The sequence below is a fragment of the Nocardiopsis terrae genome (assembly GCF_014651695.1).
In the GTDB taxonomy this organism is placed as follows: domain Bacteria; phylum Actinomycetota; class Actinomycetes; order Streptosporangiales; family Streptosporangiaceae; genus Nocardiopsis; species Nocardiopsis terrae.
Genome location: NZ_BMXJ01000006.1, coordinates 195,278 through 252,400, shown reverse-complemented (window position 1 = coordinate 252,400; position 57,123 = coordinate 195,278). Strand labels below are relative to the sequence as shown.

Sequence of the window (57,123 nt, the reverse complement as noted above, 5' to 3'; positions counted from 1 at the left end):
CGCGGTCTGGCCCTGGTGACCTGTATGGACTCCAGGATCGAACCGCTCGACATGCTGGGCCTGGAGCCCGGTGACGCGAAGATCCTGCGCAACGCGGGCGCCCGGGTCACCGACGACACCCTGCGGACCCTCGTCCTGGCGGTGTACCTGCTGGGGGTGGACCGGGTGCTGGTCCTCCCGCACACTCGCTGCAAGATGGCCTCGGTGGCCAGCGACGACGCCGTGCACGACCTCATCCTGGAGGAGCACGGGGTGGACACCCGCAGCCTGGAGTTCCACACCGACAACGACCAGTTGGGCGCGCTCCGGCACGACCTGGAGCGGATCCGGCACCACCCCCTGCTCCCCCAGGGGCTCCCGGTGGCCGGTGCGCTCTACGACGTGGACAGCGGGAGGGTGGACCCGGTCGACCTCTGAGGCGGGAATGCGCTCGCTCCGGCGGCCGTTGTCATCCGCAACGGCAGGCGGCCGCCGAGAGGAGCACCGTGGAAGAGAGCACCTACGACACCTTCAACCGGGCCCGCATGTTCCTGGAACTGGGCGACCCGATCTACGCCGCCCGGACCCTCGAACCCGCTGTGGAGGACGAACCGGACAGCCGTTCCATCCTGGAGCTGCTGGGCCGCGCCTACTTCCACTCCGCCCAGCTCAACAAGGCCGAGTCGACCTTCCGCAGGCTGATCGAACTGGACCCGGTGGACAACTGGGCGCACATCGCGCTCGCACGCACGCTGGAGAGGCAGAGCCGCCACGGGGAGGCGGCCACCTACCGGCGCATGCACGCGGTGATGTCCGGCGGGTCCCTGGATTGAACCGGGTGCGCGGCACCGGCGGGGCCGGACCCGGCTAGCCTTCTGAGCATGGCTTCCACACCTGACAGACAGGACCCGGGCGAGGCCTGGGTCGACCGATGTTCGGACAGCGCCCGTTCCTGGGCCGACGAGGCCGTGCGCAAGGTGGTCGCGGACGACACGCGTTCGGCCGACACCCACCTGCACGTGTTCCCGCTGCCCCCGGAGTGGGGCATCGACCTGTACCTGAAGGACGAGTCGGTGCACCCCACCGGCAGCCTCAAGCACAGGTTGGCCCGGTCGCTGTTCCTCTACGGCCTGGCCAACGGGTGGATCACCGAGGGCACCACGATCGTGGAGGCCAGTTCCGGCTCCACCGCGGTCTCGGAGGCCTACTTCGCGCAGCTGGTCGGGCTGGACTTCATCACCGTGGTGCCGCGCAGGACCAGCCCGGAGAAGATCGCCCTGATCGAGCGGTACGGCGGCCGCTGCCACTTCGTGGACAACCCCCCGGAGATGTACAGCGAGGCCGAGCGCCTGGCCGCGGAGACCGGCGGCCACTACATGGACCAGTTCACCTACGCCGAGCGGGCCACGGACTGGCGGGGCAACAACAACATCGCCGAGTCGATCTTCGAGCAGCTCGCGATGGAGCGCCACCCCTGCCCGGACTGGATCGTGGTGGGCGCGGGAACGGGCGGCACCTCGGCGACCATCGGGCGCTACCTGCGCTACCGGCGCCTGCACACGCGCCTGGCCGTGGTGGATCCGGAGAACTCCGCGTTCTTCCCCGGCTGGGTGACCGGTGCCCCGGACTACGCGACCGGTATGCCGTCCCGGATCGAGGGCATCGGACGTCCGCGGATGGAGCCGAGTTTCGTGCCCTCGGTGATCGACCTGATGATGCCGGTCCCCGACGCCGCGAGCATCGCCGCGATGCGCCACCTGCACGACCTCACCGGCCGGTCCGCGGGCGGGTCGACCGGCACCAACCTGTGGGGGGTGTGGCACCTGGTCGCCAGGATGCTCCGGGAGGGACGCAGGGGCAGTGTGGTCACCCTGATCTGTGACGGCGGCGAACGCTACCAGCACAGCTACTACAACGACTCCTGGGTCTCGGAGCGGGGTCTGGACCCCACGCCGTACCGGGCCGCCGTCGACCGGTTCTTCGCCGACGGTGTCTGGGAGCCGCCGCAGGCGCCCTGAACGGGAGCGGGCCGGGGCTCGGAACGACAACGGGGGCCGCACCGTCGGACGGTGCGGCCCCCGTGTGCCCGGGTCAGGCGTCGATGCGTTCCAGGTCGAGCTCCTGCGCGCCCTCCTGGATGAACCTGCGACGCGGGGCCACCTCGTTGCCCATCAGCAGGTTGAACACGGAGGCGGCCTCCTCCGCCTGCTCCACCCGAATGCGGCGCAGGGTGCGGTGGCGCGGGTCCATGGTCGTCTCGGCGAGCTGGTCGGCGTCCATCTCACCCAGGCCCTTGTACCGCTGCACCGGCTCCTTCCAGGAGATCTTGCGCTTCTCCAGGTCCAGCAGGGTGCGTGAGAGCTCGGCGTCGGAGTAGGTGTAGATGTAGCGGTCCTCCGGCTTGGCCCCGCGCTTGCGCCGGACGTTGGTCAGCTCGATGCGGTGCAGCGGCGGGACGGCCGCGTACACGCGCCCGGCCTCCAGCATCGGCCGCATGTACCGGTAGATGAGGGTGAGCAGCAGGCAGCGGATGTGCGCGCCGTCGACGTCGGCGTCGGCCATCAGGATGACACGGCCGTAGCGGGCGGCGTCCAGGTCGAAGGTCCGACCCGAGCCGGCCCCGATGACCTGGAGGATCGCCGCGCACTCGGCGTTCTTGAGCATGTCCGCGACCGAGGACTTCTGCACGTTGAGGATCTTGCCCCGGATGGGCAGGAGGGCCTGGAACTCGGAGTCGCGGGCGAGCTTGGCGGTGCCCAGCGCGGAGTCACCCTCCACGATGAAGAGTTCGCTGTGCTCGAGCCCCTCGCTGCGGCAGTCCACCAGCTTGGCGGGCAGGGCCGAGCTCTCCAGGGCGTTCTTGCGGCGCTGGGTCTCGCGCTGCTGGCGGGCGGCCAGACGGGCCTTGGCCGCACCCACGACCTTCTCCATGACGCTGCGCGCCTTGGCCTTCTCCGCCTTCTTCGTGGAGGCGAGGAACTCGCGCAGTTCCCTGCCGACCACCTGGGAGACGATACGGGAGGCCGCGGAGGTGCCGAGGATCTCCTTGGTCTGCCCCTCGAACTGCGGCTCGGGCAGGCGCACGGTGACGACCGCGGTCAGCCCCTCCTGGGTGTCGTCCTTGGTGACCGGGTCGTCGTTGTTCCTGAGCAGCTTGGTGGCACGCAACTGGTCGTTGACGACCCGGACCAGGGCGCGCTCGAAGCCGTTGATGTGGGTGCCGCCCTTGGGGGTGGCGATCACGTTGACGAAGGAGCGCACGGTGGTGTCGTAGCCGGCGCCCCAGCGCAGGGCCACGTCCACGTCCAGGCGGCGGTCGACGTCGGCGGGGACCATGTGGCCGGACTCGTCCAGGACCGGGACGGTCTCGGTGAAGTTGCCCGAGCCCTGGATCCGCAGGACGTCGCTGATCGCCTCGTCCGGGGCCAGGAAGGTGCAGAACTCGCTGATCCCGCCGTCGAAGCGGAACTCCTCGGTGTAGGCGGGCTCGCCCTCGGCGCGCTCGTCGCGCACCGCGATGGTCAGCCCGGGGATGAGGAAGGCGGTCTGGCGGGCCCGGTCGAGCAGGTTCTCCCGGGTGATCTCGGCGTCCTTGAGGAAGATCTGCCGGTCCGGCCAGAAGCGGATCCGGGTGCCGGTGATCTTCTTGGCGATCTTGCGGGTCTGTTCGAGCCCGGAGACCGGGGTGAACTCGGCGTCGGGTCCGGCTCCGGCGAAACGCCCGGCGATGCCGCGCCGGAAGCTCAGCGCGTGGGTGCTGCCCTGGCGGTCGACCTCGACGTCGACCCGGGCGGACAGGGCGTTGACGACGGAGGCGCCGACGCCGTGGAGACCGCCGGACGCGGTGTAGGACCCGGAGCCGAACTTGCCGCCCGCGTGGAGCTTGGTCATGACCAGTTCGACACCGGACAGGCCGGACTTGGGTTCTATGTCGACGGGGATACCGCGGCCATCGTCGCTGACGGCGACGGAGCCGTCGCTGTGCAGGGTCACGTCGATGCGCCCGCAGTGGCCGCCGAGGGCCTCGTCCACGGAGTTGTCGATGATTTCCCACATGCAGTGGGTGAGGCCACGACTGTCGGTGGAGCCGATGTACATGCCCGGCCGTTTGCGCACCGCCTCGAGGCCCTCGAGGACCGACAGGTGCCGGGCGGAGTAATCCTCGGGATCGTGGACGGCTGCGGTCAAGGCGGTCACTCGGACATCTCCTGCGTCTTGAGGGGCAATCGGGGCGCTGTGCGGTGCGTGCCCTTCGTACCGCGCCGCACCGACTGTTGAGGGGGCCAGGCTACGACGAGCCGGGGGCTCCGTCGTGGCAGGACCGTGTGTGGGCGGAGTCGTGTCCCCCGGATTCGGGGCGCCGGCGTCGTCGCCGGGGCCGCTGTGACGGGCTCCACGGGCCGACGCGGGGTCGGACGGGCCTGCCCCGCGCGAGACTACCACCTCCGGTGGATGCGACCTGGATACTCCCGTTTTCCGGGGATAGCCGTGCCTCACCCAGGGGTACAACAAGGAGTAGGGACGGTCTCCGACAAGAAAGGTGCCATAGCGCTACACCCAGGCATGAATCGGGCGGATTCCGCTGTCGGCGTACACGGGGTCCGGTTGGGAACGTCTGGGTCGGGTTAGATGTTGTCAGAGGTGACTAACGCCGAGTATTGAGGATGGCGAAGTGACTGGAACCCTTGCCCCCACTCAGCCGCTGACGGCTGCTGACCGCTGCGACCGCTGTGGTGCACCGGCGTACGTCCGAGTGTTGTTCGAATCCGGCGGCGAACTCCTGTTCTGCGCACACCACATGCGCAAGCATGACGACTCAATCCGCAAGATCGCCTCGGACATCCAGGACGAGACGGACAAGCTCAACGAGAGCAAGTAGCGCGCGGTAGAGCGTTAGCCACAACGACCACGAAACGTCGACGGCGGCCCCCGGAGAACGGGGGCCGCCGTCCTCGTTGTCGGGACCCGTGGCCGACGCCTCCGGCCCGCGACCGGGCCGGAGGACGGGTCTCAGTCGGCCAGCACCCGGTTGTGGTAGCGCGAGACCTCCGCGAACCCCGCGCCCCGGTACAGCCGCAGAGCGGGTTCGTTGTCGGCGACCACACACAGGTAGGCCCGGCGAGCACCCCTGTCGTACGCCCGGACCAGCAGGTCGGCCAGCACCGCCCCGGCCACACCGCGCCCGCGGGCGGCCCGCGCGGTGACCATCGCGCAGATCGCCACCGACTCCCCGTCCAGTACCGCGCAGCCCCGGCCGTCCCCGTCTCCGTGGACCCCGTAGACGGCGTCCACCCGGCTCAGGATGCGCACGACGCCCTCGGCGTGGTCCGCACTCACGCCCGTCTGGGAGAAGAGCTCCGTCCAGCGCTCCGTGGGGGAGTCCGAGATCCCGGTCGCCCCCGGACCCCGGGGGCGTTCCCGCAGCTCTCTGGCCAGTACCAGGGTCGGTTCCACCACCGCGTAACCGTGCTCGGCCAACCGCGCGTCCACCTCCTCCTCCCCCGGCCACACCTGCGCGCAGGGCCGCAGCCCGTACGCACGGTAGAACCGGGTGACCTCCTCGACGTCGGCTCCCGGATCCCGCACCAGGGCGCAGTTGGCCCGCTTGGTGATCCCGTCGGCCAGGCCGAAGCGCCAGCCGCCCCGCGTGCGGGTGTGGAACGCGGGCCAGTCCCGTGACACCCGCTCCGCCCATGCGTGCATGTTCGTTTCCTCACTGTCCTGCGGTCGAAGGCCGCAGATCCTATCCGTCCGGGCGGGCACCGGGTCGCCTCCCCCCGCACCCGCCCGACCCGGCACCCCGCACCCCGGAAGGCGTCCGGCAGGAGCACGCCCCGCCGCGCGACGGCCTAACATGGGCTCGGCCCCGCACCGCGCACGACCTGGAGAATCCTCAGATGTTCATCCTGCTCCCGCCCTCCGAGGGCAAGGCCGCCTCCGGTGACGGGCCCCGTCTGGACCAGGGCGCGCTGACCCTGCCCGAGCTGGCCCCGGCACGGGAGCGGGTCATGGCCGCGCTGGCCGAACTCTGCTCGGGCCCCGAGGACACCGCACGCGAGGTCCTCGGCCTGTCGGTGTCCCAGAGCGACGCCCTCAAACGCAACCTGGACGCGGCCACCGCGCCCACGCTGCGCGCCGCCGAGCTCTACACGGGTGTGCTCTACGACCGTCTCGGCCTGTCCGGGCTGCTCGACGGGGACGACGCCCTCGTCCGGGACCGGATCCTGGTGTTCTCCGGCCTGTGGGGCGTGGTGGGCCCCGCCGACCGGCTGCCGCCCTACCGGCTGGCCATGGGCGTGAAGCTACCGCCGCTGGGCGGCCTGGGCGCGTACTGGCGCAGGGCGCTGGCCGGGCCGCTCGGCGAGCTCACGGAGGGACGCCTGCTCGTGGACTGCCGCTCGGCGGCCTACGCCGCGGCCTTCAAGCCCGCCGGGGAGGCGGCCGAGCGGACCGTGGCGGTACGTGTGCTGCGCGAGCGCGAGGTGGACGGGGTGACCAGGCGTTCCGTGGTCAGCCACATGGCCAAGGCCACCCGGGGCGACGTCGCCCGTGCCCTGGTCAGCGAGAACGTCCAGGCCCGCACACCACAGGAGCTGGTCTCGGCGCTGCAGGACCTCGGGCACACCGTGGAACTGCCGCCCGCGGCCAGGCCGGGGACCGCCCGCGCGATGGACGTGATCGTCCGCGACTGACCGCGTGAAGCGTCCCCCTCGCCCCTCCCCGGCCGCTGCCAGGCCGTCGAAAGCGCCCGTCGCCGGGCGCGCGCTCCGGACGGGGTGATCAGCGCAGGAAACCGGATCAGGGCGACTTTATGCCACACCTACAGGGCGTGCGGCAGCATGGGCGGCATCGGATGGAGATCGGACTCCGTGCGGGGACAGTGAAGTGCCTGAAGTCACGCGAGGGACACGCGGGGGTCGCCACGCCCGTGAGCGGACCAGGGCACCGAACACGACAGGCGCGCCTTCCCGGAGCCCGGGAGAGCGCGCCTGTTCGCTTTCGTCGTCTCAGCCTGAAACGTGGGTCTTCACCCGGACCGGCTGACTAGTCCAGGTAGTCGCGGAGCACCTGCGAGCGCGAGGGGTGACGGAGCTTCGACATCGTCTTGCTCTCGATCTGCCGGATGCGCTCTCGGGTGACCCCGTAGACCTTGCCGATCTCGTCTAAAGTCTTCGGCTGACCGTCGGTCAGACCGAAGCGCATCGAGACGACGCCGGCCTCGCGCTCGGACAGGGTGTCGAGCACCGAGTGCAGCTGCTCCTGGAGCAGGGTGAAGCTGACCGCCTCGCCCGGCTGGATCGCCTCGGAGTCCTCGATGAGGTCACCGAACTCGCTGTCGCCGTCCTCGCCCAGCGGAGTGTGCAGGGAGATCGGCTCACGGCCGTACTTCTGCACCTCGACGACCTTCTCAGGGGTCATGTCGAGTTCCTTGGCCAGCTCCTCCGGGGTGGGCTCACGGCCCAGGTCCTGGAGCATCTGGCGCTGGACGCGGGCCAGCTTGTTGATGACCTCGACCATGTGCACCGGGATACGGATGGTGCGGGCCTGGTCGGCCATCGCCCTGGTGATCGCCTGGCGGATCCACCACGTGGCGTACGTGGAGAACTTGAAGCCCTTGGTGTAGTCGAACTTCTCCACCGCGCGGATCAGACCGAGGTTGCCCTCCTGGATCAGGTCCAGGAACAGCATGCCGCGGCCGGTGTAGCGCTTGGCCAGGGACACGACCAGGCGCAGGTTGGCCTCGAGCAGGTGCTTCTTGGCGCGGCCGCCGTCCTCGGCGATCCACTCCAGTTCGTCACGGAGCTCGAAGGTGAGGACCTCGCCCTCCTCTGAGAGCTTCTCCTCGGCGAACAGGCCGGCCTCGATCCGCTTGGCGAGCTCGACCTCCTGCTCGGCGTTGAGGAGCGGCACCTTGCCGATCTGCTTCAGGTAGTCCTTGACCGGGTCCGCGGTGGCACCGGCCGCGACCACCTGTGCGGCGGGGGCGTCGTCGTCATCGTCGTACAGGACGAAGGAGTCGTCGTCCTTGCTCGGCTTGACCGGGGCACCGACGGTCTCGGGCTTGGCGGGCTTGGCCGGGGCGTCGGCGTCCTCGACCAGCTCCAGCTCGGCACCGGTGTGTTCGAGGTCGTCGTCCAGCCCCTCCTCGACGAACTCGCCCGAACCCGAAGCTAGTTCGAGGTCCTTCTTCGCCGTCTTCTTGGCCGTCGTCTTCTTGGCCGGGGCCTTGGCGGTGGTCTTGGCCGCCGCGGTCTTCTTGGGAGCGGCCGCCTTCTTCGCGGTCGCCGTCTTCTTGGCCGCGGGCTTCTTGGCGGCGGTGCCCTCGGAGGAGTCGACGACGGCGGTGACCGTCTCCGGCTGTTCCTGGGCAGCCGCCGCACGGGCGGGCTTGGCGGCCCGGCTCGTGGTCGAGCGGGTCGTGGTGCTGGACCGAGGAGCGGCCGTCTTGCGCCGTGTGGTCTTGCGCCGCGAGGAGGCCGACTCCGGAACGAGTACGGTCACGCCCTCCTTGGCGAGGCTTCGGAGCACGGACTGCGCCTGCGACATCGGGATTTCGGCCTCTTCGAAGGCACGGCGCACGTCCTCGGGCTCAAGAAAGCCCTGGGACCGCCCACGCTCGATCAGCTGCTGAATGACGGGCTCTTGCAGTGACTCGGACTGCTTCGAGCGAGTCGAACTGGCAGATGACACAAACACCTCTCGAACGGACGTGTGGCGAGATTGTCGGACCCGTTGGCCCGCTGACGCGGGACCGGGCACTGCACCCTCTCCCACCTGCGGCCTGGGATCGTCCCCACTGGGCGGGGAAGCCGGGGTCACCCCCGTCTTCGCGGGGCACGGCGGCTTCTTCACTGTAGGCAAGGCAATGGACTTGTTCGTACGGTCTACCGCTCCGACCCGGAATCGATCACCGGAAGCTGAACGGCGAGCAGAGTGACGTCATCGTCCTGCTCATACCCTTCGAGCATGCTCTCCACAAGGTACTCCAGCATCTGCTGTGGATCGCCCACCACTTCGGGCTGGGCCTGGGACGCTCTCCGGAGCAACTCGTCGAGACCTGCGTCGACCGAACGTTTGCGGTTCTCAACCAGTCCATCGGAGTAGAGAGCGACAGTGTTACCGGGTTGTACGAAGAATTTGTGGTGACCTCTCGTGGAGCTGACCCCGAGCGGTGTGTCCGGTTCGGTGTCGAGCAGCGAGGGCCCCGCGTTGCCGGCGACCACCAGCGGCGGGAGGTGGCCCGCGTTGCTGAGGTCGAGTTGTCCGGTGACGGGGTCCAGAACGAAGTAGACCAGCGTTGTTACCTGGTCCATTCCCTCCGTGGCCGTGAACATGCGGTCGAGTCCGGTCAACACGTCGGCTGGTTCGGGCATGGAGAACGCCAGTGCCCTCAACGCGTTGCGGATCCGGCTCATTCCCGCCGCCGCCGGGATGCCCTTGCCCATGACGTCGCCGAGCACCCCGGCGACGCGGCCGTCGGGCAGCGGGAAGGCGTCGTACCAGTCCCCGCCGACCTGCACGTGCTGGGAACCCGACCGGTAGTAGGCGGCCAGGCGCACCCCGCGCACCTCGGGCAGCTCCTCGGGCAGCAGGCTGCGCTGGAGCTCCTCGGCGGTTCCGTGTTCGCGTTCGTAGACGATCGCCCGGCCGATGGCCAGGGCGCACTGTCCGGCGAGCGCCTCCAGGAACACCCGCTCCTCGTCGGTGACCTCCCGCTGGGCGTCGAAGGAGAAGCGCAGGGCCCCGATCGGGCGGCCCGCCGCCATCATCGGCAGCGCCACCCAGGCGCGTTCCCCGGTCCGCTCGACCAGGCTCTCCACCTCGGGCGCGTGCTCCATGAGTTCGCCCAGCTCGGCCGGGCTGGCCGCCAGCCGCGGCGCCCGGTCGGCGACGGCCCTGGCCGCGACGTCGGGGTAGTCCAGCGCGAACCCGCGTTCGGGCAGGCCCACGCAACCGTCCGCGGAGAGCATCCGCAGGCGCAGCCGGTCCCGGTCCAGGAGGGCGACGGAGGTGTGGTCGGCGCCCACACCGGAACGCCCGATCTCGGACATGGCCTGGACGACCTCGTCCGCGGTGAGGGCCTCGGCCAGGTCCGAGGTGGCCTTCTGCAGGCGGGCGGTACGCATCGCCGCCTCGCTGAGCTGCTGGTTGAGGCGCTGGCGCAGTTCGTCCGCCTCGCGCTCGGTGGTGATGTCGGCCAGGGTGCCGACCCACTCGGCGGTCTCGGCGCCGTCCATGACCGGGTTCGCCCGGGCCCGGTAGTGGACGTAGCCGCCCGCGCGGGTGCGCACACGGAACATCGTGTCGAAGGGGGTGACGTCCAGGACGGCGTCGTCCCAGGCGCGCTCCACCCGGTTGCGGTCGTCGGGGTGGAGGGCGTCGAGCCAGCCCCGGCCCAGGTAGTCGTCCGGGCTCTGACCGGTCACGGCCCGCCACTGGGGGCAGTCCTCGCGCACGTCGCCGCCCGGGCCCGCCGACCAGACGATCTGGTTGCCCGTCTGGAGCAGGGCGCGCAGGCGCTGCTCCTGGCGTCGGGAGTCGGCGTCCTCGTGGTCCCGGGCGGCGATGAGGGCGATGTGCTCGTCGCCGTTGGCGGGGTCGTTGACCGGAAACCAGGTGAGGTCCCAGGCCTGCCCGGAGGAGGCGCGGTGGCGGTCGCGCACCGCGTGCCCGCTCTCGCGCACCCGGGCCACGGAGGTTCGTTGGGCACGGGCCCCGGCCTCGTCACCGGCCTCGGCCAGGGCCTGGGCGGGCGTGCGGCCCAGGCAGCGGGCGGGGGTGCTGCCGAAGACGGTGGCCAGCCGGGGGTTGATCGAAACGAAGACGTCGTCGGGTCCCAGCAGCGCGAATCCGATGGGCGCGTCGGTGAGAAGGGATTTCACCGCGTCAGGCAGTTCCGCCACGCTGATCCGGGGTGGGGGAATGGACGTCTCGGCGCTCAACTGCTCGACACCTCCGGAACCTTCGGATTCCCCAGCCGTGTTTTCGTCGGGGTTGTTCGTGGACCGCGCGGGGGTCCCTGCCACCGTGCCCGCCACCCGTTCGCGGCGGCACTGTGGCGCGGGGTGCGCGGCGCCGATTCCGGTCGGGGGCTCCGCGGCCCCAGGAGTCACGCTCCATGACTCCTCTCGGCCGCTGTCACGGCTCAAGCATAAGACACAGCCGTCCACACGCAACGGCCGCCGTGGCGGAGGGGCCGCCGCGGACACGGAAGGTAAATGCTAGGCCACCGAACCCTCCCCCCACAGCCGACCGGGGGTTTTGCGGGCGTGTTTTCCCATAATTACCAGCGATGGCCGGGGGCGGACGGTTTACAGAGAACTCTTCGAAACAGGACTGTTATATGCCCGAAACGTCCTTTTCGCCTCGCTGACCTGCGAGGACAAAGCAACCAGGGTAAACGGCACCTCCCCCATGTTTTATCAACAGCGTGCCGCAGGAGGGGTTGACAGTCCAGCCAGAACAAGTGAAATGGGTGGAGGTCACCGTCCAGGCCATCTTCAGCTAGGGGTGTGAGCAAGAATGCTCCAGACCTTCCCGGTCCAGGATCTCAGGCAGATCTCGGCGAGACTTCACGACGAGTTCAGCGGTCTGTCCCACCGCTGCGTCGAGCGCTGTGTCAGCGATACCTGGAACTGCGTCGAACACCTGGGCATCACGGTCACTCCACACCTCGTAGAGCGGGTCGCCCGCGAACACCTCGAGGCCATGGTGAACTCCGTGCCGCCCTCACAAGCCGTCAGGAAGGCCACCCGCCACCCTGGCACCACACTGTTCACCGGCCACCGAGCGGTTCCCGAACCGCGCTGACCCGGGGGCGTCCCGAAGCCGGGTACGGGCCCCGTAGGCGCCGTGCCCGGCTTCGGGCTGCCCCCGGACCGCTGGGCTGCGCCGTGCACAGGCGGGATCACCACCGGTTCCAACTGGCATACGCTCGGACCGTGCCCTCCTCTTCGCCCTCACCCACAGGCCCCGACGTCCCCGCCGCCGCCTTCGAGGAGATGCTGCGCGCGGCCAGAGCCCTGCTCGCCATGCGGCACCCGCTCGACGCCGAACTGGCCTTCAGCGAACTCCTCGGCTCCTGGTGGGGCGAACGGCTGCCCGGGGTCGACGTCGAACGCCTGCTCGGCGAAGGGCTCATCACGCACGCCACCGCCGCCGGAAAACCCGCGGGCCTGGGCGTGCTGGCCGCCATCACCGCCCTGGGCACCTCGGCCTCACAGCGGGAACTGGCCGAACAGGGGATGATCGCCCTGCGGGAGCGAGGGCTGCAGGCCCCGGCCTGGGCCTCCCAGCTGGGCGCGGTGACCCCGGTGTCCGTGTACGTCAACGGTGACCGGTTCGGCGACACCGACGACGTGGTGTGCGTGTTCAGCCGGGACGCCCCCGACAGCACCGGCGCCCTGCCGCCCGAGCACGCCCTCATCCTGGTCGTGGACCACAACAGCGGCGGCCTGCTGCGCGACGCCTGGGTGACGACCAAGGTCGACCTGCTCCTGGAGCAGTGCCGGGAACAGGCCCGCGCCGACGGCTTCGCCCGCTTCGAGCAACTGGAGCTGAGCGAGGCCCGGTCCCTGCTCACCCGCGCCCTGGAGCGCACCGAACGCGTGGTCACCGGGGCCGCGGCCGACCCCTCCGCCGGTCCCACGGTGGAACCGGTGGGCATCGCCTCGGCCGACCTGACCGGCGGTTCGCTGGCCGCGCACTTCGCGTTGGCCGCGTCCCGGGTCCAGCGGCTCCCCCGCCCGCCCAGGGGTGTCCCGGACTCCCCCGTCCCCGTCTGGCGGCGCGACCGGCGCGCGGTGCTGGCCGCCCGGTTCCTCGCCTCGGACCAGGCCGCCGAGCTGTCGGACTCCTATGCGGCGAGCCGGTGCGCGGACCACATCATCACGCACGGCTGCGACGTGGACAGCGGGCGCCCGATGCGGGTCAGCCCGCGCAAGGTGGAGTCGTTCCTGCTGCACTGGCTGCCCGGCCGGGTGGTGCTGCTGCCCGAGGAGCAGGAGGCCATGCCGCACGTCCTCGCCGCATGGGTGCGCTGGGCCGGGGCCCGGACCCGGCTTCCCGAGGTCGCGGTGGGGGCGACGCTCGACGCCCTGTGGGAGGCCACCTCGGCCTTCGCCAAGACCTACCGCGACCCGGCACGCCCCCTCGGACTGCGACAGGACGCGGTGCGGCGGCTGCTGCCGGACGGCGACTTCGCTTCGCTGGCCCGGAGGATGTTCGCGTTCCCGCTCCTGGCCAGTGAACTCGTGACGGGGGCGCCGGAGGAGTTCGACCCGGCCACGTCCAGAGGTCGGCGGGCACTGCTGCGGCTGGACCACTACGGCGAGTACGAGGCGGCCACCCCGCACAGCGGTCGGCACCACTCGACCGGCCAGGACCGCTGGTACCGGCCGGTGACCGGAAGGGACCCGGGCCGGGAGGAGGAACTGGACCGCCACGAGCGCCTGGCCAAACGCCTGTGGGACGGGCGCCCCGCGAACCTGTGGGCGGCGGCCCGGAGGATGCTCGACCGGGGCGCGGACCGTCCCACGGTGCTGGCCGCCCTGGTCGAAACGCTGTACTCCGCCTCCAGCGAGAGCGACCTGCGCCGGAGACTGGACGCGCTGTAGGCGAAGGTCACACGAGCAGTCGCTCGCGGAGGCTCTCCAGGGTCCCGCCGGAGAGCTTCAGGCCGTCGACCACGTAGTTGTCGAACGACCCGTACACCTCGTCCACGTGGCCGAAGGCGCTGTCGAGGTACTCGGCGCGGACCCGGGTCATCGGCTCGACGTCCTCCCAGGGCAGGCCGCTGTGCCGGGACAGCTGACGCATCCAGTGGTCGGTGTTGGCCTGGCGCTCGTTGCTGGTGAGGTAGTCCGCGGTGACGGCCCCGCGGTCCACACCGAGCAGGGTGAGCAGCAGCGCCGCGCCCCAGCCGGTGCGGTCCTTGCCCGCGCTGCAGTGGAAGACCAGGGCGGTCGGGCCCTTGGCGGCGCGTTCGACCAGGTCGCGGTAGCCGTCCAGGGCCTCGTCCTCGGTGACCAGATCACGGTAGACGCCGAACATGAAACGCTCGGCGGCGCCGTTCCCGAACGCCTTGCGGGCCCGCTCCCGGTCGGCGAGCAGGTCGACGAAGTTGGCCCCGGGCGCCTCGGCGTTCTGCACCCCGACCGCGGCGTACTCCGCGCCCTCGGGGACCAGGTCGGGGAGGCGGTCCCGCTCGTGGTGGGTGCGCAGGTCGATCAACTGGCGGATACCGAAGCCGTCGTAGGCGGCACGGTCCTGCTCGGAGATGCTGTGCAGGGCGTCGGACCGGTAGAGGAGGCCGTCGCGCACGGTGCGGCCTTCCCTCGTGCGGTGGCCGCCGAGGTCGCGGAAGTTGGGGGCACTGGGGAGGAGGAAGCCGTCATTCGTCACGACGGCGACGATACCCACCGCCCCGGTACCCCGTCACCACCCGGTCCGGCCTCCGGGTGAACACTCAGCCGGAGGCCTCCCGGATGGCCTCGATCTCGGCTCCCGCCTCCTTGACGTCCTTGGCGGTGTCGACCCCGCGCCAGAACCCCTCGATGCGGTAGGCGGACAGCTTCCCCTCCTTGGCCAGCTCGGGGAAGGTCGAGGACTCGTGGTCGCCCCGGGCCGGCAGGAGCGGGGTCAGGCCCGGCTCGAACAGGTAGACGCCCGCGTTGATCCACACCGGCAGCAGGGGGCTCTGCGTGAAGCCCTCGATCCGGTCGTCGCCGTCGACGTCGACGATGCCCCAGGTGGTGCGGAACTGGGACAGGGCCAGGGTGCCGAGGCCGCCCTTGGCCCGGTGGTGCTCGGTCAGCTCCTTCAGGGAGAACCAGGTGAGAACGTCGCCGTTGAGTGCGAAGTAGGGGGCTCGGGGGTCGCGCAGCCCGGTGGCGGCGTAGCGCAGGGCACCGCCGCGGCCCAGCGGTTCGTCCTCGACCAGCAGCGTGATCTCGGGGCCGCCCTGACGCGCTTCGAGGTGTTCGCGCAGGACCTCGGCCTTGTAACCGCAGGAGACGACGACCTGCTCGACTCCGTGCGAGGCCAGCCACTCCAGCTGGTAGTCGATGATGGGACGCCCGGCCACCTCCACCATCGCCTTGGGGCGGGTGTCGGTGTAGGGCCGCAACCGGGTGGCCTGTCCACCAGCGAGGATCAGCGCCTGCGTGACGGGGGACTCGTTGGATGAGGGTGAAGCGGTCATATACCGGACAGTAGCAGCACGGGAGGCGGGGGATCCTAGCTCTGCTGGGTGGCTTCGGCGTACGCCTTTCGCACGTCCTCGCTGGTGATGACGGTCAGATCGGTGGCGGTGGCCGCCTCCCCCACCTCCTGGGAGACCCTCAGGTCGCGATGGGAGCAGGCCCCCTCGTAGAGGGAGCGGGCGAAGCGGCCGTTGCCCAGTTCGTCGATCCACCCGGTCCCGCACACGTGGGTGAAGATGCTGTGCAGGTCCTGGCGCGCGGTGTCGTCGAAGGCGTCCCCGGTGCGGGCCGCCACCGTGTCCGCGATCTCGGACAGTTCGCCCGGGCTGTAGGAGGGGAACCGCACCCGCACGTTGAAGCGGGAGGACAGCCCGGCGTTCGAGGCCAGGAAGCGGTCCATCTCGTCGGTGTAGCCCGCCAGGACCACCACCAGCCTGTCCCGGTCGTCCTCGGCCCGTTTGAGCAGGGTCTGGATGGCTTCGGCACCGAACGCGTCGCCGCCGCTGTACCCCGGGTTGACCAGGGAGTAGGCCTCGTCGACGAACAGCACCCCGCCCAGGGCGCGGTCGATCAGCCGGTTGGTCTTGACGGCGGTCGCGCCGAGGTGCTCGCCTACCAGGTCGGCGCGCTGGGCCTCCACCACCTCGGCGCGGCCCAGCATGCCCAGGGCGGAGAAGACGCGCCCGAGCACGCGGGCGACCGTGGTCTTGCCGGTACCGGGCGGGCCCGTGAAGACGAAGTGGCGCATCGGCGGCTGGTGCGGCAGTCCCTGCTCCTCGCGCAGCCGGGCCACCCGCAGTTGGGCGACCAGGGAGCGCACCTGTTCCTTGACGGGTTCCAGACCGATCATGCCGTCGAGTTCGGCCATCGCCTCCTCCAGGCCCGGTGACTCCCCGAAACCGGGCAGGCGGGAGGTGAGTTCGGTGTAGGCGGTTTCGACGTCGGCGGCGCATACCGTGACGAGGTCGTCCGCACTGGGCCGGAGCGCCGGTTCGTCCCCGCCCGCCCCGGAGGTGACCACACGGACGTCGCGGGCCTGGGAGGCCTTCTCGACGACGGAGCGGGCGAAACGGCCGTTGCCGAGTTCGTCCACGGCCTCGCGCTGGACGGTCTGGTCGAACCTGCGCCGGAGGGTGCGCGCCGCGTCCGGGTCGAGGAAGTCCCCGCGCTGGGCGACGAGCGCCTCGGCGATCCGGAACAGCTCGGCGGAGGAGTAGCTGGGGAAGCTGATACGGGTGGCGAAACGGGAGGCCAGACCGGGGTTGGAGGCCAGGAAGGCGTCCATTTCCTTCTCGTATCCGGCCAGCACGATCACCAGCTGGCCGCGGTCGTCCTCGGCCCGTTTGAGCAGGGTCTGGACCGCCTCGTTACCGAACCGGTCCGCCTGGCCGTCGCCCTCGTTGACCAGCGAGTACGCCTCGTCGACGAACAGCACCCCGCCCAGGGCTCCGTCGATGAGCTCGTTGGTCTTGATGGCGGTGGCGCCCAGGTACTCGCCCACGAGGTCGGCGCGCTGGGCCTCCACCACCCGGGACGTGGGCAGGAGGCCGAAGGAGTGGAAGATCGTGGCGAGTGTGCGGGCGACACTGGTCTTGCCGGTGCCGGGCGGCCCGGAGAAGACCAGGTGGCGCAGGGGGCGTTCGACGGAGAGACCGGCGTCGGCGCGCAGCCGGGCGGCTTCGATGGAGGCGGCGATCCCGCGGACCTGCTGCTTGACCGGGTCGAGTCCGATCATGTTCTCCAGCTCGGCCAGGGCCTGGTCGACGGGGACGGGCTCCTCCTCGTCACCGGTTCCGTCCCCGGCCGACTCACCCCGGCGGGGCGCCTGGGAGGCACGGCCGCGCTGGGGGCGGGGCCCGCCCTCCTGACCGGGGCCGCCCTCCTGCCCGGGACGGGGTCCGGAGGCGCTGTTCCGCCTCTTCTCGTCGTTGTCCCGGCTCTCCCTGGCCACCTGGCCGGAGGCGGCCAGACGCCACAGCAGGCAGGCGCCGGCGGCGACGTAGAGGGCTGCGATCCCGGCCCCGGCCGGGACGGGCTCGACGACCATCCCGAGCAGGGCGACGGAGAACCCGGCGATGAGTCCCGCCGTCAGCGAGAGCAGGGCGGTGTGCCAGGCGGGGAACTCCCGGGCCCGGCTCGCCGCCAGCACCACGAGCGGGGGCAGGGGCAGGACCAGCAGGACGACCGGCTCCCCGAGCAGGGGGATCTGGAAGAGGGGGACGGCGATGAGCAGCCACACGACCGACACCAGCACGGTGAGGAGGGCGTCGAGCGAGCGCATCAGCGCCGAGAAGGCCGCCAGCAGCAGGAGGGTGCCGACCAGCACGGTGAGCACGGGAAGGCTCAGCACGAAGGCGACGACGGCGACCACCGTGAGCACGACCAGGGCGGCCACCAGACGCCTGCCGAGGGGGACCCCGCGGTAGACGGCGCGCAGGCGGTCCACCCCCGAGGCGCGTTCCGGCTGCGCGGCGGCGGTGGAACGCATCTCGCGCGTCATCCATGCACCTTCCTGCGTGGGGGTCACGTGGTCGGCCCGGGGCCGGAGGAGGTCGGACGGGGCCGGAGGGGACCGGAACCCGGGACGCGGCCGTGGACAAGGAACAGCCTTGCCCCAAGCGGGGCCGGATGTCCAGTGCGGGGCGGCGTGTCGCGGGCCGCCCCGGTTCACAGCAGCGGGATCTGGCCTCCGGGTGCGGGGCGGACCCTGCGCAGATGCCTCCATCGGGGCAGGTCGTCGAGGTAGGCCCAGCTCATCCGGTGCTGTGGGGTGGGCCCGGCCTCGGCCAGGGTGGCGCGGTGCGTCGGCGAGGGGTAGCCCGCGGCCCTCTCGAACCCGTAGCCGGGGTGCGCCTCGGCGAGCTCGGCCATGAGGGCGTCGCGGCGCACCTTGGCCAGGATCGCCGCCGCGGCCACACTCACACAGGTCAGGTCACCCTTGACCTGGGTGCGCACGTTCCAGGGGCGGCCGATGAAGTCGTGTCGGCCGTCGAGGATGACCGCCTCCGGACGGGGCTCCAGCGCGTCCAGGGCCCGACGGGCGGCCCGGTGCAGGGCCTCGGTCATACCGACTTCGTCGATCTCGGCCGCCTCGGACCAGCCGAAGGCGTGGTCGGCGACCCAGGGTTCGACCAGCACGGCGAGCTCGCGGCGCCGTTTGGGGGTCAGGCGCTTGGAGTCGGTGAGCCCGGCGGGCGGTGCGCCGCGGCCGGGGATCGCGGCGCAGACCAGGAGCGGCCCGGCCCAGGCCCCCCGGCCCACCTCGTCCACCCCGGCGACCACGCGTGCGCCCGCCGCCCGGAGTTCGTCCTCGACCTCGAAGGTCGGTGCGGGCTGCGGCCCGCTCACGCGGTCGGGGCCGTTCTTCGATGGGATCGTCTGTGAAGTCGTCGTCGGCACATCCCAACCCTAGGACTGTCCGGTGACCTCCCGGGCCCGCTCCGAGGGGTCGGCCCCGAGGACTCCGGAGCCGATCCGGCGGGTTTTGCGCGACTCACCGACAGTGACAAGCAGTCATGACCCATGACTTTCGGTAGTTTCCGCTTGTCGGAACCGCCGTGCCTGGCCGCCCGGGAGGAATGGACATGCAGCGCACCACGCCGAGGACACGGCCGCGCACCCCAACACGGCGCCCGCCGCGCCACCGGCCCGAACCGGGAGCGAGACCGCGCGTACCGCGCGGTCGCCTCTACGACGTCGTCTCCGCCGCCACCCGCGTGGGTGTGGGCTGGGTGTTCGCGGAGTACGGCCTGGCCCTGCGCGGCAGGGAGGACCTGGTGGCCGGGCATCTGACCGAGGCGGGCATGCCGGTCGCCGCACTCGCGGCACCCCTCGTACCGGCCCTGCTCGTCGCGCTCTCGGTCTCCTTCGCAGTGGGTCTGCTCACATGGCTGACCGGGCCGCTGCTGGCACTGGCCGCCGTGGCCGGCAGCCTCACCGCCGGAGCCCCGCACCTGACCCCGTTCGACTCCTGGGGGGCGACCGCGCTGGTCACAGCGGTCTGCGTACTCATGGCGGTGGGCGGCGGACGGTGGTCGTGGGACTACCTGATCGTCTCGCCCCGGCCCCGGACGCCCCGTCCCGTCCGCCACCGGACAACATCCGCGGAACAGGAGAAAGCCCCCGGTATTTCGCCCCGGCGCCCCGAACACGCCCCGCCACTGCTCTATCCTGTGGGGCAGGCCGCACCACGACGGCCGTATCGACTGTGACGCGGCCCGTTCGAGCCCCTCGGCTGCCCCGGGACCCGCGTCGCCACGACCAGGATTCGGTGGGGGGAACGCCATGTCCGCCTCAGCTTCCGGCCCGACCCCCGACGGGTCCGTGGCCAAGCTGATCGAGATCGCCGAGAAGCCGACGCTGGGCCAACGGCTGATCAGCTGGGCCTCGCGCCCGCCCGGTCGGCTCTACATCCCCGCCTGCTCGGTGATCGGTCTCGTCCTGCTCTTCGAGGACAGCGTGCCCGCCGGGCACCTGCCCACGTTCTTCGTCGGCCTGGGCGCCGGACTGCTCCTGGCGGGCATGGGCGCGCTGCGCCTGGGCATCGCGCTCGCCGTCGCCCGTCCGATGATCCGCCACTACTGGCTGCGCTGGATCAGCGCCCCGCTCATCGCCTTCGCCGCCCTGGGGCTGGCCGTCGCCGACGTGCCCCTCCAGCTTCGGGTGCAGGCCTCCGCCGAACAACTCCTCGAACTGCGCGAGGAGGTGGCCGACCCCACGACCATCCCGCGCAACGGGGAGTGGACCGGCCTGTACTCGCTGCGCAGCGTCTCGGAGACCGACGGGGTCACCCACTACGAGGTGGCGGACGCCGGGCTGTTCCAGCCCGCCGGGCTGGCGTACAGCTCCGAGGAGATCCCCGTGGGCGTCTTCGTCCCCGGTCAGGACTCCCGGATCTACGAGCACGTGTCCGGCGACTGGTACGTCTGGGTGGACCACTGACCGCCCCTCCGCCCCGGCCACGGACTCTTACCCGGCTCTTTGCCGGGGGCTGTCCCGCTCCAACGTGACTCTCACCCTCGACGTGTAGAGATGGTGGCGATCCCCCGGGAGACACCCCTCGAGGTTCTCCCCCAAGGCAGCGTCGCCCACCCGAGGAGAAGCCCCATGCGCGAGTTCGTGCTCACCCTCCACCTGCGCCTTCACGATTCGATCACCGCGCTGCGCCGCGCCCACGCCGTCGGTGACGACGACCTCGCCACCGCCCAGGCCGGGGAGGTCGAGGACCTGGTGGAGATCGCGGCCCGGCACGGGATCGACATCGCCGGTTACGCGGCCCTGTCCCCCACCGGCTGACCCCAGAGGTCGACCACCGGGCCCGGGCGACCGGGCGACCACCACCCGCGGCCTCGACCGCCCCCCACGCGCGCAGGGCCCCCGCGGTCCGCACCAGGCGGACTGCAGGGGCCCTCTCATCCGCGGCCCTGCGGCGACCGGCCGCGGTCAGCACCGGCAGCGGTCAGCGGCGCCTGCCCTGCCCGCCGCCGTAGCCCTCACCGCGCTCGAACTGCTGGCGCATCGCGGTGTCCTGCTGGCCCTGGTACTCCTCGGCCATCTGCTGCTGACGGGCGGCGGCCGCGGCCACCGACCCCTGAGCGTTCTCGAAGGCCTCCTGGGCCGCCGAAGCTCCCAGCGAACGGCCGGAGGAGCTGCCCCCGCCGTTCATGACCTGCGGCAGCAGCTGCGCGGTCAACAGAGTGGACAGCGCCGAACCGTCCCCGGAGCCGCCCTCGGTCTGCACCACGACCGGACGCGGCGCGTGCTCGGCCAGCACCGCGCCCACGTCCAGGCGGCGACGGGCCAGCTCGTACTCCAGCACCGCCCGGTTGTCGCGGTAGGCGGTGGCCAGGCGCCGCTGGGCCTTGGCCTCGTTCTCGGCCGCGACCAGGTCGGCCCGACCGCGCGTCTCGATCTCGTACCGCACCCGCTGGGCCTCGGTCTCCTGTTCCTCCAGCATCTGCGCGACGTCCTTGCGCGCCTTGTTCAGGGAGGCGTTGACCTCGACGATCTTGGCGTCGCGGGTCTTCTTGGAGCGCTCGATGTCCATCAGCAGGGTGTCGATGCGGCGCTTGCGCGTGAGCTCCCACTCCTGCTCGTAGGCGACCAGCTCCTTGGCGACCCGCTCCCGGGTGGCCAGGTGCTGCTGGTACTGGCTGGGCAGCTGCACGTCCGGGATGTTGCAGCCGGTGATGGTCACGCCGTACTTGTGCAGCTGGGCGTTGAGCAGGCTGCGCATGTCCTCCACGTTCGAGCCGCGCAGGTCGTAGGCGGACTCGGTGTTGACCATGCGGCTGCGCTGGCGGATGGCGTCCTGCACCGCGCTGGAGAGCACCAGGTCGAAGTTGCTCGCACCGATGACGGTGACGAACCGGTACGGCTCCTCGATCCGGAACTTCAGGAAGAACTCGATCGACTTCAGCGGCACGTTCTCACGTGTCGGGCAGGCCAGGACCGGCGCGGTGTAGGGGATCTCCGTGCGGGTGTCCACCACGAAGTCCACACGCGACCACGGGTGCCACAGGTAGTGGCGGCCCGGACCGATGCTCTTGGCGAAGGCCCCGTACTTGGTGAGGATGCCGGTGGTGCCCTCCTCGATCTCCACGATCGAACCGCGCCACCACCACAGGCCGGCGGCCAGCACGCTGAGCACACCGACCATCAGGGTCGGCACCGCCAGGACCCCGTAGGCCACGCCGGCCAGACTGCCGCCGAACGCGACGTTGAGCGACATCATCAGCGCGGAGGTGATCGCGAACAGGCCGAACCAGACCAGGACGGTCCAGCGCAGGCCGCGGTTGTCGCGCGGGATGACGACCGGCACGATCGCGCCCTGGTCGCCGCCGCGCAGCAGACCGGCGAGGTCGCTCCACGAGGCGAGGGACTCCTTGATGTTGGAGCCGCCGCCGGGGTTGAAGGACTCACTCATCTACTGACCTCCCGGGTTCTGGCCCTCGGAGCCGCCCTGCGACCACGGGGGCGGCGGTGCGTCGTCCGGGGCGGACGCCTGGGGCTGCTCGTCCTCCGGAGCGGCGTCGGAGATGCGCTCGTCGATGGAGTCGTCGCTCACCGACTGGCGGATCTCCTCCACCAGGTCCTCGCCCGGGTCCTCCGCGGAGGGGCGGCGACGCTCCTCGGCCTCGTCCTCGATGAGGGCGTTGATCTCCTGCTCGCGCTCCGAGATACGGGCTTTGATCTCACCCAGGCGCTCACGGATCGCGGACATGTCCTCGTCGGAGAACAGGGCGGCGTCGGTCTGGCCGATGATCTCCTGGGCGATGCGCAGGTAGTCGACGCTGGCACCGTCGCCCGAACCGATCCGCAGCACCTGGGGAAGGCTGTCGGCGACCGCCTCCAACTTGTCCAGGAGGTTCTCCCGGAAACGGTAGTTGAGGATCTCCGGGGCCTCGGCGGCGCTGACCGCGCGGATGTCCAGGGCCTGGGCCTGGAGGAGCGCGGCGTTGGCGTTGGCCTCGGACTCGGCCTCCACGAAGCGCTGGCGGGCGGTGGCGCGTGCCCGGTTGGTCTCGCGCTCCAGGGCGGTGTCCATCTGCGCCTGGTACTGGGCGATGTCGGCCTGGATCGCGGAGAGCGTCTCGTTGAGGGTGGCGAGTTCCTTGTTCAGGTCACCCTCGTTCTGTTCCTTGCGCAGCTGGAGCTCGTACTCGAAGGTGTAGGCGTCCTTGGCCACCCGCACCATCTCCGGCGCCGCCAGGTCCATCCGGTACTCCTGGCTGGAGGGCTCGGCGTGGGTGATGTTGGCACTGGTGAGGACGACGATGCCGCCGAACTGCCGGTTGAGCTGGTCGAGGAGGACCTGGGTGCTCTCGCCGACCATGTCGTAGATCGCCGAGGCCTCCTGCTCGTAGATGAGGCTTCGGGTGGTCTCGCTGATGGCGTTGTTGAGCTTCTCCTGGAAGCCCGGGACACCGCCCAGGGTGTAGACGAAGTCCGTGGCGTTCTCGATCTTGAACTGCACGAACAGGTCGACGGAGGCCTGGACGCCGCTCTTGGTGGGAGCGGAGCGGATCGGCGCGTTGAAGGGGTACTCGCGCGTGGTGTTGACGATGTAGGAAACGCGCTTCCAGGGGTTGAACAGGGTGACCCTGCCCGGTTGGAAGAGGTTCTCCATCTTGCCGAACCGGGTGACGATGGCCTGGCAGCCCTCGGGAACCATGACCATGCCCTGGCGCCACCACATGAAGGCGCTGACACCTGCGGTGATGACCCAGTAGTGGACGCCGAAGAACGGGTTCAGCAGCGGGTTCGCACCGGTGGCCAGAGCCGTGGCCGACACGACCGAGAACCCGACGACACCGATGACCACCAGGGCGATCGCCGGGAGCATGGTGACGAAGGTGCGGCCCCGGGGGATGACCATCGGGCAGATGACGTGGACGGGGCCGCCGCTGCCGCGCTCGTAGTAGCTGCTGTTGAGGGCCTCGCCCGCGTTGCTGAGCGAGGTGGTCTTCTGCTCGATGCGGGTGTCGACGGAGGCGCCCTGTTCGCGTGCCGCGACGAAGTCCCGCGGATCGAGACCGCCCTCCGAACTCTGACCGGATCGCTGGCCGGACCCCTGGTCGGTGGCCTGGCCCGCGGCCTGTTGGACTGCGTCGGACACGGCCTGGCGCGGATCGCCCCCCTGGGCTACCGCACCGGCCGCGCCGCGCACGGTCTGCGCGAACGACATAGGCATGCACTCCTTGCGACGGAAGATCGGAACTATGGGCTTCGACGTCGCGTACTGTGTGCCGGTTCCGGCCCGGAACAGGAACGACGCACGAAAAAGCAGTAGTGGTCTGCGTCTAGCCTGTCACGGACCCCGACCGAAACCCAGGGGCCGTTTCCCGAGCGTGACGCGGAGTCGGCCGCGCGGTGACCGCGGCCCCGGCCGGTTCCCGGCTCGGAACACGCGTGCCGGATGGCGCCCCGCCCGGGGCGGGGCTAACGTCGGACCCACCGAACCACACCGAACGGGGAGTTCCCGATGCCCGCAGTACCCGGTGCCGTCCTGACCACGGCCGGTCTGATCGGCGGCTACTCGGTGGCCCGCGCCACCGGGAACCGGCCCCTGGGCGGCGCGGTCCTGGCCGGGTTCGGCGCCGCGGCCTTCGAGACCGCGCGCCGCCGCTCCGGGCTGGGCGCGGCGGCCGCGCTGACCGGCGTGTACGTGGCCGCCTTCGGCCTGTCGCACCCGCTGGCCGGGAAGGTCGGTCCCTGGCCCGCCGTCCTCGGAGTGACCGCGGCGACAGCCGCCGTGGCCGTCGCCTCGCAGGACCGTTCGCGGAGCTGACGGCGGGGCGGGGCCGGCGGCGTGCCCGGCACGGCCCCGCCGGCCCGGGGCCGGTCTCAGCTGCCGTGGATGTAGGCCTCCAGCTGGGCGCGGTCGTCCTCCAGCACGCTCAGACGGCTCTTGACGAGGTCGCCGATGCTGACGATCCCCGCCAGCCGCCCGTCGGAGACCACGGGGACGTGCCGGAAACGGCGCGTCGTCATGTGTTCACTGACCTCCTCGACGGAGTCCTCCGCGGTACAGGTGACCACGTCGGAGGTCATGATGTCGGAGACGGGGGCGGTCAGGAGCTCCGGACCCCGGCGCTCCAGGTGACGGACGACGTCGCGTTCGGAGACGATACCGACGAGGGTTCCGTCCCCGGTGGCGACGACGATGGCGCCGATGTTGTGACGGGCGAGTTCGGTGAGCAGTCGCGCGACGGTCGCCTCCGGGGGGACGCTCACCACCTCCGGGCCCTTGGCTCGGAGGATCGCGGCTATCAGCATGGGACCACCTTCCGCTGGCTGGCGCCGGGTGCCGAAGGATTACCCGCTTCCCTCCCCCGCCAACCACAGGTGTGGACCACAGCGGTCTCCCCGGGGCGGCGCACCGCCCCGGGGACGCCTACTGGCGCAGTGCACTTATTCAGAGGGTGCGGTATTCCCCGAGCCGCCCGACCAGCCGCCCTCGATCCAGTACCGCTGAAGCCTGCCCACCGCCTCCTCCTTGCTCATCTCCGCGATCTCGGTCTCGTCAAGACCGAGTTTGGAGATCAGCAAGTGGACGAGATCTGCGGGCAAAGCCTCCGAAGGTGGCGCGGGCACGCCCCGATCGGGAACGACTCCGTCCCGGGCACATGCCCAGAACGTGGCTTCGTCGACCTCGAGCTGGTCCCGGAGGATATGCGCCCACATACTCTTGCCGTAGTCGGTCCGATCCGCGGGCCGAGATACCCGGGTCCTCAGGATCCGGCTGTCCGGCAGGCCCAGCTCGTACGTGATGTGATGGGTTCCCGTGCCTCCGCGGGCGTTTCGTACCGGCCGCCACCCTTCCGTCCTACAGAAACTGTCGTGATCCTCACGTGCAGGCCGCGGCCAGGTCACCGGGCCTCACCCACCAACCAGTCGCGCAACTGCTCATCATCACTGAGGCTGATCAGCTGGACGAGACCCCAGTTATCGCTGTGGTTGGGCGCGTCGAGCAGGTGGTCCTGCCAGTCCTCCGCGTACTCCCGGAGGGCGTCAACCATTTCAGTGAGGGCCTCGCCGAAGGAGACTCCGTCTGCGGCGACGGGCAGTCCCGGGATGAAGACGGACCACCCTCCGGCCTCAGGCACCACCTGCGCACAGGACGGCGTAGCCCTCGCGAGGTAGCGGCGCAGTCTCTCGACGTCCAGGACGGCGGTTCTGGCCGACTCACGGCGCACCGTGGCGACCCGGCCGCTCTCCGCCGCATCCAGAAGTGCCTTGAGGTGCGTGCGGGCTTCGGTGTAGCTGTCGTAGTGCACGGTTGTCATGGCAGTACCTCCATCTGGGCGCACTTCCAGACTGCCATGACCAGGCAAGTACGTCAAGTACGTCACGTACTTACCCTATCGGCAGAGGAGTCTGAGACGCCCAGGTCGAGACAGCATGGAGCCCACCCCCTGAGGAAGCGAGGACCTGCGGGGTGGCAGGCCCTCGCTCCACGATGCCCCCTTGGAAAGGTGCCCGGGATCAGCTGCAGCCGCTGGTGGCGCCGCAGCCCTCGCAGGCGTAGCAGCTGCCGGCGGGCCGCATCCTGGTGCCGCAGGTGATGCACAGCGGGGCGTCGGCCATGAAGCCCTCGGCCCGCGGCGCCTCGGCGGCGGGCTCGCTCCGCTCCCGGCGCGGGGTGTCCGGAGCCGGTCCGGCGGAGCCCGCGGACTGTGCGTACGACTCGACCTGGGCGGCGATCTGGGCCGGGTCCTCCCCGTTCAGCCTGGCCTCGCGCTCGGAGGCGGACAGCACCCCCAGGGCGGCCCGCTCCTCGTAGGGCAGGTGGTCCAGGGCCAGTCGGCGGAAGATGTAGTCGACCACGGACTGCGCCATCCGGATGTCCGGGTCGTCGGTCATCCCCGCCGGGTCGAAGCGCATGTTGGTGAACTTCTCCACGTAGGTCTCCAACGGCACCCCGTACTGGAGGGCGATGGAGATCGCGATGGAGAAGGCGTCCATGACCCCGGCCAGGGTCGAACCCTGCTTGCCGAGCTTCAGGAAGACCTCGCCGAGGCCGTCGTCCGGGTAGGACCCGGCGGTGATGTAGCCCTCGGCGCCGCCCACGGAGAACGAGGTGGTCTCGCTCGGGCGCTTCTTGGGCAGGCGGCGCCGGACCGGACGGGCCGCCTGGACGGCCGCGGGCGTCTCCTCGGCCGCGCTCTCGGTCCTGCCGGCGGACAGCGGCTGGCCGACCTTGCAGTTGTCGCGGTAGACGGCCAGGGCCTTGAGGCCCAGGCGCCAGCCCTCGTGGTAGATGTGCTCGAAGTCGGCGACCGTGGCCTCCTCGGGCACGTTCACCGTCTTGGAGATGGCCCCGGACAGGAAGGGCTGCACCGCGGCCATCATGCGCACGTGGCCCATGGGCTGGATGTAGCGGCGCCCCATCGCGCAGTCGAACACCTCGTAGTGTTCGGGCCGCAGGCTCGGTGCGTCCTCCACGTGCCCGTTCTCCGCGACGTACTCGACGATCGCCTCGATCTGCTCGTCCTGGTAGCCCAGGTTGCCCAGTGCCCGTGGGATGGCCCGGTTGACGATCTGCATGGATCCGCCACCGACCAGCTTCTTGTACTTGACCAGCGAGAAGTCCGGCTCGATCCCGGTGGTGTCGCAGTCGAGCATGAAGCCGATCGTCCCCGTGGGCGCGAGGAGGCTGGCCTGGGCGTTACGCCAGCCGTGGCGCTCACCGACCTTGAGGCACTCGGCCCACTCGACGGTGGCGGCGGCGTGGATCGGCTTCTCCAGGGCGCCGACGGTACGCAGGTCGTCGTTGGCCGCGGCGTGCTTGCGCATCACGCGCTTGTGGGCCTTCTCGTTGCGCCCGTACCCCTCGTAGGGGCCTACGACCCCGGCCAGTTCGGCGCTGCGGCGGTAGGCGGCACCGGTCATCAGCGAGGTGACAGCGGCGGCGACCGCGCGGCCCCCGTCGGAGTCGTAGGCGTGGCCGGTGGCCATGAGCAGGGCGCCCAGGTTCGCGTAGCCGATGCCCAGTTGGCGGTAGCCGCGGGTGGTCTCGCCGATGCTCTCGGTCGGGAAGTCGGCGAAGGTGATGGAGATGTCCATCGCCGTGATGACCATCTCGGTGAGCCTGGTGAAGTTCTCGACGTCGAAGGTGTCGTCCTCGCGCAGGAACTTCAGCAGGTTGATCGAGGCGAGGTTGCAGGAGGAGTCGTCCAGGGACAGATATTCACTACATGGGTTACTTGCGCTGATTCGTCCGGTTTCAGGGTTGGTGTGCCAGTCCTGGATGGCCCCGTCGTACTGGATGCCCGGGTCCGCGCACTCCCAGGCGGCCCTGGCCATGCGGTGGAAGAGGTCCTTGGCGTCGACGGTGGCGATGACCTCACCGGTGGTGCGGGAGGTCAGGCCGAACTCGGAGCCGGTCTCGACGGCGCGCATGAAGGCGTCGGAGACCCGGACGGAGTTGTTGGCGTTCTGGTACTGGACGCTGAACATGTCGTCACCGCCGAGGTCCACGTCGAAACCGGCGTCGCGCAGGGCACGGATCTTGTGCTCCTCGCGGGACTTGGTCTCGACGAAGTCCTCGATGTCGGGGTGGTCGACGTCCAGCACGACCATCTTGGCCGCCCTGCGGGTGGCGCCGCCGGACTTGATGGTCCCGGCCGAGGCGTCGGCCCCGCGCATGAAGGAGACGGGCCCGGAGGCGTTGCCGCCGGAGGAGAGCAGCTCCCTGGAGGAGCGGATACGGGACAGGTTCACACCCGCGCCGGAGCCGCCCTTGAAGATGAGCCCCTCCTCCTTGTACCAGTCGAGGATCGACTCCATGCTGTCGTCGACGGAGAGGATGAAACATGCGCTGACCTGGGCACTGGCCGAGGTTCCGACGTTGAACCAGACCGGTGAGTTGAAGCTGAAGAACTGGTGGGCCAGGGCGTACTTCAGTTCGTGGTCGAAGACCTCGGCGTCCTCCTCGGAGGCGAAGTAGCCGTGGGCGCGCCCGGTCTCGGTGTAGACGCCGACGACGCGGTCGATGAGCTGCTTGAGGCTCCACTCGCGCTCGGGGGTGCCGACGGCGCCGCGGAAGTACTTGCTGGCCACGATCTGGGTGGCGTTCACCGACCAGGAGGCGGGGAACTCGACACCGCGCTGCTCGAAGTTGACGGTGCCGTCACGCCAGTTGGTCATGACGACGTCGCGGCGTTCCCACTCGAGGGTGTCGTAGGGGTGCGTGTCCGCGGTCGTGAAGACCCGCTTCAGCTTCAGACCCTTGCGCGGGCCCTTGCCCTTGCGTCCCGTGGGACCACTCGTGGTTTCCGTCATGGCGGCGACTCTCCGAAGTGCTGTTCGTGCGCGGACCTGCGGTGGCCGCGCGGGTGTCCTTGCTGTCGCAGCGGCCCCGGACGGTTCGGTGAACGTCCGGTCCGTCAGGGGGTGGTGTCGACCGTGGGCCTGGACGCCTGCGGGGCGGCCTCGTCCTCGTCCTCGTCCTCGCGGTCCCTGCGCAGGCTCGCGATCTCGGCCTCGAAGTCGGCCAGGCTCTCGAAGCCCCGGTAGACGCTGGCGAAGTGCAGGTAGGCGACCTCGTCCAGGTCCCGCATCGGCCCGAGGATGGCCAGGCCGATCTCGTGGGCCGGCACCTCGGCCACCCCCCTGCCCCGGATCTCCTCCTCGACCTGCTGGCCGAGCTTGGCGAGGGCGTCCTCGGAGACGGGGCGGCCCTGGCAGGCCCGGCGCACCCCGGCGATGATCTTGGTGCGGCTGAAGGGTTCGGTGACCCCGGAACGCTTGGCCACCATCAGCAGGACGGTCTCCTGGGTGGTGAAGCGGCGTTCGCAGACGGGGCAGGACCGGCGGCGGCGGATGGCCGCACCGTCATCGGTGGACCTGCTGTCGATCACCCGGGTGTCCGGATGGCGACAGAACGGACAGTGCATCCCGGTTCACCTGGCTTCCCTCTACCCGACCAACAACCCTCAAGGTCTACTTAACCACAATTTCTGGACCACGGCCCCCTGAGCGACACCAGATGTTGTGGTCGAACCTAGAGGCCCGCCGGAAGGCCCGCAAGCTTGGCGACGGCGTGTCCGGCGAACGGTCCGCTTCCGGACGGCGGGGCGGCGCACGGGTTCCCGGCGCGGGCGGGGCGGGAGGGGGGCGCTGGACGCCGATCCCAAGGATAAGGGCGTCGGAGCAGGAGGTCCCCCGACGCCGCGCCCCGGCGCGGCACGGGCTCCCCCGGCACCGGCCCCACCTGGTGTCGGCGGTACGCGGCACCGCGGACACGAGACGAACCCCATACCCGGAACGGCCCGCCGGGACCGGTTCCGCGCACCTCTTCCCGCATTCGGGGGACAACGACGGGTGAACACGTGTACACACATAAGCGAAGGGCATCAGAAACGGGTCGCGAAAACACAATGGGATATCCACACGTCCTCGAACGCTTGTTTGATATCACCGTGTGCAACGACTAATGTTGACCCTGATTTCACGCCGGTTTCGCCGTCACGTGGACCACCAGGTCGGCGCGGTCGCGGGCCGGTACTGGCCAGACGATCAGGCCCTGACCGAACCGAACGCCGAGGAGGCCCGGCCGTGCCGGAGGAGAATCCCGGAGCCGTCGGCTCCGGACCCACCACCGTTCTTTCGCCTGTGGGTGACACGGGTGCAGCCACGCCCGAAGCCCCCAAACTCACAGCACGCCAGCAGAGCGTTCTGCACTGCATCCAGCGGTACGTCCGGGACCACGGTTACCCGCCGTCCATCCGGGAGATCGGCGACTCGGTCGGCCTGTCCAGCCCGTCCAGCGTGGCGCACCAGCTCAAGGTGCTCCAGCGCAAGGGCTACCTGTACCGCGACCAGAACCGGCCGCGCGCGGTGGAACTGCGCACGCCGGGACGTGACTCCGCGCAGGCCGTGCCGCCGGATGAGCTCACCGCCGGTCCCGCACGGGCCGCCTCGGTCCCGCTGGTCGGGCGGATCGCCGCCGGCGGCCCGATCCTGGCGGAGGAGGCGGTCGAGGACATCCTCGCCCTGCCCCGCCAGCTGGTCGGCGAGGGCCAGCTGTTCATGCTCACCGTGGTCGGCGACTCGATGATCGACGCCGCCATCACCGACGGCGACCTGGTGGTGATCCGCCAACAGCAGGACGCCGAGAACGGGGACATCGTCGCGGCGCTGCTGGACGACGAGGCGACCGTGAAGGTGCTGCACCGCGAGCCGGACGGGCACGTCTGGCTGATGCCGCGCAACGACGCCTACGAGCCCATCAAGGGCGACGAGGCCACCGTCCTCGGCAAGGTCGTCACGGTCATGCGCCGGGTCTGACCCCTCTCCGGCTCCCACCCACGTCGGGGGCGGCCAGCGGGCCGATACGCTGAGGGCGTGTCGACACCTGCTTCCGCCCCCGCGCTCTCCCGGCGCACCGGCCGCCCCCGCACCGCGCTGGCCGCGGTGCTGGTCACCGGTGCTCTGATCGCAACCGCCTGTTCCCCCGACGACGACGGGCCGACCCTGCCCGGCGCGGTCGGGCACGAGCGGGAGGTCTCCTTCCACGGGGGCGGGTTCACCGTGCCCGGCACCTTCACCGCTCCCGCCCACACCGGTGACGAGGCCGTCCCCGGGGTGCTCGTCATCTCCGGCAGCGGCCCCACCGACCGGGACGGCAACAGTCAGACCCGTCCCGAAGCCGACACCAACCTCAATCTCGCCCGGGTCCTGAGCGGAGCGGGCGCGGCCTCTCTGCGCTACGACAAGTTCGGCAGCGGGGACCCCGCCGACATGGACGAGGCCGAACTGGAGGCCCTGGAAGAGCCGGTGGACCCGTCGGTCTACGACCAGCAGATGGCGGCCGCCTACGAGGAACTGGTCGCCCAGCCCGAGGTGGACCCCGAGCGCACCGTCATCCTGGGGCACAGCGAGGGCGCCCTGTTCGCCCTGCGCGCCCACGAGGTCCTCGACGCCGAACCCGCCCTCGTACTGGCCGCACCGCCCGGCACCCGCATGCTCGACCTCATCGACCGGCAGCTGACCGAACAGGTCCGTACCGGTGAGGCCCGGGGGGCGGTGGGCACGGCGGGGGCCGTCCAGATGCTCTCCGACACCCGGGCGGCCCGGGCGGCGATCCGCGGTGGCCGGGAACTGCCTCCGGGGGACGCCACCGGTCTGTTCAGTCCGGAGAACGAGGACTACCTCGCCTGGATCGACTCCTTCGACCCGGTGGAGCTGGCCTCGGAGCTGCCGTCCCGGACCCCGGTGCTGGTTCTGTGGGGCGAGGAGGACGCCCAGGTGAACGGTGAGGAGGTGGACCGGCTCATGACCGGTCTGAGCGACGCCGAGCGGGTGGACCTGCCCGGGGTCGACCACGTGCTGCGCGAGTACGACGACTCGCCGGGGGCCGCGGCGCCCGACGCCGACCGGCCCTTCTCATCCGGGGTCGCCCCGGCGGTCGAGGAGTTCCTCGACGGTCTGTGAAGTCTCCCCCGCGTGAACGCGGGGGCTTCCAGCTCAGGGTTTCCCATGCGGGTCGCCCTTCCGCTTCGGTTGACGCTTCGCGGGCCGTTGTCGGCCTCCACGTCCTGCCACGCCTCTTCCTTGCGCGGGTTCTCGAAGCGCTGCCTGTCGGGCGGCGTGGTCGATGTTGTGGGCGGCGTTGGTGTCGGCGTTCCCGACCCATCCGCAGATGGGGTTCTGGCAGACGAAGGACGCTTGGCTCTTGCGGTTCCTCACATCCGAGAACCCGCACCGGTGGCACCTTTGGGAGGTGTGCGGGGCGGGGACGACAACCACACGGCCGCCGCGTTCGGTGGTCTTATAGACCAGTTGGGCGTGGAGCTGGTGCCATGCCTCGCCCTGAATGGACCGGTTCAATCCGGCCTTTTGGGCGACGTTGCGTCCGGGCTTGTCGACGGTGCCGCGCGCGGAGCGGGTCATCCCGGCGACGTTGAGGTCTTCCAACCCGATGAGGCTGTAGGCGTCGGCGATGGCGCGGGTGGTCTGATGCTGCCAGTGCGACCTGCGCCGCGCGAAGCGGGCTCGCAGGGAAGCGATTTTGTCATAGGTGGCCGTGAGCCGGTTACTGGTCCTCTCACCCGGCTTTCTGGCCCGGCGCTGGCGTGCGGCCTTTCGTTCCAGGCGACGGAGCCGTTCGGTTTCCTTGAGACGCTCCCACCGGGCGTGGGTGTGGTGGGTGCCGTCCGACAGGGCGAGGGCCACCGCGATACCTCGGTCGATACCGACGGTGGGGCCGGGGTGGGGCACGGGGTCGGGCTGGTCCCAGTGGGTGCGCAGCACGATGTGCCACCCGTTGGCCTCCCGCACCAGACGGGCGCCGGTCACGGTCCCGGGGATGGTCCGGTGGGCGCGGAATCGGACCGTTCCGACTTTGGGGATCTTGAGGGTGGACCAGCGGCGGGACAGAGCGGTGATGTTCAGGTCCCGGCCCTGAGGGACGTCCACGCCCATCTTTGCTCGGATGCGGGACTTGAACCGGGGGGTTTCGGCACGCCCCTCCCAGCGGTTCACCCAGGATCGGTGGTACTGCTTCAACACCTGTTGGGCGGCTTGAGCGGGCAGAGCGGAAAGGAAGTCGATGTCCTTGCGGGCCTGTTTGATCACCGCGTCGGCGTCCTTCAAGGACACCCGCCGGTTCTCCGAGGCCATGGTCCACCACTCATGCAACAGGTTCCACAGGGCGCGGGCGGCGTGTGCCTGTCCGTCCAGCACCTGGACCTGTTCAGGGGTCGGGTACAGGCGGTGCTTGATACCGCGCTGGATCTCCACACCCACCCCCTTGCCCAACTCTCTTGGGTAAAGCTTACCCTACGCTGTTGGGTATGGAGTACTTGACGACCAAGGAAGCCGCTGAACTGCTCGGAGTGTCTGAGCGGACGGTCTACTACTACGCTCGGGACTACGACGACTTCCCCGAGCCGGACCGATTCGGTCGCACCCTCATGTGGCAGGGCGATCCACTGGAGGAATGGCGCCACAGACACCCCCTCAAGGAGCAACGCGATTCACCCCCGGCCTGAAGGCCGGGGCACTCTCGCTGACCTCCGGTGGTCGACCGCTCCCCTGCGCCGGCGGACCGTCCCGGCGCGACCGGCCACGCCCGGTGGGAGACCGCCCCGGGGCGGGCGCGGTCATTCGGGTTCGGGCAGTTGGTCGACGACGGCGCGCGCGAGGCGTTCGGCCTCCTCCGCGGCGAGGTCGCCGTCGACCGAGTCAACGGCGTCGTAGTCGGTGGCGGCCGTGTAGCAGGACTCCAGGTACAGGTTGGAGACCCGCACGGCGACGCATCCGACCTCGAAGGCGCCCTCCTCGACCCAGGTGAGGGCCTCGTCGCCCAGGTCCTCGACCGGCTGGGGGTCGCTGCGCTCGGCGGTGGCGCGCATGGTCTCCGACGCGTTCTCCTCACCGCCCTCGACCGGGGCGGCGATCAGGACGAGGGTGGCGGCGGCCGGAACGGACTCCCCCGCCCCCTCGGGGGTGGCCCACCGGCACTGCCAGCCCGTACCGAAGGAGTCCTGGACGGTGCCGACGGTCTCCTCGATCTCGGTCTCGTAGCCGGGCACGAGTTCCGCCAGGGCCTCCGTCTCCCCGATCTCGCACTCGGGTGCCGCTTCGAAGTCGCCGCTCTCCACGCCGTTGTGCAGGAAGTACCAGCCGAGCCAGCCGGCGAGGCCCAGCACGGCCAGGACGAGGACGGCGAGGAGACCGATGGCCAGGCCCCGGCTCTGCGGCGGGGCGGCCCCGGGGTCCTCGGGGGCGGGGCCGCCGGGAAAGGCCGCGCTCACAGGGCCTCCCCGAGCAGCTCGGCGAAGGCCACGGTGGTCTCGCGTGCCTCCTCGAAGGGGACGGGGTCACCGCCGCCGACCCCGCTGTAGGAGACGCGGACGAGGAGGTTGTCGGTGCGGAAGGCGAGTTCGGCGGTTCCGGGGACCTGGCCGCGCCACACCTGGCCCTCGGTTCCGGACCCCAGGACGGCCTGTTCGCCGCGCGGGGGGACCACGGCCGCCTGCGCGCGGGAGGCCGACTCCTCACCGGTGACGACGGGTTCGGCGGAGGCGTCGGTGAAGCGGGCGGACAGGTTGACGCGCAGGACGCCCTGCCCCTCGTCGGTCTGCCCGGCCGAGGTCCACACGCACACCGTGCTCTCGCCGCCCGGCAGGGGACCGTTCCCGGACGACTCCAGGACGGCCTCGGGCAGGGCCCGGGCGATCGCTTCCTCGGGGACCACACCGCACCCGGGCGCCGCGGTGTGGGCGTCAGCGCCCCGTGGTTGGTCGGGGTCGTCCCCGGCGAACCAGAGTCCTCCTGCCACCGCGGCGGCGGAGACCGCCGCCGCGCCCGTACCGATGATCACAGCCCGCACCCAGGGTCGGAGTCCACCCGTCGCAGAGCCCACCCGGCCACCGCCTCCCAGTCAGTTGTCACGCCAACGGTAGGGGGCGGCGGCCGCGGTCGCGACCACCGCCCCGCGAGAGGTGTCAACCGACGACGATGTTCACCAGCTTGGGCGCCCGGACGACGACCTTGCGGACCGTCCTGTCCCCGATGAAGCTCTGGGCCTTCTCCGAGGCCAGGGCCAGGCGCTCCAGCTCGGCGGGGTCGATGTCGGGGGCCACGGACAGCTTGTCGCGGACCTTGCTCTGGACCTGGACCACGCAGGTCACGGACTCCTGGACCAGCAGCGCGGGGTCGGCCTCGGGCCAGTTCCCGACGGCGACGCTGCCGGTGCGGCCGAGCTTCTCCCAGCCCTCCTCCGCCACGTAGGGCGCGAACAGGGACAGGGCGACGGCCACGAACTCGGCGGCCTCGCGGACGGCCGGGTCGGCGGCGCCGGGACCGGAGTCGATGGCCTTGCGCACGGCCGAGACCAACTCCATGCAGCGGGCGATGGCGACGTTGAAGCGCTTGTCCTCGACCAGGGCGGTGATCTGCTCGATGCTGCGGTGGGTGACGCGGCGCAGTTCGGTGTCCCCGGCGGCCGGGTCGGCGCCGGGGGCGCTGGCCGCACCGGCCTCGTTCATCGCCCGGTAGGCGCGGTTGAGGAACTTCTGCGCGGCGACCACGGACACGTCCGCCCAGTCGACGTCCTCCTCGGGCGGGGAGGCGAACAGCATGGTCAGGCGGACCGCGTCGACTCCGTAGAGGTCGATCTCCCGGCCCAGGTCGACACCGTTGCCCAGGGACTTGGACATCGCCCGGCCCTCGTTGATGACCTGGCCCTGGTTGGTCAGGCGGCGGAAGGGCTCGGTGAAGTTGAGCATGCCCATGTCGTACAGGACCTTGGTGAAGAAGCGTGCGTACATCAGGTGCAGGGTCGCGTGCTCCTTTCCGCCGATGTAGTGGTCGACGGGGCCCCACTTGTTGACCTCTTCGGTGTCGAAGGGGGCGGTGTCCAGGTGGGCGGAGACGTAGCGCAGGAAGTACCAGGACGAGTCCACGAAGGTGTCCATGGTGTCGGTGTCGCGTTCGGCCGGCCCTCCGCAGGACGGGCAGTCGACGCGGACCCAGTCCTCGGCGGCGGCCAGCGGCGAGATGCCCTTGGGCGCCAGTTCGGCGCCCTTGAGGTCGGGCAGGGTGACCGGCAGCTGGTCGTCGGGGACGGGGACCTCGCCGCAGGAGGGGCAGTGGATGATCGGGATCGGGGTGCCCCAGTAGCGCTGGCGGGACAGCAGCCAGTCGCGCAGGCGGTAGTTGACCGTGGCCTCGCCGGTACCGCGCTCACGCAGGATCCCGATGATGCGTTCGATGGCCTCGGTCTTGGACAGGCCGTCCAGCGGGCCGGAGTCGCGCAGGGTTCCCTCGCCCGCGGTGGCGACGCCGGTCTCGGCGGGGTCGGGCTCGCCGGTCTCCACCACGACCCGGACCGGCAGGTCGAAGGCCAGGGCGAAGTCCAGGTCGCGCTGGTCGTGGGCGGGCACCGCCATGATGGCGCCGTGGCCGTATCCGGCCAGGACGTAGTCGGCGGCCCAGACGGGCATGCGCTCGCCGTTGACGGGGTTGACCGCGTACCGGCCCAGGAACACGCCGGTCTTGGGGCGCTCGGTGGTCTGGCGTTCGATGTCGGACAGCTTGGCGACGTCGGTGCGGTAGGCCTCGAAGGCCTCGCGCTGTTCGGGCGCGCACAGCTCGTCGGCCAGGTCGGCGTCGGCGGCCACCACGAAGAAGGTGGCCCCGTACAGGGTGTCGGGCCGGGTCGTGTAGACGGTGACCGGGCGGTCGCGGCCCTCGATCTCGAAGTGCACGTCTGCGCCGGTGGAGCGGCCGATCCAGTTGCGCTGCATGGCCAGGATCTCGTCCGGCCAGCGGCCGCCGTCCAGCTGGTCCATGTCGTCCAGCAGGCGCTGGGCGTAGTCGGTGATCTTGAAGTACCACTGGTTCAGGGCGCGGCGCTCGACGTCCGCGCCGCAGCGCTCACACCTGCCCTGCACGACCTGTTCGTTGGCCAGCACGGTCTGGTCCTGGGGGCACCAGTTGACCAGGCCGTCCTTGCGGTAGGCCAGGCCGCGCTCGAAGAAGCGGGTGAACAGCCACTGGTTCCACCTGTAGTACTCGGGGTCGCTGGTGTGCAGGCGGTGCGACCAGTCCAGGGCCAGGCCGTAGCGGCGCATCGAGGCGGCCTGCGTCTCGATGTTGGCGTAGGTCCACGCGTGCGGGTGCGCGTCGTTCTTGATGGCCGCGTTCTCGGCGGGCAGCCCGAAGGAGTCCCAGCCGACCGGGTGCAGGACGTTGTCACCGCGCTGGAAGCGGTAGCGGCCGATCACGTCGCCGATGGCGTAGGCCTCGGCGTGGCCCATGTGCAGGTCGCCGGAGGGGTAGGAGAACATGTCGACGATGTAGGAACGGGGCCGGTCGTCCGCCGGGTCCTCGTTGGCCTCGAACGGGAGTTCGGCGGCCCAGCGCGCCTGCCACTTGTCCTGGAGGGCGTGGGCGTCGTAGGTGTCGCCCGTCGTCTGGTCGCCGTCTACCGCTGTCATCGCTGAAATTTCCTTAGCCGGGTCCGGGTGTGTCGCCTTCAGGTTAGCGGCTGCGGCACCCGGTGGAGGACCGCTTTTCCACGGGCCGGGACCGGCGCCTGTCACGGAGGGTGACGGAAATGCCGGTGATTTCACGGGCCCCTCGCCTCTGCACACCGACCGCCTGGTTTGTTACTCTGCCGTAAAAGTGGCGCAGAACACGCGGCCCAGGTCACACCTGGTTCGTTTCGCCTGTCTGGATTCACTTGCCTGCGGGAGGCCCCCATGTTCAACCTGTCCGTGCTTCTCGAAGACGGCGCCCGATCCGCACCCGAGAAGGAGTGCCTGGTCTTCGGCGAGACCCGGCTCAACTACGCGATCACCGACATGATCGCCAACCAGGTCGCGAACCTGCTGGTCTCCAGGGGCATCCGGCCCGGCGACCGGGTCGCCCTGGCCAGCCCCAACCTGCCGTACTTCCCGTTCGTGTACTTCGGCGCGCTCAAGGCGGGCGCCGTGGTCGTTCCGCTGAACGTACTGCTGACCCCGCGCGAGATCGCCTACCACCTGGAGGACTCCGGCGCGAAGGCCGTCTTCGCCTTCACCGGCAGCCCCGAACTCCCGCTGGGGCAGCGCGCCTACGAGGCCTTCAACCAGGTGGACACCTGTGAGACCTTCGTGGACATGCCCGCCGCCGCGGGAGCCACCGAGTCCACGATCGAGGGCGCCCAGACCCTGTGGGCGGCCCTCGACGGCCAGCCGGGCACCTTCGAGACCGTGCAGTCGAGCGCCGACGACACCGCGGTCATCATCTACACCAGCGGTACGACCGGTAAGCCCAAGGGCGCCGAGCTGAGCCACAACAACCTGATGATGAACGCCGTCGTGGCCTCCAGCCTGGTCAACCCGCACCCGGACGGCCGCGACGTCGCCCTGACCGTCCTGCCGCTGTTCCACATCTTCGGCCAGACGGTGATGCTCAACGCCGCCCTGTACCGCCACGCCACCATGGTCCTCATGCCGCGCTTCGACGGTGACCAGGCCCTGGAACTCATGCAGAAGGAGGGCGTCACCGGCTTCGCGGGCGTGCCCACCATGTACTGGGGCCTGCTCAACGCCGCCCAGAACGCCGAGCCCGGCAAGTACGACCTGGAGAGCATCGCGAGCAACGTCGTCGACGCCGTCTCCGGCGGTTCGGCCCTGCCCGGCCAGCTCGCCGAGGACTTCACCAAGCTCTTCGGCGTGGGCATCAAGGAGGGCTACGGCCTGTCCGAGACCTCCCCCGTCGCCTCCTTCAACAATCCCGCCACCGGCGCCAAGACCGGCTCCATCGGCCGCCCGGTCTGGGGGGTCGAGATGAAGCTGATCGACCCGGAGTGGAACGAGGTCGTCAAGGAGGGCGACGGTGACCCCGTCGGTGAGATCGCGATCCGCGGCCACCTGATCATGAAGGGCTACCACAACCGCCCCGAGGTCAACGCCGAGGTCCTCAAGGACGGCTGGTTCCGCACCGGGGACATCGCCCGCCGCGACGAGGACGGCTTCTACTTCATCATCGACCGCTCCAAGGACATGATCATCCGCGGCGGCTTCAACGTCTACCCGCGTGAGGTCGAGGAGGTCCTGATGACCCACGAGGCGGTCAGCCTGGCCGCGGTGGTGGGCGTCCCCCACGACACCCACGGTGAGGAGATCAAGGCGTTCGTGATCCTCAAGGACGGCTCCGAGGCCACCGCCGAGGACATCACCTCGTTCGCCCGGGAGCGGCTGGCGGCGTACAAGTACCCGCGTGAGATCGAGTTCCGCACCGAGCTGCCGATGACCTCCACCGGCAAGATCCTCAAGCGCGAGCTGCGCGACTCCTAGGCCCCGGCCCGGGCGCGTCCCGGACCCGGACGGTCCCGGCCGCGCAGGAGGGGGCCGCCCGCGGGCGGCCCCCTCCGCCGTGCCGGCGGGGCTAACCCTTGACCGCGCCCTGGGAGAGCCCGGCCACCAGCCAGCGCTGGACGAGGACGAAGAACACCATCACGGGGATGGTGATGATCGTGGAGGCCGCCATCACGTGACCCCAGTCGTTGGCGTACTGGCCGAAGAACTGGCGCAGGCCCACCGCGACCGTGTAGTTCTCGCTCTGGGTCATGAAGGTCAGCGCCAGCACGAACTCGTTCCACGCCACGATGAACGAGAAGATCGCCGTGGCCACCAGGCCCGGGGCCACCAGCGGGAACAGCACCCTCCAGAACATCTGCGGCCAGGAGGCGCCGTCGATGTAGGCGGCCTCCTCCACCTCCCTGGGGACCGCCGCCACGAAGCCGCGCATCATCCAGATCGCCAACGGCAGGGACAGCGCCACGTAGACGATGCTCAGGCCCAGCACGGTGTTGAGCAGCTGGAGGTCGCGCACCTGGATGAACAGCGGGATGACCAGCGCCTCCAGGGGCACCATCTGCACGACGAGGATCATCACCAGCACCGCGGTGCGGAACCTGAAGCGGAAGCGCGCCACCGCCACGGCCGCCAGCATCGACAGCACGCACGCGAAGGCCACCGTGATCCCGGCGACCGTCAGCGAGTTGCGCAGGTACAGGCCGAAGTTGCCCTCGGTCATGACGTACACGAAGTTGTCGAGGGTGGGCGAGGTCGGCAGCAACGCCCCGCCACCGGAGGTCGTGCTGGACGAGAAAGCGCTGACCAGCATGAAGTAGACCGGGAAGAGGGTGAAGAGCAGGATCGCGCCGACCCCGGCGGCCCTGCCCAGGAGGCGGCCCGCCCGGAGCCTGCCGCCCCGGCGCCGGGATGCGCGAAGCTGTGTCCGCCACTCGGCCCCGGTCAGGCCGGGGGCCCTCTCAGCGGTGTGCGTGTCCAACGGACCTCCTCGTGGGCGAAGGGGCCGTACGGGGCTCCCCGGCGGCCGTCGGGGCCCGGTCCGGGAGAGCGGCGGCGGCCCCGCCGGAGCGGCGGGCGGCGGGGCGTGCCCCCACCGGGCATGCCCTAAAATCCTCCTCGATCGGACGGGCGCGGAACGGGAACGGGTGATGGAGAGCGTGAACGACCCTGCCGCGCCCTCCCCCACCGAGGTCATCACCGCCTGGATCCCGCACGACGCCCGGTTCCGCGACAGCGCGGTCCGGCACGCCCTGCGGGACGCCAGCGGCCGACGGCTCCACGTGTACGTCGACAGCCTGGTCAACCAGGACAACGATGACGGGAGGCCGCTGAGCGACTACGACCTGCGCACCATGGCCGCGGTCCGCGAGGACCTGGACCGTCGTTCGCTCACCTCGGTGGACTGGCGGGCGGTGCGGGAGAAGCTGGTCCCCGACCCGGGCTGAGCCCGATCCCCGGGGCTGGGGGAACGCCGGTGTGCTGACGGCCGGTGTGCTGCGGAGCTGGTGCGGCCGGGTCATCTCAGCTCGTCCTCCCGGAACATCGCGCGCAGGTACAGGACGGTCACTCCCAGGAGCAGCAGCGTGAGCATGGCCGCGATGGCCGAGCCCGTACCGAAGTCGTTCTGGCCGAAGGAGCGCACGTAGGCCCACACGCCCAGGTTGAGCATCTGGGACCCCCCGACGTCACCGCCGGGCATCAGGTAGATCTGCGCGAACACCTTGAAGTCCCAGATGGTCGACAGCACCGTCACGACCGCGAACACCGGGCGCAGTGTGGGAAAGGTGACGTGCCAGAAGCGCTTCCAGGCCCCCGCGCCGTCGATCCGCGCCGCCTCGTGCAGTTCCCCGGGCACGGTGAGCAGTCCGGCCAGGACCGTGACGGCCACGAACGGGAATCCGCTGTGCACGATGTTGAGCGTGACGATCGCGTAGAACCAGAACCGGTCGGCGAACCAGTTGTAGCCCGCGGGTTCGATCACGCCCAGGGCCTTGAGGCTCTGGGCCACGATCCCCTGGTCGACATCGAAGATCCAGATCCACACGTAGGTACCGCTGACCGCGGGCATCGCCCAGGCCACCATGATGCAGGAGACCACGACGACCCTGGTGACGGGTTTGAGGTTGGCCAGCAGCAGGGCGACGAGCGTCCCCAGGACCACCGTGGTGAGCACCGCGACCGCGGCGAACACGACGGTGTTGACCAGGACGACCCGCCACAGGTACGGGTCGGTCAGGAGCATGGCGTAGTTGTCGAGGCCGATGAAGTCCGACTCGCCGGAGACCAGGTTGCGGAGCTTGAAGTCCCGGAAGGACAGCCACCCGATCCGGAGGATGGGGAACAGCAGCAGGAGGCCGATGACCCCGAGCGGGGGGACGAGCAGCGCCCAGGGCAGGAGGGCGCGCCGCCTGCGCATGCCCAGGACCGGTGCCCGCCTCCCGCCTTCGGTCGGTCGGACCGGGGCGGTGAGGGGCAACTAACTGCCCTCGTTGAGGATGCGCTCGATGGCCTCCGCCGCGCTGTCGGTGGCCTCCTCGACGGTGGCGTTGCCGTTCAGGATGTCCTGGTGCATGCCGACGATGACGCCCTCGGCCTCGACCCGGGACCAGGCCGGGACGGCCGGGGTGCTGCGCCCGGCTTCCAGGAGCTGGGTGGCGAACGGCCGCACCAGCGGGTCCTCGGAGTCCGCGTACGCCTCGATCTCCGCGACACCCGCGGGGAAGAAACCGCTCTCCTGGCCCCAGCGCTCGAAGTACTCGCCGCTGGTGAGGAGGTCGACGTACTGCCAGCCGGCCTCCTCGTTGCCGGTGCCCTCGAACACCGACAGCAGGGACCCGCCGGCGAAGGAGTCGGTGTAGCCGCTCTCCTGGCCGGGCAGCACGAAGACGCCGAGCTTGTCCTCCAGGTCCGGGTTGGACTCGATGATGGCCTTGGGGTTGGAGCTGTTGGAGATCGCCATGATCGCCTGCTCGTCGGCGAGCGACTCCATGACGTCGATCTCGTTCCAGTTGACCGCGCCCGTGGTGGACAGACCGTCCTCCAGGGCCAGGCCGGTGAAGAACTCCACCCCGGCGCGCCCCTCCGCGGAGTTGACGGTGGAGGTCCAGGTTCCGTCGTCCTCCTGGACGGCGACCTCCCCGCCACCGCCCCAGATCCACGGCATGACCGAGTACTGGGCCGATCCGGGCACCGGGAAGGCGATCATGCCCTCCTCCGCCTCGGCGAGGTCGAGCGCGGTCCGGCGCAGCTCGTCCCAGTTCTGCGGCTCCTCCTGGCCGTGCTCGGCGAAGATGTCCCTGCGGTAGATGATGGAGCGGATGGAGGCGTACCAGGGCACGCCGTAGGCGGCGTCGTCGATGACGCCCATCTCGTACATCTCCTGCTGGAACCGGGAGGGGTCGTCGATGTAGCCGGACAGGTCGTGCAGGGCTCCGGCGTCGGCGAACTCCGGGGTGAAGGTGGTACCGAGCTCGATGACGTCCGGCGTGGTACCGCCCGCGATCGCCGTGGAGATCTTGTCCTGGGCGTCGGCCCACGGCACGAACTCGACGTCGACGTCGATACCGGCCTGTCCGGTGAAGGTGTCGTTGACCGCGTCGAAGAAGGCTGTGGCGTCCGGGTTGGTGCCCTCCATGATCCACACCTGGAGGCTGTCGGCGGACGTGTCACCGCCCCCGCCGCCGCATGCGGTCGCCGCAAGCGCCAGGGCCAGTGTGGCTGCGGGGAGGGGGACGTACTTGTGTGCTCGTCTGCGGGCCATCGGCTCGCCTCCCGTTCCTTTCGAGGGTCCCCTGAGGGTTGGTAGGAAACCTACGTAATGAACGGCGTCTTGTGAAGTAAACCACTGCGACTTGTGGCTGAGCCGTTAGGGCGTGTGCGGTGGAGGCCGTTCCTCAGCCGCTCAGGCCGGACACCTGGCGCAGGGTGGAGACGAGTTCGGCGCGCTTGTAGACGGCCAGCCCGATGGCGGCACAGAAGGCGGCGAGCATGTGCACGAACACCATCGGGTCGCCCTGGGCGAAGCGCTCCGCTGCCTCCTCCTCACCGACCGAGTGGGCCTCCCAGGCCGTGGAGACCGCGAACTCCAGCTCCGGCGGGAGCATCTCCGCGACGGTGCGGGCCACCGCTTCGCGGGAGTCGGCGGGCTTCCACACCACACCGGTCCCCTGGACCCGGCGGCCGAGGAAGGCCGCGATCACCCTGAGCTCGGAGTGCACGTCGTCGACGTCGTCCGCCGCCCGGGGGACCACCCGGTCCAGTTCCTCCCGGTTGTGGTCCGCGTAGGCGCTCACCAGAGCGATCGCGGTCTCCTTGACGTGGTCCGGCAGGTCGTTTCCGGGTGTCTGCTCGCCCTGGGGCGTGTTGTCGTCGGAGGACACGGGTGGGGTCCCTTCACGGTGCTGGGTGCGGACTCCCGGGCCCAGGGCCCGGGCGGTTCGTGCGGCGGTTCGGTGCGGGTGCTCGCGTCGTGGGACGCGTCGGCACCATGATGCCGTCTCGGGGCCGCCGTGTGGTGCAGGCCGGGGCGTGCGGGCGGGGGTGTCCGCGTCGCGCGAACACCCCCCCCGTGCGGTCGCCGTACCGGTTCGGGACGCGGCGGTCAGAAGTCCGGGCGCAGGGGCATGCGGGCGTCGGTACCGTCGAGCTTGGCCCCCAGGATCTGGTGGAGCTGCACGACGTCGCGCTCGAAGCCCAGGACGCACCCGGCCATGTAGAGCCGCCACACGCGCGCGGTGCCCTCGCCGACCTCGGCGACGGCCTCGTCCCAGTTGCGCTCCAGGTTGGCCCCCCAGTGGCGCAGCGTCAGGGCGTAGTGCTCGCGCAGGTTCTCCTGGTGGCGGATCTCGAACCCGGCGTCGTTCATCGCGGTCTGGATCTGCCCGGGTCCCTCCAACTCGCCGTCGGGGAACACGTACCGGTTGATGACGCCCTTGGTGTTCATGGGCTTCAGGTCGTTGCGGGGCCGGGTGATGCAGTGGTTGAGCAGCCGCCCTCCCGGCACCAGCTTGTCGTTGAGCGAGGCGAAGTAGGCGTCCAGGTTCCTCGCCCCGATGTGCTCGGTGAGTCCGATGGAGCTGATCCGGTCGAAGCTGCCGTCGGGCACGTCCCGGTAGTCCATGTACCGGATCTCGGCCAGGTCGGTCAGACCCTCCTGCGCGATCCGTTTGGCGCCCCACTCGGCCTGTTCCTTGGAGAGGGTCACCCCCACCGCCTTGACGCCGTACTCCCGGGCGGCGTGACGCACCATGCCGCCCCACCCGCAGCCCACGTCGAGCAACCGCATGCCCTCCGCCAGGCCCAGCTTGCGGGAGACCAGGTCGTACTTGCGGAACTGCGCGGACTCCAGGGCTCCGTCGAAGGCCTCCACCCGGTCCGGGGATCCGTCCTCCTCGTCGAAGACCGCACAGGTGTAGGTCATCGACGGCCCGAGGACCATCTCGTAGAACTCGTTGGACACGTCGTAGTGGTGGTGGATGACCTCGGCGTCCCGCTCCTTGGAGTGCCGCATCCCGCGGCCGAGCAGGGTGGCGGGCCGCATCTCCTGGGGCGGCGGTGCCACCCTGTTCACGAACTTGACCCAGCCGACCGAGCGGACGATCTCGAGGACGTCGCGGGCGGAGACGTTGACGCCCTCGGTGAAGACGAAGTCCGCCATCCGTCTGAGGGCGGTGTACATGTCGCCCTCCAGCTCCAGGTGGCCGGAGACGTAGGCGCGGGTCAGTCCGACGGCGTTGGGCGACTGGGCCAGGTAGTTGACGGCGACCGGGGTCCGCACGTTCAGCGTGACCTCGCTGTTGGGGTCCCCGGCGGTGCTGCCGTCGTAGGCGGTGAAACGGATCGGCGCGTCAGGGCCGACGACGCGCTCGAAGATCTCTGCAAGCCGCATGCTCTTGTTCCTTTCCCCTCTCGGATGCGGCCCGTGGCCATGGGTCGCCTCCCGGTGGTGGTGTCCGACTGCTCAGCGGTGGTGTCCGCCGGCCAGCGACGACTACTGGAGCCGGTGTCGACTGTTCAGCGGTTGCGTACGCACTTGGCGTACAGGTCCAGGAGCCGACCGTCAGGGTCGTACGCCTCCTTGAGGTGGTCGTAGGCGGTGCCGTTGTAGAGGTCCCAGAACTGGTCCTCGGTGTAGAAGGCGTCCGAGTACAGGGACTTGTGCCCGCCGAGCCGGGCGACCTCCTCCTCCACGCGGCGGTTGTGGTGGGCCCGGCGCTGGCCGGGTTTCATGTCGACCATTCCCCAGAACCCGAAGTTCACGTAGAGGCGGTCGTTCTCCAACGGGTACAGCGGCCAGACGTGTTCGTCCTCGGCCAGGCCCGGGCGGCGGGGTTCGCGCAGTCGCAGCGGGCACATCCACACCGGGGTCATGCCGACCTCCGCGTGGTAGAAGTCCAGGAACTCCGCGCCGCGCTCGATCCCCACCTCGACGTCCTGGATGAGCGGTTCCTGCGGGGGGCGTCCCCGGTAGTGGTTCAGGAGGCGGGAGAAGTCGGTGCGCCGATCCCAGGCGACCAGCCTGCGGTAGACGTCGGAGCGTTTGAGGGAGCGCGGCCACAGCGGTCGCACCAGCGGGTTCTGGGTACCGAAGGCGCGGGAGCACCAGAACCAGTCGGTGTCCCAGCGCCACAGGTAGTCCTGGGTGGTGAGGTAGTCGCCGGGCCCGACCGTCGCCCCGGACTCCGCGTATCGGGGGATGGAGCGGTAGTAGACGTCGTTCCCGGTGTAGTCACTGGTCCAGGGCGCGCAGTCGGTGAAGCGGGCCAGGGACAGGTAGAGCTCCCCGGGGCCGAAGGCGACCCCGTCCACGAAGTCGACGGGCTGCCCCTCGTGGGCCGCGTCGGCACAGATCCGGCCGAGGGCGTCCATCGCCTCGGCCGCGTCGTGGAACCTGAGGTGGCGCAGGTGCACGTAGGGGGAGACGGGTTCGAGTTCGATGCGCAGGCGGAGGCTGTAGCCGAGCGTCCCGTAGGAGTTGGGGAAACCGTGGAACAGGTCCCGGTGCTCGTTGTCCCGGGTGGCGGTGACGACCTCGCCCGAACCGGTGAGGATCTGCATCTCCTGCACCGACTCGTGCGGCAGTCCGTTGCGGAACGAGGAGGACTCGATGCCCAGACCGGTGACCGCCCCGCCCAGGGTGATGGTGCGCAGCTGCGGTACCACCATGGGCATGAGGCCGTGCGGAAGGGTCGCGGCGACGAGCTCCTCGTAGGTGGTCATGCCGCCGACGTCGGCCAGGCGCTCCACCGGATCGATGGAGATGACCCCGGAGAAGGCCGACACGTCCAGGGCGGGGGCCGAGGAGGGTTCGCGGAAACGGAAGAGGTTGGAGGTCGGCTTGGCCAACCGGACCGGGGATCCCTGCGGGAGCTCCCGGTACTCCCTGCGCAACCGTTGGACCGCCGCGATGTGCTCGGCGAGCCCTGACCCGGAGTTCACCTGCTGACCCGAAGTCGTACCGGGCTGTTTCGGAGTCATGTCGGATCCCCTGACTTTCTCACGAGCTACGACGCACAGCGCGGGTCGGCCGGGACCGGGACGGCGTTCCGCGGCAGGCCGATCCCCTCAGTTCTACCTATCGGTAACGGTCCTCGGCCACCCCATTTCGGTACGTGTCTTACCGCTGCGGGGCGCGCGGCGGAGCCGACGGCAAGAGCCGGAGGCCCTCACCTGCGGTGTTGTTATGGCCACGCCCTGATCCGCGTAGGATTCCGTTCCGTGCGCATAGCTCTCGTTGACTCCGGTATCGGCATGCTGTCCACCGCCGCCGCCCTGCACGCGGCCCGGCCCGACGCGGACCTGTTCCTGTCCATGGACCCGGACCACATGCCCTGGGGTCTCCATACCCCGGAACAGATCATCGACCGGGCCCTGGCCGGAGCCAGGGCCGCCCTGGACACCGCGGGCTCCCTGGACGCCGTGGTCGTGCCCTGCAACACGGCGTCGGTGCACGGCCTGAACGAGCTGCGCGCCGAGTTCGAGCCCGGGGTCCCGGTGATCGGCACGGTCCCCGCCATCAAGCCGGCGGCCGCCCCGGGAACCCCGATCGCGGTGTGGTCCACCGAGGCCACGACCTACAGCGCCTACCAGCGCCGTCTGGTGGAGACCTTCGCGCGGGACGTGCCGGTGGCCCCGGTGGCCTGCAAGGGCCTGGCCGAGGCGGTGGAGTCCGCCGACCCCGGCCTGATCGCCGACGCCGTGTCCTACGCCGCCGCGCTCACCCCCGCCGACGTCCGCGGGGTGGTGCTGGGCTGTACGCACTACGACCTGGTGGGCGAGGAGATCTCCGAGGCCCTGTCCGGTCGGGCCGAACTGTTCACCGCGGCCCGGGCGGTGGCCGCCCAGGCCCTGCGCAGGATCGGCGGGGACCGGGCGGCGGCCCGGAGAGCGGGGAGGGTGACCGTCCTGGCCAGCGGCCGCCCCGCGGCCCTGCCCGGGACGGCCCTGAGCTACCCGGCAGGGCGCTCGCTGGCGGCGGGCGCCGATCCACGCGGCTGAGAGCGACGGTCCGGCCTCGTCCGCGCGCCCTCAGCGACTCGTACTGAACTGCGCGGCCCCGACGCTCCGGACCCCGTCGCCCTCCGGGTGGAGGGCCCCGGCGGCGAGCGTGCTGACCAGGTTCCGCACCCCCGCGGTGTCGTTGTCGTGCAGCAGCGTCTCCAGCAGCGACAGGGCTGCGCGCTGGTCACCCGGCTGTGCCCGGACGTGGCGCCACTGGGGTTCCGTGGCGGCGTCGGACAGCATCAGGGTCCGGCCGACCTGGCCCAGGGCGCTCAGCAGCGCCGTGTCGTGCGGCTGCTCCGCGAGCGCCACGTTGACCTGTTCCGCCTGTTCCTCGGGGTTGACGTCCTCGGTCCGCTGCGCCCGGAGGAACTCCAGGATGTTCTGGGCCGGGGCCATCGGCTGGATCGGCTTCATGCTCCGCACCATCGACCGGACCTCCACGAGGTCACCGATGATCTCCTCGGCCCCGCCGAGTTCGCGGATGAGGCGTTCGGCCCGCTGCGCGGAGCACTCGGCAACCCAGCGCGCACCCCGGCCGCTGGCCAGGCGGGTGGCGGCCAGGGCGAGTTCCGCTCCGCGCCGCGGCGCGCCCACCCGCTCGAAGTAGCGGGACCAGGTCGTCACCCGCACGCCGAGCCGCCAGTCGTTGCGGACGCTGCCCTGGCACACCAGGTTCTCCACCGCCTCCACCCAGGCCGAGCGCAGCCTCGGGTAGGTCTCGGCCTCCTCCACCGTGGGCAGCAGCCCGATCGCCCTGTGGGCGTCGCACAGGCCGAGGCGGGCCAGCCAGGACAGGAGCCGGGCGCGCTCGAAGCGGATCACCCGGCGCAGCGCCGTGCGCCGCGGGTTGCCGGCGGCCCCGCCGGTGTCGCCGAGGCCGAGTTCGGCCTCCATCCGGTCCAGGGCGTCCAGGGCGTCGGTGTGCCTGTCCTGGTGGCGCAGGGCGCGGACCATGGAGAACACCCCGTCGGCGCCGAGGACCGCCGGACCGGTGGCGGTGTGTTCGTAACGGCGCAGCTCCGCCTCGGCGCGGTCGGCCCGGCCCTCGTCGATGAGCAGGTGCACCCGGGCCAGCGTGAACGCGGGCCAGGCCGGGGTGCTCTCCCAGCCGGACAGGCGCTGGGCGCTGAGCAGTTCACGGCGCTGTTCCGTGGTGCCCTGGGCGTCGACGTTGGCGTGGCAGCGAACGAGCGTCTCCAGTGCGGAGACCGGCAGCGGCCCGTGCGCGTGCGGAGCGGGCTCGTCCTCCGCGGCCGCCCGTGCCTGCTCCAGCGCCCTGCGGCCCTCGGCAAGCGCTCCCACGCGCACGGCGAGCGGCCAGTGCGCGAGGAAGAACAGTGTCGGCGGACCGAACACCCCCGGTACCGCGGCCTCGGTGCTCCCCGCCTCGGCGACCAGGCGCCTGGCGGTACGCATCGCCGATCTGGCCAGTGCCTCCACCTTGACCGCGTCGCCCGCCTCGCTGAGCTGAGGCAGGCTGGTGACGGCCTCGGCCAGTTCGTCCTGCCCCGCGGCACGTAGTTGGCGTCCTGCCTCCCCCGCCCATGTCCACATCGTCATACTCTCCCCCTGACTGAGTCACGCGTGAACAGAACGTAGCAGCGCGGTGACAGAGCTGTCCGGAAAACGCTCGAAACCTGTGCAGCCTGGGCGTTCGGAGCCCGGCTGTGGCCGGGCCCGGGCCGATACACTCGACGGTGCGCATGGACGACAGTCACGGACAGGCATTAAGGGGACATGAGCACCCATGGGATGGCGAGACCGCTTCGGGCTCCGTAAGGCCAACCGCAAGGGCAAGGCCCGCTTCGACCGCGTCTCCGAGGATTCGGACATCAAGGCGCTGATCGAGTTCGCCAAGAGCCGGGTGGGGGTGGAGTTCTTCGTCGAGCCCGAAACCTTCGCCACCCGGACCACCGCCGTGGCGGTCGCCACCGACGGCGAGTGGATCCGTCGGCGCTGCGGTTCCCCCGAGGTCATCCGCAAGGTCGCGAGCAAGCTCGCGGCGCCCGCCTACGACGTGCAGATCGTCGGCTACCCCCAGCGGATGCGCGACTGGACCGCCCGCAACAAGCGCGGTCTCAGCATGGACGAGTGACACCGACCCGGTTTCGCACCGCCCCGAACCCCGTTGGTACAACCCTTCCCGCACCCCGTCGGGACCCCCGCCGATGGGCCCGGAGGAGAACCTCCCGAGGTGAGCTCGGCCACGCCGACGCCCCCTCTGAGCACGTCCGAAACCCGCCGCTCGGTCATTTTGGGCATTGATGACGAGTCCTTGCCGCGACTTCCTCTCCGAACGGGTTCCCTAACGGCCCCCATCCGTCGCATACTCACCTGGGAGGGGGGACTCCGATGAAGCAGGATCTCACTGCCTTGTGCTGCGAATGCGGCATGGTTCGCGAGGTGAGCGACCACCAGAGCGTCGGCGAGGCGCAGTCCGCCTACGGGCTGGCCCGCTGCGTGGTCTGGCGCAAGTGCCGCACCTGCGGTTACCGCACCTACCACGCCTACCTGCGGACCGACGAGGAACGCGACGAGCTGGAGGACGCCCTCCGGCTCGACGGTGCGCTGGCCGCGGAAGCACTCGACGAGGAGGTGGAGCAGCTCCGGTTGTGCGGGGTCGAGGTCGGCCACGCCTCCGTCCCGGCGATCTGGGACGGTCAGTCCGTGGGGATGGTGACCCAACGGCTCACCGACCACGCCTACTCGATCGTGCTGGACCCCGAGTCCTCGGTGGTGTCCCGGCTCAAACTCATCGACATGATGTGGAACGAGCTGCTGGTCGGCGAACACGACGACCGCTGGCAGATCCAGGAACCGGAGGACGACTCCCCCGGCTACGCGGTCCGCCTCTTCGGTTACCGCACCAGGGGCTGAGCCGGCACGGGTGCGGAGCGGCACCCCGGAACAACAGGAGAACCGCACGGGTACGGGGCACGGGGCCGCGGCCCGGACGGAACGACGGCAGCGGCCGGACACCCCCACGGGTGGCCGGCCGCCGTCGTGCCGGAACCAGGACCGGCACCGCCGGGCCCCCGGGTCAGGCCGCGGTCTCGCCCCGGTCCGCCTCGGCCTTCTCGGCCAGGCGGCGCAGGGCGGAACGGGCGACCTCGGGGTCGGCGGTACCCCAGTACGGGGGCAGGGAGGCCCTGAGGAACCCGCCGTAACCAGCGGTGGCCAGGCGCGGGTCCAGGACCGCGATCACCCCGCGGTCGTCGGTGGAGCGCAGCAGGCGTCCGGTGCCCTGGGCGAGCAGTAGTGCGGCGTGGGTGGCCGAGACCGCCAGGAAGCCGTTGCCGCCGTGGGCGGAGACCGCGCGTTGGCGGGCCGAGGCCAACGGGTCGTCGGGGCGCGGGAACGGGATGCGGTCGACGATGACCAGTTGGAGCGAGGGCCCGGGCACGTCGACGCCCTGCCACAGGGACAGGGTGCCGAACAGGCAGGACCGTTCCTCCTCCGCGAAGCGGCGGACCAGTTGGCCGGTGGAGTCCTCGCCCTGGCACAGGATCGGCTGGTCCAGGCGTTCACGGAGTTCGTCGGCGGCCTGCTGAGCGGCCCGCATCGAGGAGAACAGGCCGAGGGCGCGGCCGTCGGAGGCCTCGATGAGCCCGGCGATCTCGGCGAGGTAATCCTCGGAGAGCCCGTCGCGGCCGGGCTTGGGCAGGTGCCGGGCGACGTAGAGGATGCCGCTGCGGCCGTGGTCGAAGGGGGACCCGACGTCCAGTCCGCGCCAGCGCGGTTCCCCTGCGGCGCGGTGCGGGCCGTCATCGTCGTCGTCCGCCGGGCCCTCTCCTCCGGCTTGCGCCGCGTCCCGTGCGCCGTCGGCGGCCGATGCGGGTTCGGAGGAGCTGTCCGACGCGGCGACCCGGTCCGCGGCTTCCTGGGCGGCTTCGCGGCCCAGCCCCCACTGCCGAGCGAGGGCGGTGAAGTCGCCGCCCAGGGTGAGGGTGGCCGAGGTGAGCACGACGGTGCGGTCACCGAAGAGCTTCTCCCGGAGCAGCCCGCCCACCCCGAGCGGGGCGACGTTGAGTGCCGGCGGCCTGGACATGCCCTTGGTGAGCCAGACGATCTCGGTGCGGTCGCGGAGCGGGGGCTCGTAGGACTCCAGGACCCGTTCGGCGGCCTCCCGGACCTCGCCGAGCGCGGCCAGGGCCAGGCGGCGTTCGGAGGCGGTGTCCGGGTCGAGTTCTCCCGGGGAGGGGCCGATGGCTGCGACGCAGGCGGCCGCGGCGTCCCTGGTCGCGGCCACCGCGCCCGCCAGGCCGTCGTCGATCTGGTCGAGGCGGCCCTCCGGCACCTCGGTGAACATCAGGGACAGACCGTCGGCGCACTCGCTGAGCCGTTCGCTGATACCCGGTTCGACCAGGCGTGCGGCGCGTTTGGCGGCGGCGGTGACGGCGCGCTCGGTGAGGGTTCCGGTGGCCACCGAGGTGGCCCGGTCGACGAGTTCGTGGGCCTCGTCGATCATGATCGTGTTGTGCTCGGGCAGGATGTGGTAGCCCTGCGACATGTCGATGGAGAGCATGGCGTGGTTGGTGACCACCACGTCCACGCCGGTGGTGGCCTCCCGGGCGAACTCGGCGAAGCACTCCTGGCCGAAGGAGCACACGCGGGCGCCCATGCACTCGTTCCCGCCCACGGAGACCTGGCGCCAGGCGAGGTCGCTGACGCCGGGGACGAGTTCGTCGCGGTCACCGGTGAGAGTGTCCTCGGCCCATTCGTGCACCCGCGCGACCTGGCGGCCGAGGGAGGAGAGTTGGCGGGCGTCGAAGAGTTCGGTGCCTTCCGCCTCCTCGTCCGAGGCGGTCTGCATGCGGTTGCGGCACAGGTAGTTGCGGCGCCCCTTGAGGACCGCGAACGTGGGTTCGCGGGGCAGCAGCGGGGCGAGCGCGGCGGCCAGACGCGGCAGGTCGCGGTCGATGAGCTGGTTCTGCAGTGCGATGGTGGCCGTGGAGACCACCACGGGGGTCCTGGTCGCCATCGCGTGTCTGATCGCGGGCACCAGGTACGCCAGGGACTTACCGGTGCCGGTACCGGCCTGGACCACCAGGTGTTCGCGTTGTTCGACCGCCGAGGAGACGGCGTCGGCCATGGTCTGCTGGCCCTCTCGGCTGCTGCCGCCCAGGGCCTTGACGGCCGCGCCGAGCAGGGTAGGAACGTCGGGGAGATCTGCCACGGGTCGACAGTACCGGGCCGCGACGACAGGTTCGGTGTCGTCCACAGGCGGTTCTCCGGTCCGAAAGGCGCGGTCCGGACCGGAGACGTCCGGGGTCAGCGCAGGGAGCGCAGGACCTCCTCGAGCTTGTCGAGGGACTGCGCGAGCCCCGACTCCATGCCGGAGGCGACCATGCCGTCCCGGTCCTCGACGGACTGGAAGAGGGCCACGACGCGGTACTCGGTGCGGCCCTCGGCCTCCTCCAGGGTGAGGGTCTCCAGCGAGACGTGGCCGGGGTAACCCTCGAACTCGAAGGTGCGCACCATCCGCTCCGGGGCCCGGACCTCGTGGTGGACCCCGTGGAAGGCGTACACCTCGCCGTCCCGGGTCCTCTCCGAGGTCCGCCACGGGGTTCCGGTGCGGACCTCGGTCGGGTCGACCTCGGTGGTGGTCTCGTCCAGCCCGAACCAGCGGGCCACGAGCTCGGGCTCGGTCAGCGCGCGCCAGACCGTCTCGCGCGGCGCGTCGAAGGTGCGGGTGATGAGGATGTCCTGGCGGCCGGGTTCGGCCACGACCTCGAGGTCACTCATGGTTCTTCTCTCCTTCGGTGCTGTTCTGGATCCTGTGCAGTTCCCGGTCGAGGCGGCCGAAGCGCTCCTCCCACCGGTCCCGGTAGCGGTCCACCCACTGGTCGACCTCCTCCAGGGGGGCGGCCTCCAGACGGCAGGGCCGCCACTGGGCGTCGCGCCCCCGGGTGATGAGCCCGGCCCGCTCCAGGACCTTCAGGTGCTTGGAGATCGCCTGGAGACTCATGTCGAACGGTTCCGCCAGGGCGTTGACGGTCGCCTCGCCCTCGGCCAGCCGGGCGAGGATCTCCCGGCGGGTCGGGTCCGCCAGTGCGGCGAACGTGAGGCTGAGCGGATCGTTCGCCATCAGTGCATTCAACCTTTCAGTTGATCAACCGTTAGGTTGATTATGCGCCCGTGGGACCTCCGGGTCAAGGGGTGCGCGCGAGGCTTTCCGCGGCGGTCAGGCCCGGCGTACGCCGCGGGGGTCGCTGACCGTGGCGTCGACCCCGGCGTCGGCGAGCTCGGTGAGTTCGGCCGCCAGCAGCGACCTGGCCGCGTCACTGAGCCCGGAGACGCGTTCGAGGGCGACGCTGACCGAGGTGACCCGTGCGTCGTCGATCGCCTCCGCCAGCCGGGACACCACCTGCTCGGCGGCGAGGAAGTCGATCTCGCCGCGCAGGCGGACGTCGAGCGTGCCCCCGGCCCGGGTCACGCTGTGCATCGGGGACGGCGGCTCCGCGGGGGTCCGGAGCATGTGCAGGTCGTAGTCGTCGGAGAGCCGTTCCAGTGCGGCCACCCCGCGCACGCTGTTGCCCGCCTCGTCCAGCGGCGGGCTGAACACCCCGAGCCCGAACGCCCCCGGCGCCGCGGCGAGGATGCCGCCGCTGACGCCGCTCTTGGCGGGGATCCCGACGCGCAGCCCCCACTCCCCCGCCCGGTCGTACATACCGCAGCTGGCCATGACCGACAGGGCGTGCCGGGCGGTCCGCTGGGACACGACCCGGCGCCCGGTCACCGGGTTGACCCCGCCGACCGACAGGGTGGCCGCCATGACGGCCAGGTCGCGCACGGTGACGCTGAGGGCGCACTGGCGGAAGTAGTCCTGGACGGCCTCCTCGACGGGCCCGACGAGGACCCCTCCGGCCAGACTCAGGTAGCCCAGGGCCCGGTTGCGGTGCCCGGTCTCCGCTTCCGAGCGGTACACGTCCTCGTCGACCGACAGTCGGCGCCCGGCGAAGTCGGAGAGCACGGAGCGGATGTGCTCGAACCGCCCTTCCGTCCCTCTGACCAGGGAGGTGGTCACGATGGCGCCCGCGTTGATCATCGGGTTCTCGGGGCGGCCGCGCTCGTCGAGGCTGATCGCGTTGAACGGTTCCCCGCTGGGCTCGGCACCGACGTGTCCGTGGACGGCGTCGAGCCCGAGTTCCTCCACCGCGACCGCGTAGACGAACGGTTTGGAGATCGACTGCAGCGTGAAGGCGTGCTCGGCGTCGCCTACGCAGTAGGAGCGGCCGTGGGCGCTGACCGCGGCGATGCCGAACGTGTCCGGGTCCGCGTGCGCGAGCTCGGGGATGTAGTCCGCCACCCGCCCGTCGCTCAGAGCGGCGACCTCCTCGCGGATCCCCTCCAGAGCCCGGCTGACGGGGCTGCCCTCGTCCGCCTCCTGGGCCTCGTCCACCGCGGGTCCGTCGGTCGGCTGTCCGTTCGCGGCGTGGTCCATCCGCCCAGTCTAGGAAGGGAGGGCCCGGCTCCGGCCCTGGCCACGCGGGGCTGCCGGACGGTCTTCAGGGCCGGGAGGCGGGGCTCGGGGACGGCGGCGCGGACCGCATCGGGTGGCGGCCCAGGAAGGAGGCGACGGCGGCCCCGACCGCAGCCGGGTGCGTGCAGGCCATCGCGTGGCCGGAGTCCGGGATCACGGCGTCCTCCGCCTCGGGGAACCAGCGGCGCACGACCTCGCGCACCCCGGCGAAGTAGGGCCCGCTTTCCGCCCCGCCGACGTGCAGGACGGGGCAGCGGACGCGGCGGGCGTCGTCGGCGCCGAAACGCCAGTCGAGCAGCGCGGGCAGATCGGTGCCGAAGAAGGTGCCCGCGTCCTGTTCCATCTGCCGGGAGGACCCCGGGCCCAGGGGGTCCGGCGAGCCCGGGTCCCATCCGAAGGAGCTGAGGAACTCCGGCAACACGGCGGAGGGCCCGCGCTCCTCGCTGGCCCGGATCAGCCGCTCGACGAGGACGCGGAACTGCGGGGCCCGGGAGGTGATCGTCGGCGGGGGCTCCAGCAGGACGAGGCTGTGCACGCGCCCGGGCGAGTCGACCGCCAGGCGCAGGGCGACCGCACCGGCGTAGGACCCGCCCAGGACGTGGGCCCGTTCGATTCCCAGGGACTCCATCAGGGCGGCGCAGTCCCGGGCGTCCCGCTCGATCGAGCCGGCCCCCTGCACCGGGGCGCTGCCCGCGTACCCGCGTCGGTGGTAGAGGACCTTGCGGTAGCCGTCGCGCAGCGCGTTGTCCTCGGCCAACGGCCTGAACTCGTCGGCGGAGAGTGCGGTCTGCACGAACACGAGGGGTTCTCCCGACCCCCAGTCAGCCGTTTCCAGTTCGGTTCCACCCGCGCGAACACGCCTGAAATCCGCCATGCGTGCCGTCCTCCCCACCGGGACCAGGGCATCCGACGCTAACAGCGCCCAGGAGGAAACCGCAGGTGGGACACGGTCGAACCCCGGCCTGAGGCGCCGTGGCGGGCCGGGAGCCCTCCGACGGGGCGGCGGAGGGCGCGAGCGTCGGCGAGCGCACACGGGGGCTCGGGGACGGCCCTCCGACAGAAACGACGAAACGACCCTGCCGGGCGGACGAAATCCGCCGAGCAGGGTCGTCCAGCAAGCAGGGTCGCCCTGGGTCCGTGGACCTTGGGGGACGTAACCACAACCCGCGAGGTGAGGTCTCGCGTTACAGGGAAGTGCCTCACCTGCCCCACCGATCGGCGCGACCGGGCCACAGGGGGTTACCTCGGGGGGTTCGGGGGGTCTCCCCCCAGGAAACACGAAGGACGACCCGGCGAGCGCGGTTACCCGCGAGCAGGGTCGTCCTGATTCCGTGGAGCTATGGGGATTCGAACCCCAGACCTCCTCCATGCCATGGAGGCGCGCTACCAACTGCGCCATAGCCCCGTGAAGCTGTGGCACCAGTCTAGCGGAGGTGAGGAGTGGGTTGTACGGGGTCGGAGGGTGTTTCAGCCCACTCCCGCCTGGAGGGGGTAGGCGTGGCCGAGGGCGAAGGAGGCGGCGACGAGCAGGAGCGTCACCGCGATGAGGAGCACGTCCCGGTGGTCTGCGCGCAGGTGGGCGAGGCGGATGCGGCGGCCGTCGGGGTGTTCGGCGGCGTAGGTGAACCCCTTGGTCTCC

51 protein-coding genes and 1 tRNA gene (2 of these 52 only partly in view) are annotated in these 57,123 nt (G+C 70.7%); 19 read left to right on the top strand and 33 right to left on the bottom strand.

Translation table 11 applies throughout. The features are described 5' to 3' along the window. The 3 genes from IE195_RS18255 to cds1 form a co-directional block, all read left to right on the top strand. Positions 1-417: the 3' portion of a beta-class carbonic anhydrase gene (locus IE195_RS18255; RefSeq protein ID WP_191273076.1), read on the top strand. Its footprint begins 114 nt before the window's first position; 417 of the gene's 531 nt are visible here — the last part of the coding sequence; its start codon lies beyond the left edge, outside the window; the stop codon is at positions 415-417. 68 nt (positions 418-485) lie between these two features. Then, positions 486-812 carry a tetratricopeptide repeat protein gene (locus tag IE195_RS18250; protein ID WP_191273074.1) on the top strand — a complete coding sequence of 109 codons (327 nt, stop codon included), beginning with the start codon at positions 486-488 and terminating at the stop codon, positions 810-812. A 48-nt stretch (positions 813-860) separates the two neighbouring features. Further along, positions 861-1,997, top strand: coding sequence for an L-cysteine desulfhydrase Cds1 (gene cds1 / locus IE195_RS18245; protein ID WP_191273072.1), 1,137 nt, complete (start codon positions 861-863; stop codon positions 1,995-1,997). Positions 1,998-2,070: 73 nt separating this feature from the next. Here the strand turns inward: cds1 and IE195_RS18240 are convergent, their stop codons facing one another. Then, the gene (locus tag IE195_RS18240; RefSeq protein WP_191273070.1) at positions 2,071-4,176 is read right to left on the bottom strand and encodes a DNA gyrase/topoisomerase IV subunit B; all 2,106 of its coding nucleotides are present in this window, start codon (positions 4,174-4,176) and stop codon (positions 2,071-2,073) included. A 475-nt stretch (positions 4,177-4,651) separates the two neighbouring features. Between IE195_RS18240 and IE195_RS18235 the strand changes: the two genes are divergently transcribed. After that, the gene (locus IE195_RS18235; protein WP_191273068.1) at positions 4,652-4,858 is read left to right on the top strand and encodes a DUF7455 domain-containing protein; all 207 of its coding nucleotides are present in this window, start codon (positions 4,652-4,654) and stop codon (positions 4,856-4,858) included. 131 nt (positions 4,859-4,989) lie between these two features. Here the strand turns inward: IE195_RS18235 and IE195_RS18230 are convergent, their stop codons facing one another. Continuing rightward, positions 4,990-5,682 carry a GNAT family N-acetyltransferase gene (locus IE195_RS18230; RefSeq protein WP_191273066.1) on the bottom strand — a complete coding sequence of 231 codons (693 nt, stop codon included), beginning with the start codon at positions 5,680-5,682 and terminating at the stop codon, positions 4,990-4,992. A gap of 194 nt (positions 5,683-5,876) precedes the next feature. Between IE195_RS18230 and yaaA the strand changes: the two genes are divergently transcribed. Beyond that, on the top strand, positions 5,877-6,671 hold the full coding sequence (yaaA, locus tag IE195_RS18225; RefSeq protein ID WP_191273064.1) for a peroxide stress protein YaaA: 795 nt from the start codon (positions 5,877-5,879) through the stop codon (positions 6,669-6,671). A 352-nt stretch (positions 6,672-7,023) separates the two neighbouring features. Here yaaA and IE195_RS18220 read toward each other — a convergent pair whose 3' ends face one another. After that, a complete protein-coding gene (locus tag IE195_RS18220) occupies positions 7,024-8,670 on the bottom strand; it encodes an RNA polymerase sigma factor (protein ID WP_191273061.1) in 1,647 nt (548 codons plus the stop codon). A gap of 194 nt (positions 8,671-8,864) precedes the next feature. Continuing rightward, positions 8,865-10,922 carry a SpoIIE family protein phosphatase gene (locus tag IE195_RS18215; RefSeq protein WP_191273059.1) on the bottom strand — a complete coding sequence of 686 codons (2,058 nt, stop codon included), beginning with the start codon at positions 10,920-10,922 and terminating at the stop codon, positions 8,865-8,867. A gap of 580 nt (positions 10,923-11,502) precedes the next feature. Between IE195_RS18215 and IE195_RS18210 the strand changes: the two genes are divergently transcribed. Both IE195_RS18210 and IE195_RS18205 read left to right on the top strand, forming a co-directional pair. Further along, positions 11,503-11,790 (top strand): hypothetical protein, encoded by a 288-nt coding sequence (locus IE195_RS18210; protein WP_191273057.1) that lies wholly within the window; start codon positions 11,503-11,505, stop codon positions 11,788-11,790. Between the two features lie 191 nt (positions 11,791-11,981). After that, positions 11,982-13,595, top strand: coding sequence for a hypothetical protein (locus IE195_RS18205; protein ID WP_191273717.1), 1,614 nt, complete (start codon positions 11,982-11,984; stop codon positions 13,593-13,595). A 7-nt stretch (positions 13,596-13,602) separates the two neighbouring features. Here IE195_RS18205 and IE195_RS18200 read toward each other — a convergent pair whose 3' ends face one another. The 4 genes from IE195_RS18200 to rnhB all read right to left on the bottom strand — a co-directional run bounded on the left by IE195_RS18200 (position 13,603) and on the right by rnhB (position 18,581). Beyond that, complete coding sequence (locus IE195_RS18200; RefSeq protein WP_191273055.1) at positions 13,603-14,400, bottom strand: tyrosine-protein phosphatase; 798 nt, start codon at positions 14,398-14,400, stop codon at positions 13,603-13,605. 46 nt (positions 14,401-14,446) lie between these two features. After that, positions 14,447-15,181, bottom strand: a complete 735-nt coding sequence (locus IE195_RS18195; protein WP_191273053.1) for a nucleotidyltransferase family protein — start codon at positions 15,179-15,181, stop codon at positions 14,447-14,449. A gap of 35 nt (positions 15,182-15,216) precedes the next feature. Beyond that, positions 15,217-17,682: an AAA family ATPase gene (locus IE195_RS18190; RefSeq protein ID WP_191273051.1), complete on the bottom strand. Its 2,466-nt coding sequence runs from the start codon at positions 17,680-17,682 to the stop codon at positions 15,217-15,219. 167 nt (positions 17,683-17,849) lie between these two features. Further along, a complete protein-coding gene (gene rnhB, locus IE195_RS18185) occupies positions 17,850-18,581 on the bottom strand; it encodes a ribonuclease HII (RefSeq protein WP_373295668.1) in 732 nt (243 codons plus the stop codon). A 185-nt stretch (positions 18,582-18,766) separates the two neighbouring features. Between rnhB and IE195_RS18180 the strand changes: the two genes are divergently transcribed. From IE195_RS18180 to IE195_RS18170, 3 genes are all read left to right on the top strand, one after another. Then, positions 18,767-19,393: a DoxX family protein gene (locus IE195_RS18180; RefSeq protein ID WP_191273048.1), complete on the top strand. Its 627-nt coding sequence runs from the start codon at positions 18,767-18,769 to the stop codon at positions 19,391-19,393. 73 nt (positions 19,394-19,466) lie between these two features. Beyond that, positions 19,467-20,123, top strand: coding sequence for a hypothetical protein (locus IE195_RS18175; protein ID WP_191273046.1), 657 nt, complete (start codon positions 19,467-19,469; stop codon positions 20,121-20,123). 165 nt (positions 20,124-20,288) lie between these two features. Further along, on the top strand, positions 20,289-20,477 hold the full coding sequence (locus tag IE195_RS18170; protein WP_191273044.1) for a hypothetical protein: 189 nt from the start codon (positions 20,289-20,291) through the stop codon (positions 20,475-20,477). Between the two features lie 163 nt (positions 20,478-20,640). On the opposite strand, the gene IE195_RS18165 is transcribed toward IE195_RS18170, so the two are convergent. Further along, positions 20,641-22,107 carry an SPFH domain-containing protein gene (locus IE195_RS18165; RefSeq protein ID WP_191273042.1) on the bottom strand — a complete coding sequence of 489 codons (1,467 nt, stop codon included), beginning with the start codon at positions 22,105-22,107 and terminating at the stop codon, positions 20,641-20,643. Beyond that, positions 22,108-23,868 carry an SPFH domain-containing protein gene (locus IE195_RS18160; protein WP_191273713.1) on the bottom strand — a complete coding sequence of 587 codons (1,761 nt, stop codon included), beginning with the start codon at positions 23,866-23,868 and terminating at the stop codon, positions 22,108-22,110. Positions 23,869-24,165: 297 nt separating this feature from the next. Here IE195_RS18160 and IE195_RS18155 point away from each other — a divergent pair, with 297 nt between their 5' ends. Continuing rightward, positions 24,166-24,471, top strand: coding sequence for a hypothetical protein (locus IE195_RS18155; protein ID WP_191273040.1), 306 nt, complete (start codon positions 24,166-24,168; stop codon positions 24,469-24,471). A 56-nt stretch (positions 24,472-24,527) separates the two neighbouring features. Here IE195_RS18155 and IE195_RS18150 read toward each other — a convergent pair whose 3' ends face one another. The 5 genes from IE195_RS18150 to nrdR all read right to left on the bottom strand — a co-directional run bounded on the left by IE195_RS18150 (position 24,528) and on the right by nrdR (position 29,581). Next, positions 24,528-24,959 carry a CBS domain-containing protein gene (locus tag IE195_RS18150; RefSeq protein ID WP_191273038.1) on the bottom strand — a complete coding sequence of 144 codons (432 nt, stop codon included), beginning with the start codon at positions 24,957-24,959 and terminating at the stop codon, positions 24,528-24,530. Between the two features lie 135 nt (positions 24,960-25,094). Beyond that, positions 25,095-25,232, bottom strand: coding sequence for a hypothetical protein (locus IE195_RS26290; protein WP_225942359.1), 138 nt, complete (start codon positions 25,230-25,232; stop codon positions 25,095-25,097). A gap of 320 nt (positions 25,233-25,552) precedes the next feature. Then, positions 25,553-25,969, bottom strand: a complete 417-nt coding sequence (locus IE195_RS18140) for a type II toxin-antitoxin system HicB family antitoxin (protein ID WP_191273033.1) — start codon at positions 25,967-25,969, stop codon at positions 25,553-25,555. Between the two features lie 199 nt (positions 25,970-26,168). Next, positions 26,169-28,967 carry a vitamin B12-dependent ribonucleotide reductase gene (locus IE195_RS18135; protein WP_191273031.1) on the bottom strand — a complete coding sequence of 933 codons (2,799 nt, stop codon included), beginning with the start codon at positions 28,965-28,967 and terminating at the stop codon, positions 26,169-26,171. A 104-nt stretch (positions 28,968-29,071) separates the two neighbouring features. Continuing rightward, positions 29,072-29,581: a transcriptional regulator NrdR gene (nrdR, locus tag IE195_RS18130; protein ID WP_191273029.1), complete on the bottom strand. Its 510-nt coding sequence runs from the start codon at positions 29,579-29,581 to the stop codon at positions 29,072-29,074. A gap of 718 nt (positions 29,582-30,299) precedes the next feature. On the opposite strand from nrdR, the gene lexA reads away from it, so the two are divergent. Then, positions 30,300-30,974: a transcriptional repressor LexA gene (gene lexA / locus IE195_RS18125; protein ID WP_229826286.1), complete on the top strand. Its 675-nt coding sequence runs from the start codon at positions 30,300-30,302 to the stop codon at positions 30,972-30,974. Between the two features lie 57 nt (positions 30,975-31,031). Further along, on the top strand, positions 31,032-32,120 hold the full coding sequence (locus tag IE195_RS18120) for an alpha/beta hydrolase family protein (protein ID WP_191273025.1): 1,089 nt from the start codon (positions 31,032-31,034) through the stop codon (positions 32,118-32,120). A 33-nt stretch (positions 32,121-32,153) separates the two neighbouring features. Here the strand turns inward: IE195_RS18120 and IE195_RS18115 are convergent, their stop codons facing one another. After that, complete coding sequence (locus IE195_RS18115; protein ID WP_191273023.1) at positions 32,154-33,428, bottom strand: RNA-guided endonuclease InsQ/TnpB family protein; 1,275 nt, start codon at positions 33,426-33,428, stop codon at positions 32,154-32,156. A gap of 53 nt (positions 33,429-33,481) precedes the next feature. On the opposite strand from IE195_RS18115, the gene IE195_RS18110 reads away from it, so the two are divergent. Then, positions 33,482-33,679: a helix-turn-helix transcriptional regulator gene (locus tag IE195_RS18110; RefSeq protein WP_191273021.1), complete on the top strand. Its 198-nt coding sequence runs from the start codon at positions 33,482-33,484 to the stop codon at positions 33,677-33,679. 111 nt (positions 33,680-33,790) lie between these two features. Here the strand turns inward: IE195_RS18110 and IE195_RS18105 are convergent, their stop codons facing one another. The 3 genes from IE195_RS18105 to leuS all read right to left on the bottom strand — a co-directional run bounded on the left by IE195_RS18105 (position 33,791) and on the right by leuS (position 37,633). Next, the gene (locus IE195_RS18105) at positions 33,791-34,444 is read right to left on the bottom strand and encodes a hypothetical protein (RefSeq protein WP_191273019.1); all 654 of its coding nucleotides are present in this window, start codon (positions 34,442-34,444) and stop codon (positions 33,791-33,793) included. Further along, on the bottom strand, positions 34,441-35,013 hold the full coding sequence (locus tag IE195_RS18100) for a hypothetical protein (protein WP_191273017.1): 573 nt from the start codon (positions 35,011-35,013) through the stop codon (positions 34,441-34,443). Before IE195_RS18100 ends, IE195_RS18105 begins: the two co-directional genes overlap by 4 nt. 124 nt (positions 35,014-35,137) lie before the next feature. Next, the gene (gene leuS / locus IE195_RS18095) at positions 35,138-37,633 is read right to left on the bottom strand and encodes a leucine--tRNA ligase (protein WP_191273016.1); all 2,496 of its coding nucleotides are present in this window, start codon (positions 37,631-37,633) and stop codon (positions 35,138-35,140) included. 264 nt (positions 37,634-37,897) lie between these two features. On the opposite strand from leuS, the gene IE195_RS18090 reads away from it, so the two are divergent. After that, positions 37,898-39,478, top strand: a complete 1,581-nt coding sequence (locus tag IE195_RS18090; protein WP_191273014.1) for a long-chain-fatty-acid--CoA ligase — start codon at positions 37,898-37,900, stop codon at positions 39,476-39,478. 91 nt (positions 39,479-39,569) lie between these two features. Here IE195_RS18090 and IE195_RS18085 read toward each other — a convergent pair whose 3' ends face one another. Next, positions 39,570-40,478: a carbohydrate ABC transporter permease gene (locus tag IE195_RS18085; RefSeq protein ID WP_191273012.1), complete on the bottom strand. Its 909-nt coding sequence runs from the start codon at positions 40,476-40,478 to the stop codon at positions 39,570-39,572. 169 nt (positions 40,479-40,647) lie between these two features. Between IE195_RS18085 and IE195_RS18080 the strand changes: the two genes are divergently transcribed. After that, on the top strand, positions 40,648-40,944 hold the full coding sequence (locus IE195_RS18080) for a hypothetical protein (protein WP_191273010.1): 297 nt from the start codon (positions 40,648-40,650) through the stop codon (positions 40,942-40,944). A 71-nt stretch (positions 40,945-41,015) separates the two neighbouring features. Here IE195_RS18080 and IE195_RS18075 read toward each other — a convergent pair whose 3' ends face one another. The 5 genes from IE195_RS18075 to IE195_RS18055 form a co-directional block, all read right to left on the bottom strand. Beyond that, positions 41,016-41,915, bottom strand: coding sequence for a carbohydrate ABC transporter permease (locus tag IE195_RS18075; protein WP_191273712.1), 900 nt, complete (start codon positions 41,913-41,915; stop codon positions 41,016-41,018). A 60-nt stretch (positions 41,916-41,975) separates the two neighbouring features. Then, positions 41,976-43,259, bottom strand: coding sequence for a sugar ABC transporter substrate-binding protein (locus tag IE195_RS18070; RefSeq protein WP_191273008.1), 1,284 nt, complete (start codon positions 43,257-43,259; stop codon positions 41,976-41,978). 133 nt (positions 43,260-43,392) lie between these two features. Beyond that, the gene (locus tag IE195_RS18065) at positions 43,393-43,878 is read right to left on the bottom strand and encodes a hypothetical protein (protein WP_191273006.1); all 486 of its coding nucleotides are present in this window, start codon (positions 43,876-43,878) and stop codon (positions 43,393-43,395) included. 221 nt (positions 43,879-44,099) lie between these two features. Then, positions 44,100-45,386: an SAM-dependent methyltransferase gene (locus IE195_RS18060; protein ID WP_191273004.1), complete on the bottom strand. Its 1,287-nt coding sequence runs from the start codon at positions 45,384-45,386 to the stop codon at positions 44,100-44,102. A 125-nt stretch (positions 45,387-45,511) separates the two neighbouring features. Then, positions 45,512-46,975: an FAD-binding oxidoreductase gene (locus tag IE195_RS18055; RefSeq protein WP_191273002.1), complete on the bottom strand. Its 1,464-nt coding sequence runs from the start codon at positions 46,973-46,975 to the stop codon at positions 45,512-45,514. A gap of 240 nt (positions 46,976-47,215) precedes the next feature. On the opposite strand from IE195_RS18055, the gene IE195_RS18050 reads away from it, so the two are divergent. Next, a complete protein-coding gene (locus tag IE195_RS18050) occupies positions 47,216-47,995 on the top strand; it encodes a glutamate racemase (protein ID WP_229826284.1) in 780 nt (259 codons plus the stop codon). Positions 47,996-48,025: 30 nt separating this feature from the next. Here the strand turns inward: IE195_RS18050 and IE195_RS18045 are convergent, their stop codons facing one another. Further along, the gene (locus IE195_RS18045; RefSeq protein ID WP_191273000.1) at positions 48,026-49,561 is read right to left on the bottom strand and encodes a hypothetical protein; all 1,536 of its coding nucleotides are present in this window, start codon (positions 49,559-49,561) and stop codon (positions 48,026-48,028) included. A 187-nt stretch (positions 49,562-49,748) separates the two neighbouring features. Here IE195_RS18045 and IE195_RS18040 point away from each other — a divergent pair, with 187 nt between their 5' ends. Further along, positions 49,749-50,096 carry a hypothetical protein gene (locus IE195_RS18040; RefSeq protein WP_191272997.1) on the top strand — a complete coding sequence of 116 codons (348 nt, stop codon included), beginning with the start codon at positions 49,749-49,751 and terminating at the stop codon, positions 50,094-50,096. Positions 50,097-50,353: 257 nt separating this feature from the next. Next, positions 50,354-50,878: a DUF6315 family protein gene (locus tag IE195_RS18035; RefSeq protein WP_191272995.1), complete on the top strand. Its 525-nt coding sequence runs from the start codon at positions 50,354-50,356 to the stop codon at positions 50,876-50,878. Positions 50,879-51,041: 163 nt separating this feature from the next. Here the strand turns inward: IE195_RS18035 and IE195_RS18030 are convergent, their stop codons facing one another. The 7 genes from IE195_RS18030 to IE195_RS18000 form a co-directional block, all read right to left on the bottom strand. Next, a complete protein-coding gene (locus tag IE195_RS18030; protein WP_191272993.1) occupies positions 51,042-53,177 on the bottom strand; it encodes an ATP-dependent DNA helicase in 2,136 nt (711 codons plus the stop codon). A 95-nt stretch (positions 53,178-53,272) separates the two neighbouring features. After that, positions 53,273-53,746, bottom strand: coding sequence for an SRPBCC family protein (locus tag IE195_RS18025; RefSeq protein ID WP_191272990.1), 474 nt, complete (start codon positions 53,744-53,746; stop codon positions 53,273-53,275). Further along, entirely contained in the window at positions 53,739-54,089 is a 351-nt protein-coding gene (locus IE195_RS18020; RefSeq protein WP_191272987.1) for an ArsR/SmtB family transcription factor, read from the bottom strand. Before IE195_RS18020 ends, IE195_RS18025 begins: the two co-directional genes overlap by 8 nt. Positions 54,090-54,185: 96 nt before the next feature. Beyond that, positions 54,186-55,445 (bottom strand): glutaminase A, encoded by a 1,260-nt coding sequence (gene glsA / locus IE195_RS18015; RefSeq protein ID WP_191272985.1) that lies wholly within the window; start codon positions 55,443-55,445, stop codon positions 54,186-54,188. A gap of 64 nt (positions 55,446-55,509) precedes the next feature. Continuing rightward, a complete protein-coding gene (locus IE195_RS18010; protein ID WP_191272983.1) occupies positions 55,510-56,358 on the bottom strand; it encodes an alpha/beta fold hydrolase in 849 nt (282 codons plus the stop codon). Positions 56,359-56,816: 458 nt separating this feature from the next. Next, a tRNA-Ala gene (locus IE195_RS18005) sits at positions 56,817-56,889 on the bottom strand. A gap of 62 nt (positions 56,890-56,951) precedes the next feature. Then, a protein-coding gene (locus IE195_RS18000) for an energy-coupling factor transporter transmembrane component T family protein (protein WP_191272981.1) crosses the window boundary here: on the bottom strand, positions 56,952-57,123 show its 3' portion. It continues 659 nt past the right edge of the window; 172 of the gene's 831 nt are visible here — the last part of the coding sequence; its start codon lies off the right edge, out of view; it ends in the stop codon at positions 56,952-56,954.

Bases quoted from the DNA above. Each gene is read 5' to 3' on its own strand.
- IE195_RS18135 (WP_191273031.1), bottom strand. From the start codon at position 28,967: ATGACGGAAACCACGAGTGGTCCCACGGGACGCAAGGGCAAGGGCCCG.
- IE195_RS18160 (WP_191273713.1), bottom strand. From the start codon at position 23,868: ATGTCGTTCGCGCAGACCGTGCGCGGCGCGGCCGGTGCGGTAGCCCAG.
- IE195_RS18210 (WP_191273057.1), top strand. From the start codon at position 11,503: ATGCTCCAGACCTTCCCGGTCCAGGATCTCAGGCAGATCTCGGCGAGA.
- IE195_RS18230 (WP_191273066.1), bottom strand. From the start codon at position 5,682: ATGCACGCATGGGCGGAGCGGGTGTCACGGGACTGGCCCGCGTTCCAC.
- IE195_RS18170 (WP_191273044.1), top strand. From the start codon at position 20,289: ATGCGCGAGTTCGTGCTCACCCTCCACCTGCGCCTTCACGATTCGATC.
- IE195_RS18060 (WP_191273004.1), bottom strand. From the start codon at position 45,386: ATGCGGCTTGCAGAGATCTTCGAGCGCGTCGTCGGCCCTGACGCGCCG.
- IE195_RS18190 (WP_191273051.1), bottom strand. From the start codon at position 17,682: ATGACGCGCGAGATGCGTTCCACCGCCGCCGCGCAGCCGGAACGCGCC.
- IE195_RS18195 (WP_191273053.1), bottom strand. From the start codon at position 15,181: ATGACCGCTTCACCCTCATCCAACGAGTCCCCCGTCACGCAGGCGCTG.
- IE195_RS18150 (WP_191273038.1), bottom strand. From the start codon at position 24,959: ATGCTGATAGCCGCGATCCTCCGAGCCAAGGGCCCGGAGGTGGTGAGC.
- IE195_RS18180 (WP_191273048.1), top strand. From the start codon at position 18,767: ATGCAGCGCACCACGCCGAGGACACGGCCGCGCACCCCAACACGGCGC.
- IE195_RS18010 (WP_191272983.1), bottom strand. From the start codon at position 56,358: ATGGCGGATTTCAGGCGTGTTCGCGCGGGTGGAACCGAACTGGAAACG.
- IE195_RS18110 (WP_191273021.1), top strand. From the start codon at position 33,482: ATGGAGTACTTGACGACCAAGGAAGCCGCTGAACTGCTCGGAGTGTCT.
- IE195_RS18205 (WP_191273717.1), top strand. From the start codon at position 11,982: ATGCTGCGCGCGGCCAGAGCCCTGCTCGCCATGCGGCACCCGCTCGAC.
- cds1 (WP_191273072.1), top strand. From the start codon at position 861: ATGGCTTCCACACCTGACAGACAGGACCCGGGCGAGGCCTGGGTCGAC.
- IE195_RS18165 (WP_191273042.1), bottom strand. From the start codon at position 22,107: ATGAGTGAGTCCTTCAACCCCGGCGGCGGCTCCAACATCAAGGAGTCC.
- IE195_RS18155 (WP_191273040.1), top strand. From the start codon at position 24,166: ATGCCCGCAGTACCCGGTGCCGTCCTGACCACGGCCGGTCTGATCGGC.
- IE195_RS18045 (WP_191273000.1), bottom strand. From the start codon at position 49,561: ATGACGATGTGGACATGGGCGGGGGAGGCAGGACGCCAACTACGTGCC.
- IE195_RS18075 (WP_191273712.1), bottom strand. From the start codon at position 41,915: ATGCGCAGGCGGCGCGCCCTCCTGCCCTGGGCGCTGCTCGTCCCCCCG.
- glsA (WP_191272985.1), bottom strand. From the start codon at position 55,445: ATGGACCACGCCGCGAACGGACAGCCGACCGACGGACCCGCGGTGGAC.
- IE195_RS18140 (WP_191273033.1), bottom strand. From the start codon at position 25,969: ATGACAACCGTGCACTACGACAGCTACACCGAAGCCCGCACGCACCTC.
- IE195_RS18080 (WP_191273010.1), top strand. From the start codon at position 40,648: ATGGAGAGCGTGAACGACCCTGCCGCGCCCTCCCCCACCGAGGTCATC.
- IE195_RS18055 (WP_191273002.1), bottom strand. From the start codon at position 46,975: ATGACTCCGAAACAGCCCGGTACGACTTCGGGTCAGCAGGTGAACTCC.
- leuS (WP_191273016.1), bottom strand. From the start codon at position 37,633: ATGACAGCGGTAGACGGCGACCAGACGACGGGCGACACCTACGACGCC.
- yaaA (WP_191273064.1), top strand. From the start codon at position 5,877: ATGTTCATCCTGCTCCCGCCCTCCGAGGGCAAGGCCGCCTCCGGTGAC.
- IE195_RS18090 (WP_191273014.1), top strand. From the start codon at position 37,898: ATGTTCAACCTGTCCGTGCTTCTCGAAGACGGCGCCCGATCCGCACCC.
- nrdR (WP_191273029.1), bottom strand. From the start codon at position 29,581: ATGCACTGTCCGTTCTGTCGCCATCCGGACACCCGGGTGATCGACAGC.
- IE195_RS18040 (WP_191272997.1), top strand. From the start codon at position 49,749: ATGGGATGGCGAGACCGCTTCGGGCTCCGTAAGGCCAACCGCAAGGGC.
- IE195_RS18070 (WP_191273008.1), bottom strand. From the start codon at position 43,259: ATGGCCCGCAGACGAGCACACAAGTACGTCCCCCTCCCCGCAGCCACA.
- IE195_RS18035 (WP_191272995.1), top strand. From the start codon at position 50,354: ATGAAGCAGGATCTCACTGCCTTGTGCTGCGAATGCGGCATGGTTCGC.
- IE195_RS18175 (WP_191273046.1), top strand. From the start codon at position 19,467: ATGTCCGCCTCAGCTTCCGGCCCGACCCCCGACGGGTCCGTGGCCAAG.
- IE195_RS18025 (WP_191272990.1), bottom strand. From the start codon at position 53,746: ATGAGTGACCTCGAGGTCGTGGCCGAACCCGGCCGCCAGGACATCCTC.
- IE195_RS18020 (WP_191272987.1), bottom strand. From the start codon at position 54,089: ATGGCGAACGATCCGCTCAGCCTCACGTTCGCCGCACTGGCGGACCCG.